46 protein-coding genes, 3 tRNA genes and 1 pseudogene (1 of these 50 running past the window's edge) are annotated in these 57,671 nt (G+C 59.0%); 27 read left to right on the top strand and 23 right to left on the bottom strand.

Translation table 11 applies throughout. The annotated features are described in order from the left end of the window. The 13 genes from tpiA to KGA83_RS02265 all read left to right on the top strand — a co-directional run. Positions 1-685: the 3' portion of a triose-phosphate isomerase gene (gene tpiA, locus KGA83_RS02325; RefSeq protein ID WP_108218141.1), read on the top strand. The gene continues 71 nt to the left of window position 1, outside the view; 685 of the gene's 756 nt are visible here — the last part of the coding sequence; its start codon lies beyond the left edge, outside the window; its stop codon occupies positions 683-685. Positions 686-689: 4 nt separating this feature from the next. Further along, entirely contained in the window at positions 690-1,073 is a 384-nt protein-coding gene (gene secG, locus KGA83_RS02320) for a preprotein translocase subunit SecG (RefSeq protein WP_017336473.1), read from the top strand. Positions 1,074-1,095: 22 nt separating this feature from the next. Next, positions 1,096-1,181: transfer RNA gene (locus KGA83_RS02315), tRNA-Leu, on the top strand. A 97-nt stretch (positions 1,182-1,278) separates the two neighbouring features. Further along, positions 1,279-1,355, top strand: a tRNA-Met gene (locus KGA83_RS02310). 138 nt (positions 1,356-1,493) lie between these two features. Then, complete coding sequence (rimP, locus tag KGA83_RS02305; protein WP_007993601.1) at positions 1,494-1,952, top strand: ribosome maturation factor RimP; 459 nt, start codon at positions 1,494-1,496, stop codon at positions 1,950-1,952. A 59-nt stretch (positions 1,953-2,011) separates the two neighbouring features. Then, positions 2,012-3,493 (top strand): transcription termination factor NusA, encoded by a 1,482-nt coding sequence (gene nusA / locus KGA83_RS02300; RefSeq protein ID WP_008057419.1) that lies wholly within the window; start codon positions 2,012-2,014, stop codon positions 3,491-3,493. A 27-nt stretch (positions 3,494-3,520) separates the two neighbouring features. Next, positions 3,521-6,046 carry a translation initiation factor IF-2 gene (infB, locus tag KGA83_RS02295; protein WP_108218142.1) on the top strand — a complete coding sequence of 842 codons (2,526 nt, stop codon included), beginning with the start codon at positions 3,521-3,523 and terminating at the stop codon, positions 6,044-6,046. Positions 6,047-6,205: 159 nt separating this feature from the next. Continuing rightward, a complete protein-coding gene (gene rbfA, locus KGA83_RS02290; protein WP_007973108.1) occupies positions 6,206-6,607 on the top strand; it encodes a 30S ribosome-binding factor RbfA in 402 nt (133 codons plus the stop codon). A gap of 3 nt (positions 6,608-6,610) precedes the next feature. Continuing rightward, positions 6,611-7,528: a tRNA pseudouridine(55) synthase TruB gene (gene truB / locus KGA83_RS02285; protein WP_108218143.1), complete on the top strand. Its 918-nt coding sequence runs from the start codon at positions 6,611-6,613 to the stop codon at positions 7,526-7,528. A 143-nt stretch (positions 7,529-7,671) separates the two neighbouring features. Then, a complete protein-coding gene (gene rpsO / locus KGA83_RS02280) occupies positions 7,672-7,941 on the top strand; it encodes a 30S ribosomal protein S15 (RefSeq protein WP_015093441.1) in 270 nt (89 codons plus the stop codon). A gap of 216 nt (positions 7,942-8,157) precedes the next feature. Next, the gene (pnp, locus tag KGA83_RS02275) at positions 8,158-10,263 is read left to right on the top strand and encodes a polyribonucleotide nucleotidyltransferase (protein WP_108218144.1); all 2,106 of its coding nucleotides are present in this window, start codon (positions 8,158-8,160) and stop codon (positions 10,261-10,263) included. Between the two features lie 204 nt (positions 10,264-10,467). Beyond that, positions 10,468-10,543, top strand: a tRNA-Thr gene (locus KGA83_RS02270). Between the two features lie 132 nt (positions 10,544-10,675). After that, the gene (locus KGA83_RS02265; protein WP_223528127.1) at positions 10,676-10,981 is read left to right on the top strand and encodes a DUF6388 family protein; all 306 of its coding nucleotides are present in this window, start codon (positions 10,676-10,678) and stop codon (positions 10,979-10,981) included. Positions 10,982-11,112: 131 nt separating this feature from the next. Here the strand turns inward: KGA83_RS02265 and nadC are convergent, their stop codons facing one another. After that, positions 11,113-11,961, bottom strand: a complete 849-nt coding sequence (gene nadC / locus KGA83_RS02260) for a carboxylating nicotinate-nucleotide diphosphorylase (RefSeq protein WP_108218145.1) — start codon at positions 11,959-11,961, stop codon at positions 11,113-11,115. A 252-nt stretch (positions 11,962-12,213) separates the two neighbouring features. Between nadC and ampD the strand changes: the two genes are divergently transcribed. From ampD to KGA83_RS02240, 5 genes and pseudogenes are all read left to right on the top strand, one after another. Further along, entirely contained in the window at positions 12,214-12,774 is a 561-nt protein-coding gene (ampD, locus tag KGA83_RS02255; RefSeq protein ID WP_108218146.1) for a 1,6-anhydro-N-acetylmuramyl-L-alanine amidase AmpD, read from the top strand. After that, positions 12,771-13,607 (top strand): regulatory signaling modulator protein AmpE, encoded by an 837-nt coding sequence (gene ampE / locus KGA83_RS02250; protein ID WP_108218147.1) that lies wholly within the window; start codon positions 12,771-12,773, stop codon positions 13,605-13,607. The genes ampD and ampE overlap by 4 nt, the downstream gene beginning before the upstream one ends. A 209-nt stretch (positions 13,608-13,816) precedes the next feature. Beyond that, a pseudogene (locus tag KGA83_RS30030) lies at positions 13,817-14,908 on the top strand (methyl-accepting chemotaxis protein); the annotation flags it as partial. Then, positions 14,885-15,814, top strand: a complete 930-nt coding sequence (locus tag KGA83_RS30025; RefSeq protein ID WP_411741899.1) for a methyl-accepting chemotaxis protein — start codon at positions 14,885-14,887, stop codon at positions 15,812-15,814. The pseudogene KGA83_RS30030 and the gene KGA83_RS30025, both read left to right, overlap by 24 nt. Before the next feature lie 186 nt (positions 15,815-16,000). Continuing rightward, on the top strand, positions 16,001-16,390 hold the full coding sequence (locus KGA83_RS02240; protein WP_223528124.1) for a hypothetical protein: 390 nt from the start codon (positions 16,001-16,003) through the stop codon (positions 16,388-16,390). Here KGA83_RS02240 and KGA83_RS02235 read toward each other — a convergent pair whose 3' ends face one another. Further along, positions 16,391-17,167 carry a TatD family hydrolase gene (locus KGA83_RS02235; protein WP_223528121.1) on the bottom strand — a complete coding sequence of 259 codons (777 nt, stop codon included), beginning with the start codon at positions 17,165-17,167 and terminating at the stop codon, positions 16,391-16,393. It lies immediately after the preceding gene. Between the two features lie 3 nt (positions 17,168-17,170). After that, the gene (cra, locus tag KGA83_RS02230) at positions 17,171-18,166 is read right to left on the bottom strand and encodes a catabolite repressor/activator (protein WP_108218151.1); all 996 of its coding nucleotides are present in this window, start codon (positions 18,164-18,166) and stop codon (positions 17,171-17,173) included. Positions 18,167-18,455: 289 nt separating this feature from the next. On the opposite strand from cra, the gene ptsP reads away from it, so the two are divergent. The 4 genes from ptsP to KGA83_RS02210 all read left to right on the top strand — a co-directional run bounded on the left by ptsP (position 18,456) and on the right by KGA83_RS02210 (position 25,735). Then, complete coding sequence (ptsP, locus tag KGA83_RS02225; protein ID WP_108218152.1) at positions 18,456-21,317, top strand: phosphoenolpyruvate--protein phosphotransferase; 2,862 nt, start codon at positions 18,456-18,458, stop codon at positions 21,315-21,317. Beyond that, positions 21,317-22,258: a 1-phosphofructokinase gene (gene pfkB, locus KGA83_RS02220; protein WP_223528118.1), complete on the top strand. Its 942-nt coding sequence runs from the start codon at positions 21,317-21,319 to the stop codon at positions 22,256-22,258. Before ptsP ends, pfkB begins: the two co-directional genes overlap by 1 nt. Positions 22,259-22,269: 11 nt before the next feature. Continuing rightward, positions 22,270-24,009 carry a PTS fructose-like transporter subunit IIB gene (locus tag KGA83_RS02215; RefSeq protein ID WP_223528115.1) on the top strand — a complete coding sequence of 580 codons (1,740 nt, stop codon included), beginning with the start codon at positions 22,270-22,272 and terminating at the stop codon, positions 24,007-24,009. A 184-nt stretch (positions 24,010-24,193) separates the two neighbouring features. Continuing rightward, positions 24,194-25,735, top strand: coding sequence for an alkaline phosphatase D family protein (locus tag KGA83_RS02210; RefSeq protein WP_108218155.1), 1,542 nt, complete (start codon positions 24,194-24,196; stop codon positions 25,733-25,735). Between the two features lie 151 nt (positions 25,736-25,886). Here the strand turns inward: KGA83_RS02210 and KGA83_RS02205 are convergent, their stop codons facing one another. Together KGA83_RS02205 and KGA83_RS02200 are read right to left on the bottom strand one after the other, a co-directional pair. Then, positions 25,887-28,415 carry a PepSY domain-containing protein gene (locus KGA83_RS02205; protein WP_108218156.1) on the bottom strand — a complete coding sequence of 843 codons (2,529 nt, stop codon included), beginning with the start codon at positions 28,413-28,415 and terminating at the stop codon, positions 25,887-25,889. A gap of 267 nt (positions 28,416-28,682) precedes the next feature. Then, positions 28,683-31,007, bottom strand: coding sequence for a TonB-dependent receptor (locus KGA83_RS02200; protein ID WP_223528112.1), 2,325 nt, complete (start codon positions 31,005-31,007; stop codon positions 28,683-28,685). A gap of 207 nt (positions 31,008-31,214) precedes the next feature. Between KGA83_RS02200 and KGA83_RS02195 the strand changes: the two genes are divergently transcribed. Both KGA83_RS02195 and KGA83_RS02190 read left to right on the top strand, forming a co-directional pair. After that, on the top strand, positions 31,215-31,895 hold the full coding sequence (locus KGA83_RS02195) for a Fe2+-dependent dioxygenase (protein WP_108218158.1): 681 nt from the start codon (positions 31,215-31,217) through the stop codon (positions 31,893-31,895). Continuing rightward, positions 31,896-32,663, top strand: coding sequence for a tetratricopeptide repeat protein (locus KGA83_RS02190; RefSeq protein ID WP_108218159.1), 768 nt, complete (start codon positions 31,896-31,898; stop codon positions 32,661-32,663). It abuts the gene before it with no gap. Between the two features lie 99 nt (positions 32,664-32,762). Here the strand turns inward: KGA83_RS02190 and KGA83_RS02185 are convergent, their stop codons facing one another. The 7 genes from KGA83_RS02185 to KGA83_RS02155 form a co-directional block, all read right to left on the bottom strand. After that, a complete protein-coding gene (locus tag KGA83_RS02185; protein WP_223528109.1) occupies positions 32,763-33,728 on the bottom strand; it encodes an alpha-xenorhabdolysin family binary toxin subunit B in 966 nt (321 codons plus the stop codon). A gap of 107 nt (positions 33,729-33,835) precedes the next feature. Beyond that, positions 33,836-35,017: an alpha-xenorhabdolysin family binary toxin subunit A gene (locus KGA83_RS02180; RefSeq protein WP_223528105.1), complete on the bottom strand. Its 1,182-nt coding sequence runs from the start codon at positions 35,015-35,017 to the stop codon at positions 33,836-33,838. A 281-nt stretch (positions 35,018-35,298) separates the two neighbouring features. After that, positions 35,299-36,462 (bottom strand): type III PLP-dependent enzyme, encoded by a 1,164-nt coding sequence (locus tag KGA83_RS02175; RefSeq protein ID WP_108218162.1) that lies wholly within the window; start codon positions 36,460-36,462, stop codon positions 35,299-35,301. An 814-nt stretch (positions 36,463-37,276) separates the two neighbouring features. After that, positions 37,277-38,434, bottom strand: a complete 1,158-nt coding sequence (locus tag KGA83_RS02170) for a betaine/proline/choline family ABC transporter ATP-binding protein (protein ID WP_223528102.1) — start codon at positions 38,432-38,434, stop codon at positions 37,277-37,279. Then, entirely contained in the window at positions 38,431-39,084 is a 654-nt protein-coding gene (locus KGA83_RS02165; protein WP_223528099.1) for an ABC transporter permease, read from the bottom strand. Before KGA83_RS02165 ends, KGA83_RS02170 begins: the two co-directional genes overlap by 4 nt. A gap of 12 nt (positions 39,085-39,096) precedes the next feature. Next, entirely contained in the window at positions 39,097-39,990 is an 894-nt protein-coding gene (locus tag KGA83_RS02160; RefSeq protein WP_108218165.1) for a glycine betaine ABC transporter substrate-binding protein, read from the bottom strand. Positions 39,991-40,010: 20 nt separating this feature from the next. Beyond that, positions 40,011-40,727, bottom strand: a complete 717-nt coding sequence (locus KGA83_RS02155; RefSeq protein WP_223528096.1) for an ABC transporter permease — start codon at positions 40,725-40,727, stop codon at positions 40,011-40,013. A gap of 531 nt (positions 40,728-41,258) precedes the next feature. Between KGA83_RS02155 and KGA83_RS02150 the strand changes: the two genes are divergently transcribed. Further along, the gene (locus KGA83_RS02150; RefSeq protein WP_095942377.1) at positions 41,259-42,842 is read left to right on the top strand and encodes a peptide chain release factor 3; all 1,584 of its coding nucleotides are present in this window, start codon (positions 41,259-41,261) and stop codon (positions 42,840-42,842) included. Positions 42,843-43,078: 236 nt separating this feature from the next. Here the strand turns inward: KGA83_RS02150 and KGA83_RS02145 are convergent, their stop codons facing one another. Both KGA83_RS02145 and KGA83_RS02140 read right to left on the bottom strand, forming a co-directional pair. Then, complete coding sequence (locus tag KGA83_RS02145) at positions 43,079-43,447, bottom strand: DUF4440 domain-containing protein (protein ID WP_108218168.1); 369 nt, start codon at positions 43,445-43,447, stop codon at positions 43,079-43,081. 47 nt (positions 43,448-43,494) lie between these two features. Further along, positions 43,495-44,148, bottom strand: coding sequence for an HD domain-containing protein (locus tag KGA83_RS02140; protein WP_108218169.1), 654 nt, complete (start codon positions 44,146-44,148; stop codon positions 43,495-43,497). 267 nt (positions 44,149-44,415) lie between these two features. Here KGA83_RS02140 and KGA83_RS02135 point away from each other — a divergent pair, with 267 nt between their 5' ends. Next, entirely contained in the window at positions 44,416-44,670 is a 255-nt protein-coding gene (locus KGA83_RS02135; RefSeq protein WP_108218170.1) for a hypothetical protein, read from the top strand. A 146-nt stretch (positions 44,671-44,816) separates the two neighbouring features. Then, positions 44,817-45,260, top strand: coding sequence for a hypothetical protein (locus tag KGA83_RS02130; protein ID WP_108218171.1), 444 nt, complete (start codon positions 44,817-44,819; stop codon positions 45,258-45,260). Positions 45,261-45,452: 192 nt separating this feature from the next. Here KGA83_RS02130 and KGA83_RS02125 read toward each other — a convergent pair whose 3' ends face one another. The 9 genes from KGA83_RS02125 to KGA83_RS02085 all read right to left on the bottom strand — a co-directional run bounded on the left by KGA83_RS02125 (position 45,453) and on the right by KGA83_RS02085 (position 57,420). Next, positions 45,453-46,433 carry a peptide ABC transporter ATP-binding protein gene (locus KGA83_RS02125; protein WP_108218172.1) on the bottom strand — a complete coding sequence of 327 codons (981 nt, stop codon included), beginning with the start codon at positions 46,431-46,433 and terminating at the stop codon, positions 45,453-45,455. Next, complete coding sequence (locus KGA83_RS02120) at positions 46,433-47,401, bottom strand: ABC transporter ATP-binding protein (protein WP_057716450.1); 969 nt, start codon at positions 47,399-47,401, stop codon at positions 46,433-46,435. The genes KGA83_RS02125 and KGA83_RS02120 overlap by 1 nt, the downstream gene beginning before the upstream one ends. Before the next feature lie 10 nt (positions 47,402-47,411). Continuing rightward, positions 47,412-48,323 carry an ABC transporter permease subunit gene (locus KGA83_RS02115; RefSeq protein WP_108218173.1) on the bottom strand — a complete coding sequence of 304 codons (912 nt, stop codon included), beginning with the start codon at positions 48,321-48,323 and terminating at the stop codon, positions 47,412-47,414. 10 nt (positions 48,324-48,333) lie between these two features. Next, positions 48,334-49,344, bottom strand: a complete 1,011-nt coding sequence (locus KGA83_RS02110; protein WP_108218174.1) for an ABC transporter permease subunit — start codon at positions 49,342-49,344, stop codon at positions 48,334-48,336. A 72-nt stretch (positions 49,345-49,416) separates the two neighbouring features. Continuing rightward, complete coding sequence (locus KGA83_RS02105; RefSeq protein WP_108218175.1) at positions 49,417-51,012, bottom strand: ABC transporter substrate-binding protein; 1,596 nt, start codon at positions 51,010-51,012, stop codon at positions 49,417-49,419. 78 nt (positions 51,013-51,090) lie between these two features. Beyond that, positions 51,091-52,524 (bottom strand): OprD family porin, encoded by a 1,434-nt coding sequence (locus KGA83_RS02100; protein WP_108218176.1) that lies wholly within the window; start codon positions 52,522-52,524, stop codon positions 51,091-51,093. Between the two features lie 173 nt (positions 52,525-52,697). Then, a complete protein-coding gene (locus KGA83_RS02095; protein WP_223528093.1) occupies positions 52,698-54,299 on the bottom strand; it encodes an ABC transporter substrate-binding protein in 1,602 nt (533 codons plus the stop codon). Between the two features lie 303 nt (positions 54,300-54,602). Next, a complete protein-coding gene (locus KGA83_RS02090; protein WP_108218178.1) occupies positions 54,603-56,228 on the bottom strand; it encodes an ABC transporter substrate-binding protein in 1,626 nt (541 codons plus the stop codon). A gap of 475 nt (positions 56,229-56,703) precedes the next feature. After that, a complete protein-coding gene (locus tag KGA83_RS02085) occupies positions 56,704-57,420 on the bottom strand; it encodes an SIMPL domain-containing protein (protein WP_108218179.1) in 717 nt (238 codons plus the stop codon). Between the last annotated feature and the right edge of the window lie 251 nt (positions 57,421-57,671).

Genomic DNA, 57,671 nt, shown 5'->3' with positions numbered 1-57,671 from the left:
CGGCCTTCGTGACTTGGCCTTGCCGAGCGGTGTTGATGTAGCGGTATTCCCGTCCTGCCTGCATATCAATCAAGTGATTGATGGCTTGCAGGGAAAGTCGATTTCGGTCGGCGCGCAGGACTCTGCGGTGGAATCCGGACAAGGTGCGTTGACCGGTGAGGTTGCACCGAGTCAGTTGGTGGATGCAGGTTGTTCCCTGGTGCTTGTCGGGCACTCCGAACGCCGCCAGATAATGGGCGAGCAGGACGCAGTGCTGATCCGCAAGTTCGCAGCGGCACAGGCATCCGGCTTGATCCCGGTGTTGTGCATAGGGGAAACCCTTGAGCAGCGCGAAGCCGGGAAAACGATCGAGGTTGTTTCGGCGCAGCTGGACAGCATCATCGACGAGCTGGGTGTCGGTGTGTTTGCAAAGGCAGTGATCGCTTACGAGCCGGTCTGGGCCATTGGCACCGGGCTGACTGCTTCGCCGCAACAGGCGCAGGATGTGCATGCAGCCATTCGCGCCAGGTTGGCGGAAAAGAATTCTGAAGTCGCGCAAAGTGTGCGGCTTCTATACGGCGGCAGCGTGAAGGCGGCCAATGCGGTCGAACTGTTCGGCATGCCGGATATCGATGGGGGCCTGATTGGTGGGGCTTCCCTGAATGCAGATGAGTTCGGTGCGATCTGTCGCGCCGCGGGAAACTGAAAAAATGCTGGAAACAGTCGTAGTCGTTTTTCATCTGCTGGGTGCATTGGGCGTAGTAGCTCTGGTTTTGCTGCAGCAGGGTAAAGGTGCGGATGCTGGCGCGTCTTTCGGAGCAGGTGCTTCAAATACTGTGTTCGGAAGCCAAGGTTCCTCTACCTTTCTTAGTAAGTTTACTGCTATACTTGCCGCAGGTTTTTTCATAACCAGCTTGGGGTTAGGTTACTTTGCTAAAGAGAAGGCTCACCAGCTGACTCAAGTAGGTCTCCCAAATCCAGCGGTACTGGAAGTTCCAAAGCAACAACCGGCTTCTGATGATGTCCCGGTGCTTCAAGAGCAAAAGTCGGCTACTCCAGCGACTGACGTACCTCCAGCTCAAGAGCAGAAGTAAGAAGGGTTTCAAACGTAGTATTGCCGAGGTGGTGGAATTGGTAGACACGCAACCTTGAGGTGGTTGTGCCCATAGGGTGTAGGGGTTCGAGTCCCCTTCTCGGTACCAATTAGTCAGGAGAGCCCGCTGTTGCGGGCTTTCTTGCAGGTGGAAGGTTACATTGACCCTGTAGGGGATCGGTCGTATACTTCCGCCCCAGCTTTGTCGCGGGGTGGAGCAGTCTGGTAGCTCGTCGGGCTCATAACCCGAAGGTCGTCGGTTCAAATCCGGCCCCCGCAACCAGTTTAAGGAGCCCCTTTTAAGGGGCTTTTTGTTAGCTGGACACTTTCAACGCCGCTGTTCGACGGCGTTTCAAGGATGGGCGTTTCGCCCATTTTTTTATTTTGCATAGCATGCACATACATGCACTAGGGGGTTCAGGTGTCGAGCAAGCTAGAAGAGTTGCAGGCCTTGCTGGCCCCGGTGGTCGTGGCCCTAGGCTATGAATGCTGGGGTATCGAGTTTTCGGCTCAGGGTCGTCACTCGATGTTGCGCGTTTATATCGATAAAGAAGGCGGCGTGCTGGTGGACGATTGCGCCATCGTCAGCCGTCAGATCAGCGGTGTGCTGGATGTTGAAGATCCAATCGCCGTTGAATACACCCTTGAAGTTTCCTCGCCTGGCATGGAACGCCCGCTGTTCACTCTTGAGCAGTTTGCAAAATTTGCCGGTGAACAAGTGAAGATCAAGCTGCGCTCGCCTTTTGAAGGACGACGCAACTTTCAGGGCCTTCTGCGCGGCGTAGAAGAGCAGGATGTCGTGGTGCAGGTAGAAGACCATGAGTTCCTGTTGCCGATCGATATGATCGACAAGGCCAACATTATTCCCAGTTTTGACTGAGGCGTGCCAGATACTGCGGATCCCGCGGATCCAATGGCTTGCGAAAGGCGAGGCGTACGATGAGCAAAGAAGTACTGCTGGTTGTTGAGTCGGTATCCAATGAAAAGGGCGTACCGGCAAACGTGATTTTTGAAGCGCTGGAGCTGGCTCTGGCCACTGCTACAAAAAAGCGTTTCGAAGACGAAGTTGATCTGCGTGTGGAAATCAATCGCCACACGGGTGCATACGAGACATTCCGTCGCTGGACGGTCGTCGAAGAAGCAGACCTGGACGATCCGGCCATCGAAACCTGGCCGAGCAAGGTTGCCGAAACGCATCCTGGCGCCAAGGTCGGTGATGTCGTAGAAGAGAAAATCGAGTCCATCGAGTTCGGCCGCATCGCTGCACAGACTGCCAAGCAAGTCATTGTGCAGAAAGTTCGCGAAGCCGAGCGCGCTCAGGTTGTTGACGCTTACCGCGAGCGCCTGGGTGAAATCATCTCCGGCACCGTGAAAAAAGTCACCCGCGACAACGTGATCGTTGATCTGGGCAACAACGCTGAAGCGTTGCTGGCCCGTGAAGACATCATTTCTCGCGAAACTTTCCGGGTTGGCGTGCGTCTGCGTGCGCTGCTCAAGGAAATCCGCACCGAGAACCGCGGCCCGCAGTTGATCCTGTCGCGCACCGCGCCGGAAATGCTGATCGAGTTGTTCCGCATCGAAGTGCCGGAAATTGCCGAAGGCCTGATCGAAGTGATGGCTGCGTCCCGTGATCCGGGTTCGCGTGCCAAGATCGCCGTTCGCTCCAAGGACAAACGCATCGACCCGCAAGGCGCTTGCATCGGTATGCGCGGTTCGCGCGTCCAGGCAGTGTCGGGTGAGTTGGGCGGTGAGCGTGTTGACATCGTTCTGTGGGACGACAACCCGGCTCAGTTCGTGATCAACGCCATGTCCCCGGCCGAGGTTGCGGCAATTATCGTTGACGAAGATGCCCACGCAATGGACATCGCCGTTGGCGCAGACAATCTGGCTCAGGCCATCGGTCGCGGTGGTCAGAACGTGCGTCTGGCTAGCCAGTTGACTGGCTGGACCCTGAACGTGATGACCGAATCGGACATCCAGGCTAAACAGCAAGCGGAAACCGGCGACATCCTGCGCAACTTCATCGACGAGCTGGAAGTCGACGAAGATCTGGCACAGGTGCTGGTGGACGAAGGCTTTACCAGCCTGGAAGAGATTGCCTACGTACCGTTGGAAGAAATGCTCAACATCGACGGCTTTGACGAAGACACCGTCAACGAGCTTCGCGCTCGGGCCAAGGATCGCTTGTTGACTAAAGCCATCGCTACTGAGGAAAAGCTGGCAGACGCCCATCCGGCCGAAGACCTGCTCTCGCTTGAGGGTATGGACAAGGATTTGGCGATGGAACTGGCGGTGCGCGGCGTAATTACCCGCGAAGACCTGGCCGAGCAGTCTATTGACGACCTGCTCGACATCGACGGCATTGACGATGATCGTGCCGGCAAGTTGATCATGGCCGCCCGAGCCCACTGGTTCGAGTAATTAGGCGCGGCCTGAGGAGAGAAGTGCATGACGCAAGTCACGGTGAAACAACTGGCCGATGAGGTCAAAACACCGGTAGAGCGCCTGTTGCAGCAGATGCGTGAGGCAGGTCTGCCGCACACCGCCGCCGAAGAAAGTGTGACTGACAGTGAGAAGCAATCGTTGCTGACTCACTTGAAAAGCAGCCACAAGGCGAAAGTGGAAGAACCACGCAAGATTACGCTGCAGCGTAAAACCACCAGCACCCTGCGGGTTGCTGGCAGCAAGAGCATCAGCGTTGAAGTACGCAAGAAGAAAGTCTTCGTACAGCGCAGCCCGGAAGAAATCGAAGCCGAGCGCAAGCGTGAACTGGATGAACGTCGCGCAGTAGAAAATGCTGCTCGTCAGAAGGCTGAAGAAGAAGCCAAGCGTCGCGCCGAAGAAGAAGCGCGTCGCCAGCCTGCTGCTGCGCCGACCGCTCAAGCCGTACCTGTTGCAGCGACTGCTGTGGTGGCCGAGCCAGTTCGCGAAAGCGCACCGGTTGTGGCAGCCGCTCCAGCTCCTGCGGTCGATACCCGCAAGCGTGACGAACAGCGCCGTCCGGACAAGCCACGTGCCGACGACAACAGTCGTCGCGGTAGCGGCGACGGCGAGCGCAAAAACGCTCCGCATCGTGCTTCGGTCAAGGAAAAGGCGCCGGCTCCACGCGTTGCCCCACGTACTACCGACGAAGAAAGCGATGGCTTCCGTCGTGGTGGTCGCGGCAAGGCCAAGCTGAAGAAGCGCAACGCCCACGGTTTCCAGAGCCCGACCGGCCCTGTCGTGCGCGAAGTGAAGATCGGCGAGACCATCACTGTTGGCGATCTCGCCCAGCAGATGTCGGTCAAGGCTGCTGAAATCATCAAGTTCATGTTCAAACTGGGTACTCCAGCGACCATCAACCAGGTACTGGATCAGGAAACTGCCCAACTGGTTGCTGAAGAGCTGGGCCACAAAGTGACCCTGGTCAGCGACACCGCCCTGGAAGATTCCCTGGCCGAGTCCCTGAAGTTTGAAGGCGAGGCAGTTTCCCGTGCACCAGTCGTGACCGTCATGGGCCACGTTGACCACGGTAAGACTTCCCTGCTCGACTACATCCGTCGTGCCAAGGTTGCTGCTGGCGAAGCCGGTGGTATCACCCAGCACATCGGCGCGTACCACGTTGAAACCGACCGTGGCATGGTGACGTTCCTCGACACCCCTGGTCACGCTGCGTTTACCGCAATGCGTGCCCGTGGTGCCAAGGCGACCGACATCGTGATCCTGGTGGTTGCAGCGGACGACGGCGTGATGCCACAAACCATCGAAGCCGTTCAGCATGCCAAGGCGGCTGGCGTACCGTTGGTAGTAGCAGTGAACAAAATCGACAAGCCGGGCGCCGATCTCGATCGCATCCGTAGCGAACTGTCGGTTCACGGCGTGACGTCGGAAGAGTGGGGCGGTGACACGCCGTTCGTACCGGTTTCGGCGAAGATGGGTACTGGCGTCGACGAATTGCTCGAAGCGGTACTGCTGCAAGCCGAAGTTCTGGAACTGACTGCAACTCCATCGGCTCCTGGCCGTGGCGTTGTGGTTGAATCCCGTCTCGACAAGGGCCGTGGTCCGGTGGCTACCGTTCTGGTTCAAGACGGTACCCTGCGTCAGGGCGACATGGTCCTGGTCGGTTCGAACTATGGCCGCGTTCGTGCCATGCTCGACGAGAACGGCAAGTCAATCAAGGAAGCCGGTCCGGCCATCCCTGTCGAGATCCTCGGCCTGGACGGTACCCCGGATGCTGGCGACGAGATGAGCGTGGTTGCCGACGAGAAGAAAGCCCGTGAAGTGGCTCTGTTCCGTCAAGGCAAGTTCCGCGAAGTCAAACTGGCTCGCGCTCACGCCGGCAAGCTGGAAAACATCTTCGAAAACATGGGCCAGGAAGAGAAGAAGACGCTCAACATCGTCCTCAAATCCGACGTCCGTGGATCGCTGGAAGCGTTGAACGGTGCCTTGAACGGCCTGGGTAACGACGAAGTGCAAGTGCGTGTGGTCGGTGGCGGTGTCGGTGGTATCACCGAATCCGACGCCAACCTGGCGCTGGCCTCCAACGCTGTACTGTTCGGCTTCAACGTGCGTGCCGATGCCGGCGCGCGCAAGATCGTCGAGCAGGAAGGTCTGGATATGCGTTACTACAACGTGATCTACGACATCATCGAAGACGTCAAGAAAGCCCTGACCGGTATGCTCGGCAGCGATGTTCGCGAGAACATCCTGGGTATCGCCGAAGTGCGTGACGTGTTCCGTTCGCCGAAGTTTGGCGCGATCGCCGGTTGCATGGTGATCGAAGGTGTTGTGCACCGTAACCGTCCAATCCGCGTACTGCGTGAAGACATCGTTATCTTCGAAGGCGAGCTGGAATCCCTGCGCCGCTTCAAGGATGACGCTTCCGAAGTGCGTGCCGGCATGGAATGCGGTATCGGCGTGAAGAGCTACAACGACGTCAAGGTCGGTGACAAGATCGAAGTCTTCGAGAAGGTGCAGGTTGCTCGCAGCCTCTAATTCGCGCACTTCAGGAGCCGTGACGGCTAGCCGCATGCAAGTGCGCAACTCGTCAACAGGACTCTAAACGCAACGCCCGGTCTGGCTTTTGTCAGGCCGGGCGTTTGCCGCTTTCAGACCTCACGGGTTTCACCGTGGGGCAGTAACAGGTAACAAGACATGGCAAAAGAATATAGCCGTACCCAACGCATCGGCGATCAGATGCAGCGCGAGCTGGCACAACTGATCCGTCGTGAAGTCAAAGACCCGCGCGTCGGCCTGGTCACCATTACCGCTGTGGAAGTCAGCCGTGACGTCGGTCACGCCAAGATTTTCATCACCGTGATGGGCCAGGACAGCGCTGAAGAAATTGCCCAAAGCATCAAGGTGCTCAACTCCGCCGCCGGTTTCCTGCGCATGCAGTTGGCTCGCGAGATGAAGCTGCGCAGCGTTCCACAGCTGCACTTCCACTACGACGAAAGCGTCGTACGCGGTGCGCATCTGTCGGCCCTGATCGAGCGCGCAGTGGCTGAAGACAATCAGCATCCGGTTGCGGCAGAAGCCGAAGACACCAAGGAGTAATCGGTGGCTCAGGTCAAACGTATCCGTCGTAACGTCAGCGGCATCATCCTGCTCGACAAGCCGCTGGGGTTCACCTCCAACGCGGCCCTGCAGAAGGTTCGCTGGTTGCTCAATGCCGAGAAGGCCGGACACACCGGCAGTCTCGATCCCCTGGCCACCGGCGTGTTGCCGCTGTGCTTCGGCGAGGCGACCAAGTTCTCGCAATACCTGCTCGATTCCGACAAGGGTTACGAAACCCTGGCGCAACTGGGCAAGACCACCACCACGGCGGATGCCGAAGGTGAGGTTTTGCAGGAGCGTCCGGTGACCGTTGGTCGCACCGACATCGAGGCTGTACTGCCAAAATTTCGTGGGCAAATCAGTCAGATACCGCCGATGTACTCGGCACTCAAGCGCGATGGCCAGCCGCTGTACAAGCTGGCGCGTGCAGGCGAAGTAGTGGAGCGCGAACCGCGTTCTGTTACTATTACGCGCTTGGAATTGCTGGCCTTCGAAGGTGATACTGCGCGGCTGGCGGTGGATTGCACTAAAGGCACCTATATCCGCACCCTGGTGGAGGATATCGGTGAGCAACTCGGTTGTGGCGCTTACGTTGCGGAACTGCGACGTACCCAGGCCGGGCCATTCACCCTGGCGCAGACGGTTACCCTGGAAGAGTTGGAAGCAGTACATGCCGAAGGCGGCAACGAAGCGGTCGATCGCTTCCTGATGCCATCGGACAGCGGCCTGCTGGATTGGCCACTGTTGCAGTTCTCGGAAGCGAGTGCGTTCTACTGGCTCAACGGCCAGCCGGTACGTGCCCCGGATGCTCCGAAGTTCGGCATGGTGCGGGTACAGGATCACAATGGTCGCTTCATCGGTATCGGTGAAGTGAGCGAAGACGGGCGCATCGCGCCGCGTCGCTTGATTCGGTCAGAGTGACCGAAACCAGTCTGCGTAACAGCAGGCTGGCGAGGGTGGCTGTCAACAGGCACGGTCACTACTCATTTTTAGATACAGGGATTTGTCCCTGGCCTGTTGAAACTGTTTTTCGACAAACAGTTTCCTGATAAAAGGATTGCCTCATGGCTCTCGACGTTCAAGAAAAAGCTCAAATCGTAGCTGACTACCAGCAAGCTGTTGGTGACACTGGTTCGCCAGAAGTGCAAGTTGCACTGCTGACCGCCAACATCAACAAGCTGCAAGGTCACTTCAAGGCCAACGGTAAAGACCACCACTCCCGTCGTGGTCTGATCCGCATGGTTAACCAGCGTCGTAAGCTGCTGGACTACCTGAAAGGCAAGGATCTGGGTCGCTATCAGACTCTGATCGGTCGCCTGGGTCTGCGTCGCTAATAAGCGATTGCGCTAGAGGTTGGTTGTCTGTCGTGCGTCAGCGGGTTTCCCGCCAGCGCATGGCAGGCTTCCAGCCTCAAGTTTTATCTGGATGTCTGCTTTACCGCTTTACCTGTGTGAGTACACCCCGGACAACCGGTCGGGCCGATTCCCGGCGTTGCCCAAGAATTTCGCAAGAAACCAGTTCCCCAAGAGCCACAAAGAAGGTAGGACACCGTGAACCCGGTAATCAAAAAATTCCAGTTCGGTCAGTCGACCGTTACCCTCGAGACTGGCCGTATCGCCCGTCAGGCCTCCGGCGCAGTATTGGTCACCGTTGACGACGACGTCAGCGTATTGGTGACCGTAGTCGGTGCCAAGCAAGCCGATCCAGGCAAGGGCTTCTTCCCTCTGTCTGTTCACTACCAGGAAAAGACTTACGCTGCCGGTAAGATCCCTGGCGGTTTCTTCAAGCGCGAAGGCCGTCCTTCCGAGAAAGAAACCCTGACTTCCCGACTGATCGACCGTCCGATCCGTCCGCTGTTCCCGGAAGGCTTCATGAACGAAGTGCAGGTTGTCTGCACCGTCGTTTCCACCAGCAAGAAGACCGATCCGGACATCGCTGCGATGATCGGTACCTCGGCTGCACTGGCGATCTCCGGCATTCCTTTCGATGGCCCGATCGGCGCTGCCCGTGTTGCCTTCCACGAAAGCACCGGCTACCTGCTGAACCCGACTTACGAGCAACAGGCAGCTTCGAGCCTGGACATGGTCGTTGCCGGTACTTCGGACGCTGTGCTGATGGTTGAATCGGAAGCCAAAGAGCTGACCGAAGACCAGATGCTGGGCGCGGTACTGTTTGCTCACGACGAGTTCCAGGTTGTGATCAACGCCGTTAAAGAACTGGCTGCCGAAGCTGCCAAGCCAACCTGGACCTGGGCTCCTGCGCCAGAAGCCACCGAACTGCTGGGCGCTATCCGTGCCGAGTTCGGCGAAGCGATCTCCCAGGCCTACACCATCACCGTCAAGGCCGACCGTTACGCTCGCTTGGGTGAGTTGAAGGACCAGGTCGTTGCCAAGCTGTCCGGTGAAGAAGGCCAGCCTTCTGCCAGCGAAGTCAAAGCCGCTTTCGGCGAAATCGAATACCGCACCGTTCGCGAAAACATCGTTAACGGCAAGCCACGTATCGACGGCCGCGACACCAAGACTGTACGTCCGCTGAACATCGAAGTCGGTGTTCTGCCGAAGACTCACGGTTCGGCTCTGTTCACCCGTGGCGAAACCCAGGCTCTGGTAGTCGCGACTCTGGGTACTGCCCGTGATGCACAGCTGCTGGACACCCTGGAAGGCGAGAAGAAAGACCCGTTCATGCTGCACTACAACTTCCCTCCGTTCTCGGTAGGCGAGTGTGGTCGCATGGGTGGCGCTGGTCGTCGCGAAATCGGTCACGGCCGTCTGGCCCGTCGTTCGGTTTCGGCCATGCTGCCTGCCGCTGACGTGTTCCCGTACACCATCCGCGTGGTTTCGGAAATCACCGAATCCAACGGTTCGAGCTCGATGGCTTCCGTTTGCGGCGCTTCCCTGGCCCTGATGGACGCTGGTGTGCCGATGAAGGCGCCGGTTGCCGGTATCGCCATGGGTCTGGTTAAAGAAGGCGAGAAATTCGCCGTCCTGACCGACATCCTGGGTGACGAAGACCACCTGGGCGACATGGACTTCAAGGTAGCCGGTACCGCCAAAGGCGTCACCGCGCTGCAGATGGACATCAAGATCAAGGGCATCACCGAAGAAATCATGGAAATCGCTCTGGGCCAAGCCCTGGAAGCGCGCCTGAACATCCTCGGCCAGATGAACCAGATCATTGGCCAGTCGCGTACCGAACTGTCGGCCAACGCTCCGACCATGATCGCGATGAAAATCGACACCGACAAAATCCGTGATGTCATCGGTAAAGGCGGCGCGACCATTCGTGCGATCTGTGAAGAGACCAAGGCTTCGATCGACATCGAAGACGACGGTTCGATCAAGATCTTCGGCGAAACCAAGGAAGCGGCAGAAGCTGCTCGTCAGCGCGTTCTGGGCATCACCGCTGAAGCCGAAATCGGCAAGATCTACGTCGGCAAGGTTGAGCGCATCGTCGACTTCGGCGCATTCGTCAACATCCTGCCGGGCAAGGACGGTCTGGTTCACATCTCCATGCTGAGCGATGCTCGCGTCGAGAAAGTGACCGACATCCTGAAAGAAGGCCAGGAAGTGGAAGTGCTGGTACTGGACGTGGACAACCGCGGCCGTATCAAGCTGTCCATCAAAGACGTGGCAGCAGCCAAGGCTTCGGGCGTTTAAACCTTCCCGCGTCTGATCGCTGAACAACAAAACGCCCCGACTGGTTCGGGGCGTTTTGCTATGTGCAAAAAAGATCAAAAGATCGCCGCCTGCGGCAGCTCCTACGCGCGGACGTTATGTAGGAGCTGCCGCAGGCTGCGATCTTTTGCTTTTGTGGTGCAGTCAGTTGCCTGGCTCTGTGGTCAGTGCTAGGTTTAGCCCACCGCCCGTGTAGCTCAGCCGGTAGAGCAGCGCACTCGTAACGCGAAGGTCGCAGGTTCGATTCCTGTCTCGGGCACCAGCAAGACTTGTTTTCAGATGATCCCGAATGGTTCTGAAGGCCAGACAAACCGCGCTTCATACGGTTTTTTGCGTCAGAGAGATCCTTGATGATCCAGATCCATCTTCCATTCCCCAGATCAACGAGAACGCCATGACAATAAAAGAATTGACCCAAGAAGCCAGACACGAAGAAGCGCTGAAGAAGTACGTGCTTGATAACCACGAACTAATGGACGAGATCAAGGACCTGAGTGCCGATGATCAGAAGGACCAGATTCAGTGGGCGTTCGAGGACGAGGCCGAAGCCCAGGGCTTGCAGCCGTGGGAACTGACACTCAAGTACACCTCAACGCCGGAAGAGTACGAAGTAGAACGCCTGAAACTGCATAAAGAAGCTGCGGAGGTGTTGGGTGTCGGGTGGGAAGAGTACTGCGAGATGAACAATCTGGTGGTCTGATACTCATGTAGGAGCGAGCTTGCTCGCGATGGTCGTTAACGATAGCGCGTGTTTACTGGTTAAACGTGGCGCTCTCAGGTGCATCGCGAGCAAGCTCGCTCCTACAGTTTCGGCAACTCACATACGTGGGATCAGAGACTCAGTCGCATCGACAGATCGACCGCCTTCACATCCTTGGTCATCGCACCGATCGAAATGTAATCCACCCCGGTCTGTGCAATCGGCAGCAACGTGCTTTCGTTGATCCCGCCGCTGGCCTCCAGTTTGGCCTTGCCGGCATTCAGGCGTACGGCTTCGCGCATGTCGTCCAGGCTCAGTTCGTCGAGCATGATGATGTCGGCACCGGCCGCCAGCGCTTCTTTCAGTTCACCCAGGCTTTCCACTTCAATCTCGACCGGTTTTCCCGGGGCGATCTTGTGCGCGGCGGCGATGGCCTGCGCGATGCCGCCGCTGGCGGCGATGTGGTTTTCCTTGATCAGGAAGGCGTCATAAAGGCCGATGCGGTGGTTATGGCAACCGCCGCAGGTCACGGCGTACTTTTGCGCCAGGCGCAGCCCCGGCAGTGTTTTGCGGGTGTCGAGCAGTTTGACCTGGGTTTCGGCCACGAAGTCCGCCAGGTATTGCGCGCGGGTCGCCACGCCGGAGAGCAATTGCAGGAAGTTCAGGGCGCTGCGTTCGCCGGTCAGCAGCGAGCGCGCAGGGCCTTCGAGGTGGAACAGCACCTGATTGGGCTTCACCCGTTCACCGTCGGCAACTTGCCAGTGCACCGCCACCCGTGGGTCCAGTTGCCGAAACACGGCATCTACCCAGGCTGTGCCGCTGATGACGGCCGCGTCGCGGGTAATGATGGTGGCTTTGGCCAGGCGTTCGGCCGGGATCAACTGCGCGGTGATGTCGCCGCTGCCGATGTCTTCACGCAACGCACGGCGCACGTTGGCTTCGATTTCGGCGGTCAGATCGGCGAGACGTAGATTCGGCATAACGGACTCCACAAACAAAGTGGCTCGATTATAGGGCCATGGCAGCGACCAACCCAAGGCATCAGCGCGTTACATTGGTGCTGGCGCCTGCATTTGGTCGAATCCCTGCCGTTGTTGGCGTTGGCCGACGATTGCGAACAAACGCCGGTTTGAGATCGGCAACCTCCAGCGCCTCAATCGCGGCAAGTGATCGCGCCCCGGGGGATTATCACGGCATACTGTGCCAACACAGTCGACGTCGAAGGAATCGGTATGCAGTTGGACCCCGCGAGCGGTTGGTTTCAAGGTGTGCATGTCTGCCCCTCACCCAACTTCAATGCGCGCCCCACAGGCGAAATTTCCCTGCTGGTGATCCACAACATCAGCCTGCCACCGGCGCAGTTCGCCACCGGCAAGGTGCAGGAGTTTTTCCAGAATCGTCTGGATGTCACCGAACATCCCTATTTTGAAGGGATCGCGGATTTGCGGGTGTCCGCGCACTTTCTGATCGAGCGTGACGGTACCGTCACCCAGTTCGTTTCATGCCTCGAGCGTGCGTGGCATGCGGGTGTTTCGAGCTTCGAGGGACGGGACACCTGTAACGATTTTTCCGTGGGCATCGAACTGGAAGGCACGGATGATCTACCGTTCACCGACGCGCAATACAGCGCGTTGACAGCCCTGACCCGCCAGTTGCAGCAGGCGTTCACGGCAATCACTACAGAGCGCATCTGCGGGCACAGCGACATTGCACCGGGGCGCAAAACCGATCCAGGGCCGGCGTTCGACTGGGCACGCTATCGTGCCGCCCTGGCACAAGAGGAAGGACGATGAGTTTTCTGGTGTTGCTGTTGGCGGTGTGGATCGAGAAGTTCTCGGCCTTGCGTCATCGGGTTCAGCGTGACAGTGGCTGGACACAGGAGCTGAACAAGCTTGAGGCCAGCCCGCGACTTTCGGGCCGGCCCTGGCTGGTGTTGTCGGTACTGGTCTTGTTGCCGGTGGCGTTACTGGGTTTGCTGCTGGTCGTCATCGAGCCGGTGGCCTACGGATTGCTGGCGTTGCCGGTTCATTTGCTGGTGGTGATTTACAGCCTGGGGCGCGGTGATCTGCTGGGCGATCTCGGGCCGTTCCGCGATGCCTGGCGTCGGGAGGACCTGCAAGCAGCGGCCCATGTCGCCAAGCGCGATCTGGACATTGGCGCCGACAATGGCGAGCAACTGCTGGAACAGGTCGAAGGGCATTTGCTGTGGGAGGCCTACCATAGTTTTTTCGCGGTGATTTTCTGGTACTTCCTGCTGGGGCCGGTCGCGGCGCTGAGCTATCGGTTGCTGGCGCTGGCCGAAGAACACGGGAAAAACCCGGCGGTGGTCGAACGCGCCGGGCAACTGCGTCACGCCTTCGACTGGGTGCCGGTGCGTCTGCTGGCGGCGAGCCTGGCGTTGGTCGGCAATTTTGTCGCGGTCAGCCGGGTCATGCTGCATGAGCTGCTGAACTGGAACATCAGCGCCGCGCAATTGATCGTGAAAGTCGGGCTGGTGGCCGGTGAAATTCCGGCGCCGGTGGCTGGCGCAGAAGGTATCAACAACCTGGACCGCATCTGGGAACTGCTGCTGCGTGCCGCAGTGCTCTGGTATGCCGGGTTTGCGCTGTGGACGGTCCTGCCTTAGTCCTGCACTGAGCCACAGGGCGATCACTTGTCCGAAGTGCTTCGCCCTGTCGTTAACCTTAAGTTACAAACCCCCCTGCCGATTTCAGTTATACAGAGATAGCGCCGAATAGTGGCTATCTGCCGTCTGTCTGCGCCCGCCAATAAAAAAAATAAGAAATCGAAGGGAGACATCCAGTGAAGAGCTTGCTCTATCCCGCTGTCGCACTGATGAACCGCCTGAGCTTCGGCATGAAGTTCAGCCTGATCAGCGTACTGTTCCTGGTGCCGATGCTGGTGACCAACTTCTATCTGGTACGTGACTCCTACCGCGAGTTCCAGGGCACGCGCATCGAACTGCAAAGTCTCGACCTGTTGGGCAGCAGCCTGACGCTGCGGCGCGATCTGGAAACCCTGAACAACCTGGTGCAGATCAATGTCAGCCTCGGCCAGTCCGGCAAGGCTGGCAATGTCGAATCGAAAATCAGCGCCCTTGAGCAGAATATTCTGACTCGCCTGCAAGGGCTGACGGCGATGACCAGCGACCCGGAGCAGGTCGCGGTGTTTGATGGCAAACGCGATGAAATGATCGCCGCGTTCAAGGCCCAGCAAACGGAAAACTCCCTGCAAAGCAAAAGTGCCCTGATCGGCAAACTGGTCGGCAGCGCGCAGATTTTCAGCCAGCTCATCACCGGTCAGGCCGGCCTCAGTCGCGACAACCAGAGCGACATGCGTCAGTTGAGCGAGCTCATCACACTTGTCACGCCACGGGTCACCCAGCTCCTGGGCGAAGGTCGGGCAATGGGTTCCTATTCGTTGGGGCAGGGTTTCATCAACTCGGCCTCGAGTACCCGTTTCGATGAATTGCTGGCGCAGATTGAAAAGCTCCAGGCCGAGTATGGCCTGAAACTGCAGGATGCCCTGGGTTCCAGCAATGCCGCACGCGATACCTTGGCGGCTCAGGCCGATAGCAGCCGGGCATCCATGAAGAAAGCCAGCGAGCTGTTCGAAGAGCAAGTGATCATGGCCGACACCCTCGACGCGCCGTGGCAGGGCTTTTACGATCAGGTCAGCACCCTGATGGACCAGACTTACCAACTCAACGAGGCGACCCTGAAGTATATGGGCCCGCAGTTACAGCAACGCCTGGACCAGAACCGCACGCACATGGTCTTGCAGGCCGTGGCGCTGTCAGTCGTATTTGTGCTGATCTTTTATCTCTACGGCGCTTTCTATGTCTCGACCCGCACCACGCTCAAGCGCCTGGGGGCGGTGATGGACAAGGTGGCGGCCGGCGACATGACCGTGACATTCAGCGCCCACAGCCGCGATGAACTGGGGGAGCTGGGCGAGGTGTTCAACGGCACCGTGAAGAAAATCCATGACCTGATCGAGCGGGTGGGGCAGACCGTCAGCGAAGTCGAGCGTCAGGCCGGGCAAGTGGAAAACGTTTCCGCGCAAAGCAACCAGGCCGTCGCCGGGCAGCGCATGCAGATTGAACAAGTGGCCACGGCCATGAACCAGATGTCGGCCACCTCCCAGGAGGTTGCGCGCAGTGCCGCCGCGGCGGTGAGCAGTGCCCACAGTGTCAACGATGAGACCATCAGTGGTCGTGGTCTGGTGGAGTCGCAGCAAGGCAGCATTGCCGCGCTGGCCAGCGAGATCGATCAATCGGTGCTGGTGATCAATCAACTGGCCAACGACAGTCAGTCCATCAGCCGCGTGCTCGAAGTGATCAAGAGCATCGCCGAGCAGACCAATCTGCTGGCGCTCAATGCCGCCATCGAGGCCGCACGGGCCGGTGAGCAGGGCCGTGGTTTCGCCGTGGTAGCCGACGAAGTCCGGACCCTGGCCAAACGAACCCAGCAATCGACCGAAGAAATCGAGCAGATGATCGCCAGGCTTCATGGCGGTGTCGGCGCGGCGGTCAAGGCCATGGGCACCAGCCATGAAATGGCCAACGGCACGGTGGGGCAGTCGGAGAAGGTCCAGCGGGCGCTGGAAAACATCCTGGGCGCGGTCGGCATGATCGTCGACCAGAACCAGCAGATTGCCGCCGCCGTGGAGCAACAAACCGCCGTAGCCCACGACATCGACCAGAACATCGTCGAGATCAATCGCGCCGGCGAGCGTACCGCTGAAGGTGCACATCAGACCGAAGATGCCAGCCGGGCGTTGTCGGCCCAGGTCGTGGAGTTGAAACAGTTGATCAGTGCATTCCGGGTCTGAAAAACTCCAGGGGACTCTGTAGGATCGCCGCACCGCCGCTCCTACAAGGTTTGGTGTATTGTAAGAAAGTTTCGTAATACTTTTTCCCTTTACGGGTGGGAGTTCTCCTGATTCTCTCCGTGCGCTGGATTTTGGATGTCAATCAAGGAAGAGTTACGCGGCTTACTTCATGGAGGAAACCCGGTTATGTCTGCTGCAACAATAGGGATCCAGGGGCGCTGTGCGCATTGTCAGTGCACATTGCGGCTTCAACCCTGGCAACTCAATGCCATCGCGATCAATGAAGCGTTTACCTGTACTCACTGTCAGAAACGCGTTCAATTACGTTGTCCGGAACAGTTCAGGCGCTTCAAGTCCCTCGACTCTTTTTCGCTGTTGCGCGCCAGCCTGCGGATCATGGTCTGCACTGCCTTGCTGGTGGCGTTGGTGATGGAGTGGTTGGGGATGCTCAGCGTCATCGAACAGCTGAATGCTTCGCTGATCGTCATATTCGTGTACTTTGCGGTGGTCCGTTATTTCCGCCGACGCCAGCACCTGACGCTGATCCTGGAGGCCGCCAGGGCTCACGTCGACTGATTACCAGCCGAACACTTCGCAGCTGTTGGCGGTGCTGGCAGCCGCCAGTCGTTGCGGGCTGATCGCCATCCATTGCGCCAGTGACGTGCAGATCGCCGGCAAGTGTGCCGGACTGTTGCGCTGGCCGGGGAACATGGCAGGGGGCATGTCCGGCGAGTCGGTTTCCAGCACCACCGAATCCAGTGGCAGTGCGCCGAGCACTCGGTGCATGCGCAGCGCCTGCGGCCAGGTCGGGGCGCCACCAAGGCCGAGCTTGAAACCGAGCTTGATGTATTCCCGCGCTTCTTCCTGGCTGCCGGCGAAGGCGTGGATGATGCCGGCCCGTTTCGGGCGAAACCGTTTGAGCGTGGCAATCACCGCCGCATGGCTGCGCCGTACATGGATCAATGCCGGAAGATTGAAATCCACCGCCAGTTGCAATTGCGCCTCGAACAACGCCTGCTGGCGGTCGCGGTCCAGGGTTTCGATGAAGTAGTCCAGGCCGATCTCGCCCACCGCACACAGTTGCCGATGGCCGGCCAATCGAGTCAGCCAGTCACCGAGTTCGCTCAGGTGTTGCGGTCGATGGTCGTCCAGATACACCGGGTGCAATCCGAACGCGGCGTAAAGGTCGGGATCACTCAGCACCAGCTCCCAGACCCGCTGCCAGTTGGCCTGATAAACCCCCAGCACCACGATTCGCCGCACCCCGAGGGCGCGGCTTTCGGCCAGCAGCGCCTGACGGTCGGCGTCGAAGTCCGGAAAATCCAGATGGGTGTGGGTGTCGATCAGCTCCACGGTTCAGTCCTGAAGAATACGCTGCTTGAACGTGCGCGGGATGGCTTGCACGCCGGGCCGGTAATCCGATTGCTCGATGGCTGCCAGGGCCAGCGCGAGGACCTTGTCGGCGATCAGCTGATGTTGCTGGGCCATGGCATTGACCGGCAGTGGCAGGAAGTCCAACAATTGGGTATCGCCGAATGTGCCGAGGCGCAGCGGGCGGTTTCTCAGCGGGAAGTCGTGCAGCGCATCGAACACGCCCTGAAGCAGCACGTAGGAAGTGGTCACCAGGGCATCGGGCAAATGGCCCAAGCGCTGCAGCAACTCGTCCATCAATTGTTGACCGCACTCGCGGCTGAAGGATTCACCTTCTTCGATCAGCACCTCGCCATTGAACCCGGCGAGAGCCTCTTTGAAGCCAGCGGCACGTTCCTGGCTGATGCTCAGCTCCGGGCGGGCGCCGATCAGCGCGATTTGCCTGGGCAGCGGCTCCAGCAGGCTGCGGGTCAGTTGCTGGCTGGCCTCGCGGTCGTCGCTGATCACCGAACAGAAATGCTCGGGCTCCATGACCCGGTCGATGGCGATGATCGGAAGGCCCTTGGCCTGCAATTGGCGATAGCTGTCGTCGCCGGTCGGCAGGCAACTGGCAACGATCAGTGCGTCGCAGCGCCGGGCGCGGAACAGTTGCAGCAATTGCCGTTCGCTGTCCGGTGCATCGTCGGAACTGGCGATCAGCAACTGATAGCCCCGGGCTCGCGCACCTTGCTCCAGCAATTTTGCGATTCGCGCGTAACTGGGGTTTTCCAGATCCGGCAGAATGAAGCCCAATGTGCGCGTGTGTCGGCTGCGCAAGCCGGCGGCCTGTGGATTAGGCGTGAAGCCATGCAGTTCGACGACCGCGCGCACGCGTTCGACGGTGGCGCTGCTGATGCGCTGTTGTTCGGCCTTGCCATTGATGACATAGCTGGCGGTGGTGACGGACACACCAGCCAACTGGGCGATATCACTGAGTTTCAACCCGCTGTTTCCTTGTTTTTTCGAGATTGCCTCGACATTTTCGTCAATCCTAACCGATTAAGGCAGGCGACCATTGTCACAACGCATCCGACAAGTTGAGCTTCAAGGATGGGACATTATCGAGTAACGTGCCATCCAATCTAGATTAAACGTTTCAGCAAGCGTATTTTCTACGTTATAGGCGCCTTTGGCCGGTTCTGCCATGAAACCGCCAAAATGATGACCAAGCGCCTAAGCTGGCTCATTCAAAACAATACCTGGCGCCCCAAGGCGCCAAAAAGGAGAAAGCATGCTCGAGCTCACTGTAGAGCAGATTTCCATGGGCCAGTCGGCCGTGGATAAGTCCGCAGCGCTGCAATTGCTGGCCGGGCACCTGGTCACCGACGGTCTGGTTGCCGAGGGCTACCTTGCCGGTTTGCAGGCGCGGGAAGCCCAGGGCTCGACCTTTCTCGGTCAAGGTATTGCCATCCCCCACGGTACGCCTGAAACCCGCGAGCTGGTGTTCACCACCGGTGTGCGCCTGATGCAGTTCCCTGAAGGTGTGGACTGGGGCGATGGTCATATCGTTTACCTGGCGATCGGTATTGCCGCCAAATCCGATGAACATCTGCGCTTGTTGCAATTGCTCACCCGCGCCCTTGGCGAGACGGATCTGGGCCAGGCCCTGCGCCGCGCCGGTTCCGCCGAAGCCTTGCTGAAGTTGTTGCAAGGCGCGCCGCAAGAACTGGCGCTGGACGCACAGATGATCGGCCTGGGTGTGGCGGCCGAAGATTTCGAAGAGCTGGTCTGGCGCGGCGCACGTTTGCTGCGGCAGGCCGACTGCGTGAGCAATGGTTTTTCTGCCGTGCTGCAGCAGGTTGAAGCGCTGCCCCTGGGCGATGGCCTGTGGTGGCTGCACAGCGAGCAGACGGTGAAGCGACCGGGCCTGGCCTTCGTCACCCCGGACAAACCGCTGCGCTATCTCGGCCAGCCGCTCAATGGACTGTTCTGCCTGGCCAGCCTCGGTGAGGCCCATCAAGTGCTGCTCGAACGCCTGTGCGCGTTGTTGATCGAAGGGCGTGGCCATGAGTTGGGGCGCGCCACCAGCAGCCGCAAAGTCCTCGAAGTGCTCGGTGGTGAAGTGCCCGCCGACTGGCCCAGCGCGCGAATTGCATTGGCCAACGCCCACGGTTTGCATGCGCGGCCGGCGAAAATCCTCGCGCAACTGGCAAAGAGTTTTGAAGGTGACATCCGCGTGCGCATTGTCGATGGTCACGACAGCGCGGTGTCGGTAAAGAGCTTGAGCAAGTTGCTCAGCCTCGGCGCCCGTCGGGGGCAGGTTCTGGAAATCATTGCCGAACCGGGCATCGCGGCTGACGCGTTGCCGGCACTGTTGGCGGCCATCGAAGAGGGCCTCGGTGAGGAAGTCGAACCGCTGCCGCCAGTAAGCCAGGCACGCGAAGTCGTTGCCGATATGGCCGAAGTGATCCTCGCCCCGGTGTCAGGCAGCGTGGTCCAGGCGATTGCCGCCGCCCCGGGGATTGCCATCGGCCCGGCGCATATTCAAGTGCTGCAAACCATCGATTACCCGTTGCGCGGCGAGTCCGCCGGCATCGAGCGTGAGCGTCTCCAGCAAGCCCTGGCGCAGGTGCGTCGTGACATTCAGGGCTTGATCGAGCGCAGCAAAAGCAAGGCCATTCGCGAAATCTTCATCACCCACCAAGAGATGCTCGACGACCCGGAACTGACCGATGAGGTCGATGCGCGCCTCAAGCAGGGCGAAAGCGCCGAGGCGGCGTGGATGGCTGTGATTGAAGCGGCGGCCCGGCAGCAGGAAGCCTTGCAGGATGCCTTGCTGGCCGAGCGCGCAGCCGACTTGCGCGACATCGGGCGTCGGGTGCTGATGCAGCTCAGTGGCATCGAAACCCCGAGCGAACCGGATCAGCCGTACATTCTGGTGATGGACGAGGTTGGCCCGTCCGACGTCGCGCGTCTGGATCCGGCTCGCGTGGCCGGGATTCTCACCGCCCGGGGTGGCGCTACGGCGCACAGTGCGATTGTTGCCCGGGCCTTGGGCATTCCGGCACTGGTCGGCGCCGGCCCCGGCGTGTTGCTGCTGGCGCCGGGTACGCCATTGCTGCTCGATGGCCAGCGTGGTCGCCTGCATGTGGACGCCGACGCGGCGACCTTGCAGCGCGCCACCGCCGAACGCGATACCCGCGAGCAACGCTTGAAGGCGGCTGCTGAACGGCGTCATGAACCCGCGCTGACCAGCGATGGCCACGCCGTAGAAGTGTTCGCCAACATTGGTGAAAGCGCTGGCGTGACCGGCGCGGTGGAGCAGGGTGCCGAAGGCATTGGCCTGTTGCGCACCGAACTGATTTTCATGGCCCACACGCAAGCGCCCGACGAAGCGACCCAGGAAGTCGAGTACCGCCGTGTCCTCGACGGTCTGGCCGGGCGACCGCTGGTGGTGCGCACCCTCGATGTCGGTGGTGACAAACCGCTGCCGTACTGGCCGATTGCGAAGGAAGAAAACCCCTTCCTCGGCGTGCGCGGCATACGCCTGACCTTGCAGCGCCCGCAGATCATGGAAGCGCAATTGCGCGCCTTGCTGCGGGCGGCCGACAACCGGCCGCTGCGGATCATGTTCCCGATGGTGGGCAGCGTCGACGAGTGGCGTCAGGCCCGTGACATGACCGAACGTTTGCGCCGGGAAATTCCGGTTGCCGACCTGCAACTGGGGATTATGATCGAGGTGCCGTCGGCGGCATTGCTGGCGCCGGTGCTGGCCAAAGAGGTCGACTTTTTCAGCGTCGGCACCAACGACCTGACGCAATACACCCTGGCCATCGACCGTGGCCATCCGACGCTGTCGGCCCAGGCCGATGGCTTGCACCCGGCGGTGCTGCAACTGATCGACATCACCGTGCGCGCGGCCCATGCCCACGGCAAATGGGTCGGTGTGTGCGGCGAGCTGGCGGCCGATCCGCTGGCGGTGCCGGTGCTGGTCGGCCTCGGCGTGGACGAGCTTAGCGTCGGCGCTCGCAGCATTGCCGAAGTCAAGGCGCGAATACGCGAACTGGGCTTCACTCAGACTCAAACCCTTGCCCGACAGGCCCTGGCCGTGGGCAGCGCCAATGAAGTGCGCGCATTAGTGGAGGCCCTGTAATGGCCCGGATTCTCACCCTGACCCTCAACCCGGCGCTGGACCTGACCGTCCAGTTGCCGCGCTTTGAAGCCGGCCAGGTCAACCGCAGCGAAGTAATGCACACCCACGCCGCTGGCAAAGGCGTGAACGTGGCGCAAGTGCTGGCCGATCTCGGGCATCAATTGACCGTCAGTGGCTTTCTCGGCGAAGACAACCTGCAAGCGTTCGAAACGCTGTTCGCCAGGCGCGGTTTTGTCGACGCCTTCATCCGCGTTCCAGGCGAGACCCGCAGCAACATCAAACTGGCGGAAAGCGACGGGCGCATCACCGATATCAACGGGCCGGGGCCGCAGGTCAGCGAGGCGGCGCAGCAGGCGTTGATGGAGCGACTGGAGCAGATTGCGCCGGGTCACGATGCGGTGGTGGTTGCTGGCAGTTTGCCCCTGGGCGTTAGCGCGCAGTGGTTGCAGGCGTTGATCCTGCGTTTGAAAAGCCTGGGGCTGCGCGTTGCCCTCGACACCAGCGGCGATGCGTTGCGTGCGGCGCTGAAAGCGGGACCCTGGCTCATCAAGCCCAACACTGAAGAACTGGCCGAGGTGCTGGACTGCGAGGTCGTGTCGGTCAGTTCCCAGGCCATAGCGGCGGAGCGCCTGCACGCTCAGGGCATCGAGCATGTAGTGATTTCCCATGGTGCCGAGGGCGTGAACTGGTTCAGCGTCGGCTCGGCATTGCATGCCACTCCGCCCAAGGTCAGCGTCGCCAGTACGGTGGGCGCGGGTGATTCGTTGCTGGCGGGGATGCTCCACGGTTTGCTCAGTGCCGATACGCCGGAGCAGACCTTGCGCACCGCCACGGCGATTGCCGCGCTGGCAGTGACCCAGATCGGATTCGGCATTGGCGATGCAGCGCAACTGGCGCTGCTCGAACAGGGTGTGCGCGTGCGTCCCCTGACAGAACAATAAGAGGGTTTGTCATGAAGTTAGCCATCATTACGGCCTGCCCGAGCGGCATGGTCACCAGTGTGCTGTGTGCCCGGCTGCTTGATGCCGCGGCTCAGCGTCAGGGCTGGAGCACCAGTGTCGAAATCACCGATGCCGCCCATCCCGAAAAACAACTGTCGGCGGCCATCCTCGACGCAGCCGAGTGGGTGCTGCTGGTAACCAGCGCGCCGGTGGACATGTCGCGGTTTGTCGGTAAGCGGTTGTTCCAGAGCACCCCGGCTCAGGCCCTGCAAGACGTGGAAGCCGTGTTGCGGCGCGGTGCGCAGGACGCTCAGGTTTACGTCGCCGAAGAGGCCGTCGTCGAGCCGGTGGCGGTTGTCCAGAACACGCCGCGACTGGTGGCCGTTACCGCGTGCCCGACGGGTGTCGCTCACACGTTCATGGCTGCCGAAGCTTTGCAGCAAGCGGCCAAACGACTGGGCTATGACTTGCAAGTGGAAACCCAGGGCTCGGTCGGCGCGCGCAATCCATTGAGCGCGCAAGCGATCGCAGAGGCTGATGTGGTGCTGCTGGCGGCTGATATCGAAGTCGCCACCGAGCGTTTCGCCGGCAAGAAAATCTACCGCTGTGGCACCGGTATCGCTCTCAAGCAAGCTGAAACGACTTTGAAAAAAGCCTTGGCCGAAGGCCAGCAGGAAAGCGCTTCGAGCAGTGCCAAAGGCCCAGCCAAATCAGAGAAAACCGGCGCCTATAAACACCTGCTGACCGGTGTGTCATTCATGTTGCCGATGGTGGTGGCCGGCGGCTTGATGATCGCCCTGTCGTTCGTATTTGGCATCACCGCATTCAAGGAGCAGGGCACGCTGGCGGCGGCGTTGATGCAGATCGGTGGCGACACCGCGTTCAAGCTGATGGTGCCGCTGCTGGCAGGCTATATCGCCTATTCCATCGCTGACCGTCCGGGCCTCGCGCCGGGGATGATCGGTGGTCTGCTGGCGAGCACCCTGGGCGCAGGCTTCATCGGCGGGATCATTGCCGGTTTTCTGGCCGGTTATGCGGCCAAGGCGATCAACCGCTATGCGCGTTTGCCGCAAAGTCTTGAGGCGCTGAAGCCGATCCTGATCATCCCGCTGCTGGCGAGTCTGTTCACCGGTCTGGTGATGATCTATGTGGTCGGCAAACCGGTCGCCGGCATGCTCGCCGGGCTCACGCATTTCCTCGACAGCATGGGCACCACCAACGCGATTCTGCTGGGTGTATTGCTGGGCGGCATGATGTGCGTCGACCTCGGCGGACCGATCAACAAGGCGGCCTATGCGTTCTCGGTCGGGTTGCTGGCGTCGCAGAGTTACGCGCCGATGGCGGCGACCATGGCCGCGGGCATGGTGCCGCCGATTGGCCTGGGCATCGCCACGTTCATTGCGCGGCGCAAGTTTGCGCAGACTGAGCGCGAAGCCGGCAAGGCCGCACTGGTGCTGGGGCTGTGCTTCATCTCCGAAGGGGCGATTCCGTTTGCGGCGAAAGACCCGCTGCGGGTGATTCCGGCGAGCATCGCCGGCGGTGCCCTGACCGGTGCGCTGTCGATGTATTTCGGCTGCAAACTGATGGCGCCCCACGGTGGGTTGTTCGTGCTGGCGATCCCCAATGCGATCAACCATGCGCTGCTTTATTTGTTGGCGATTGTGGCGGGGAGTTTGTTGACGGCGGTGGTGTATGCGCTGGTCAAGCGGCCGGAGACGGTGGAGTTGGCGGTAGAGCCCGTCACCGCCTGACACCTGCCCCTGTGGGAGCGAGCCTGCTCGCGATGACGGATTCACATTCAAAATCTATGTTTGCTGATCCACCGCTTTCGCGAGCAGGCTCGCTCCCACAAGGGATCCATGGTGCTGGCGGGATATGTGTCATGCCAGGGTCATAGGTCCATGCTTTAGTTTTTCCTTTTCCAGGGAGAACACCATGAGCGATTTCAACCTCGGGCGCCGTCGTGTGATGCAAGCGGTCGGCGCCGGGCTGTTGTTGCCGGGGTTGGCGCCGGCGGTGATCGCTTCGGTCAAGGATCGGCCACAACTCACCGACGGCGTGCAGTCCGGCGACCTGTTGGGCGACCGGGCGATCATCTGGAGCCGCTGCGACCGCCCTGCACGCATGGCGGTGGAGTGGGACACCCGTAGCCTGTTTCCCAACCCTCGGCGCTTCGTCTCGCCCCTGGCCGATGCGCGCACCGATTTCACTGCCAGGGTCGAACTCACCGGGCTGCCTGCCGGCCAGGCGATTTTCTACCGTGTGCAGTTTGAAGACGCCCAGAGTGGCGTTGCCAGCGAGCCCTGGTTCGGTCACTTGCGCAGCGTGCCACAGACCCGGCGCGACCTCCGTTTTGTCTGGAGTGGCGACACCGTCGGCCAGGGTTTCGGCATCAATCCGGACATTGGCGGCATGCGCATCTACGAGGCGATGCGCCGGCGTCTACCGGACTTTTTTATCCACAGCGGCGACACCATTTACGCCGATGGCCCGGTCCCGGCGCAGCTCACCACGGAAGGCGGACGGGTGTGGCGCAACATCACCACCGAGGCCAAGAGCAAAGTCGCCGAGACTCTCGATGAGTACCGTGGCAATTACCGTTACAACCTGATGGACGAAAACCTCCGTCGGTTCAATGCCGAGGTCCCGCAGATCTGGCAGTGGGACGACCACGAAGTAGTGAACAACTGGTCGCCGGGCAAGCAGCTGGATGCGCGCTATCAGGACAAAGATATCCACAGCCTGGTGGGCCGCGCACGCCAGGCCTGGCTTGAATACGCGCCGATGCGTTTGCAGAGCGCCGATGGCGGCGGGCGGATCTATCGCAAGCTCGGTTACGGTCCGCTGCTCGATGTGTTCGTGCTGGACATGCGCAGCTATCGCGGGGCCAACGATGACAATCTGGGCGCTGAAAAACCGTTCCTCGGTCGTGAGCAACTGGATTGGCTCAAGCGCGAAATGCAGGCCTCGAACGCGCAATGGAAAGTGATCGCCGCTGACATGCCCATCGGCCTCGGCGTGCCCGACGGCGAGGTCAGCCCCGGTGTCGCGCGTTGGGAAGCGGTGGCCAACGGTGACCCCGGCCCGGCCCAGGGCCGCGAACTGGAAATCGCCGAACTGCTGGGTTTTCTGCGGGCGCAGCAGGTGCGCAATTTCCTGTTCCTGACCGCGGATGTGCATTACTGCGCCGCCCATCATTACCACCCCGACCGGGCGGCGTTCCAGGACTTCGAGCCGTTCTGGGAGTTCGTCGCCGGACCGCTGAATGCCGGTAGCTTCGGACCGAACCCGCTGGATAAAACCTTTGGTCCTGAAGCGGTGTTCGAGAAGGCGCCGCCGGCGCAGAACGTCTCGCCGTTTGCCGGGTTTCAGTTTTTTGGCGAGGTGAATATCGATGGGCAAACGGGGGAGTTGAGCGTGGTGTTGCGGGATCTGGATGGGGTGTCTGTATTCGAGCAGAAGTTGCAACCGGTTTGATTGACTCAGGGGCCCTGTAGGAGCGAGCTTGCTCCGGGCGGCGTTCCGACGATGAACCTGAGGATAACGCGCTCATCCTGTATGAACGCGTCATCGTTGACGACCATCGCGAGCAAGCTCGCTCCTACAGGGAAATCAGTTAATCAGTTAATCAGTACACGTCGCGGCGGTAGCGGCCCTGTTCGATCAGGCGCTCCACTTCGGCGGCGCCCAGCACCTCGTCGAGCACCTGGTCCACGCCCGAAGCCATGCCTTGAAGGCTGCCGCAGATGTAGATCAGCGCACCGTCCGCCAACCACTTCTTGAGCTCGGCTGCCGATTCACGCAGGCGATCCTGTACGTAAATCTTTTCGGCCTGATCGCGGGAAAACGCCAGGTCGAGGCGCGCCAGATCACCATTGATCAGCCACTCCTCCAGCTCCTTTCGGCACAGGTAGTCGTGCTCGCGATGGCGCTCGCCAAACAGCAGCCAGTGACGTTGCTGACCGTCGGCAATTCGCGCCTTGAGCAGGCTGCGCAACCCGGCCAGCCCCGTGCCATTGCCCAGCAGGATCATCGGCGCCGGTTGGGCCGGCAGATGGAAACCACTGTTGCGCCGTACGCGCAGGCTGATGGAGCAGCCTACAGGCGCGTGTTCGGTCAACCAGCCGGAACCGACGCCGAGGTTGCCGTCGGCATGCACTTGCTGGCGCACGATCAGCTCGAGCATGCCATCGGCCGGGATCGACGCAATGGAATACTCGCGCATGGCCAACGGCACGAGGGCCTCAGCCAGCGCCTGCGCGTGCAGGCCGACCAGATGGGCGCGGTTCTCCGGCAACTGGCGGCTGGCCAGGGCCTGTTGGAGGGTTTCCTCCAGGCCGTTGAGGTGCACCTTGGTCTCACCGTGAATTCCCAGACCGTCGAGGAAATGCTCGATGACCCACGGGCAATTGCGCGGCAACACTTCCACCAGGTCGCCTGCCAGCCAACTGCTGGTGGTTGGTGCGCTGAGGCCCAGCAAGTACACGGGGGATCCGCTGCTGTCCGGGTTCAGCAGTTCACGACGGGCCAGGGTCCAGTTGTCGTAGCTGGGCGCTTGCCAGGTGTCGACGGGGGCGTGGCCGGTCAGTTGGCCCAGTTGCTGTTGCCAGTGGCGCAACGCGTAAGGATCGCCGCTGTCGACTTCCACCGGGGCGAACAAGGTCTTGCTGCCGTGCTCGCCGAGCCAGGCGTGCAGGCGTTTGGCGAATCCGCAGAAGTGTTGATATTGCCGGTCGCCGAGGCCGAGGACCGCGTAGTTCAGGTGCTCCAGACTTGGCGTGCGGCCCAGTACCTTGCGTTCGAAACCCCTGGCGCTGTCCGGCGCTTCGCCGTCACCGAAGGTACTGACGACGAACAGTGCGTTGTACGAGTCCTGCAAGTCCTGCTCGCTGACGTCCGCCAGCGGCTGCACCTTCACCGGTAGCCCTGCGGCCTGCAATTGCCCGGCGGTCTGCCAGGCCAGCTGCTCGGCGAACCCGCTCTGGCTGGCGAAACCGATCAGCCAGGCCGATGCATCGCTGCCTGGTTGTACAAGGCCTTGGCGTGCATCTTTGATCTGGCGTTTTTTGCGGCGACGATCCAGGTACAGCAACCAGCCGGTGACGAAGAACAGCGGCATGCTCAGCGCGGTGAGGGTCAGGATGATCCGACCGACGATGCCGAAGTAGCTGCCGACGTGCAGCGCATAAATGCTGGTCAGCAGTTGCGCCTTGAGGCTCTTGTCGCTGTAGCGATCAACCTGTTTGACCACGCCGGTGGCCGGGTCGAGGGTGATCTGGTTCAAGGCGCGGTCGTGCGGCGAGGTTTTCAGCAGGAAGTAAACGGTCGCTGGTTGGCCGGCCACTGGCGGCATACGCACGTTATAAGAACTGAGTTGCGGGCCGGCCGCGCTGTAGATGCTGCTCCACATGGCCGAGTAATCGGCTGTTGGTGCAGGACCTTCCGGCGCCGGGCCACGTCCGCCGCGAACGCGCTCGTTCTGCGGTGAGTCAGAGAGCAATCGGGTCAGGCCCTTGTTGTACCACTCGTAGGACCAGGACAACCCGGTCAACGCCGCCAGGAGGTAAAACACCAGGCACCAGGTGCCAGCCACCGAGTGCAGGTCCCAATTGAAACTGCGACCCTTTTTCTTCCAGTCCAGGGTCAGCCAGGCGCGCCAGCTTTTCCACTGGCGGGGCCAGCGCAGGTACAGCCCGGAAAGACAGAAGAACACCAGAATCAGTGTGCAGGCGCCGGTGATCTGCCGACCCGTGTCGCCCATGGCGAGGAAGCGGTGCAGTTGCAGCATCAGGCCGAAGAAGCCCTGGCCGGTAGCGTCGCCCAGGAGCTCGGCGGTGTACGGATCGAAGTAGCGCATCTCGCCACGGCGTTCACCCGGTGGCGGGGTGAACCACACTTTGGCGGCATCGCCGCTGTCGGTTTCCACCGTGAGCATCGAGACTTTTTTACTTGACGCGGCTTCGATGTGCTCCACCAGTTCGGCGGGCGGCAGGACACCGGCGACCTGTTTTTCGACCTGCAACACGGAAGGGTTGAGTGTGCTCAGGATTTCATCCTGAAACGACACCGTCGCCCCGGTGATGCCCATCAGGGCCAGGACCAGCCCGGCGCTGATGCCGAAAAACCAGTGCAACTGGAACAGGGTTTTCTTCAACACGTCACTCGCCTTGTTCGTTCAAATTGATTCATCACGGCGCGCATTATGCCGTGGGGTTGTCGAGAAGCATTCTTTTTTACGCACAAAGGCCCCGATCACCTGGATGAACGGGGCACTGCCGCTGATTTCAACCTTCACCCCTCCTGTAGGAGCGAGCTTGCTCGCGATGGTCGTCAACGATGACGCGTAAAGCCTGACACCCCGCGTCGTTCTCCGGTCCATCGCGAGCAAGCTCGCTCCTAGAGGAGGTTGTTGGTCACATTTCCATCAGAAGTGGAAGTTGGTACTCAGCAACGCGGTACGACCGGCCGCCTGGTTGGCGAAGTGAGTCGAGAACGCCTTGTCGTAGTAGGTTTCGTCGGTCAGGTTCTGCACGTTCAGTTGCAGGTCGACGTTCTTGGTCAGCTTGTAGGCTGCCATCGCGTCGTAACGAACGTAGGAATCAACCATGGTGGTGTTGGCGGCACTGCCGAACACGTCATCGACATAGAACGCACCGCCACCGATGGTCAGCCTTGGCGTGACCTGATAGGTCGTCCACAGGCTGGCGCTGTTTTTCGGCGTGTTAGGCAATTCGTTGCCATCGTTGGCTTTGTTGGCCGGCAGGTCACCACCATCGATTTGCTCGCTGTCCATGTAGGCGTAGCCGGCGAAGACTTGCCATTTGTCGGTGAGCTTGCCGCTGGCTGACAGTTCGATACCTTGAACGCGGGTTTTGCCGACGTTTTCAAACGTGGTGGTGTTGGTCTGCACACGAGCGTTGTCTTTCTCGGTGCGGAAGATATCAGCGGTCAACGACAGGCGATTGTTCAGCAGATCCCACTTGGTACCGATTTCGTAGTTCTTGGTGGTTTCCGGCTCCATGTCGCTTTTCAGCAGGTTGCCGTTTCGATCCGGCGTGCCACCCAACGGGTTGCCTTCCGAACCTTCGCCAAGGGTGTTGCCCGGCGGAGTGGCAGACGTCGCGTAGGAGGCATAGATGCTGCCGTTATCCGCTGGTTTGTACACCACGCCGAACTGACCGGTGACGAATTCGCTGGTGTCATCGCCCTTGGACGTGGTCACGCTGGAACCGTTGAAGGTCTTGTATTCGGTGTCGAAATGGTCGTAACGCAGCCCCATGTTTATCAGCCACTGCTCGGACAACGTCAGGGTGTCGAACACATACAGCGCATAGGTATTGGCCTTGGTGTCGGTGCCGGCATAGTTGCGCGAGATGGCGCCGCTCCACGGATCATTCGGGGTCGGGTTGGATAGCGAGGTGCAGTTGAAGCCGCTTGGCGCGCCGATCAGTGCCGGTGAGCAGTTGGTGGTCACCGCTGCCGTTCCCGGGGTGGTGTCCGTGTTGACGTTGTACGAGGACTTTTCGCTTTCCTCGTGGGTGTATTCGACACCGGTGGCGAAGCTGTTCTTGAACCCGGCAATGTAGACATCGCCAAACAGGTCGGTCTGGTTGGTGGTGGTCTCGGTGTTGCTCACGCGGGTGTTCGCCCGGCGCCAGACGCTGCCGTTGTTGACGTTGCCTTTACTGTCGTCCGGCTGGGTCAGGATGTAATCCTGCATGCTGGAGCCGTGACGCAGGGTGTTCTTGATGGTCAGCGAGTCGCTCAGGTCGTGCTCGATGGCGAAGGTCGCGGTGTCGGTGCGGGTCTTGCGGAAGTCGCGGTCGGTCAGACCGTAGAAATTGCTGCTGTCACCACCGTCATTCGGCTTGTCCGGGTTGGCCTTTGTGCGTGCAGCGGAACCTGCGGCCGGGATGGAGTACGGAATGCCCGAGTCCGGCGTGTCGTTGCTTTCGAGGTGGTAGTAGTCGAGGTTGACGCGAGTGTCCGTACCCAGGCCGAAGGCCAGGGACGGTGCCACACCCCAACGGTCGTAGTCGATGCTTTGACGGCCGGCGACGTTGCTCTCGTGGCTCAGCAGGTTCAGACGGCCAGCGGCGGTGTCGGTGAACTGATAGTTGCCGTCGAAGGTGTAGCGCTGGGTCTGGTCGGAGCCCCAGGTGAAACCACCGTCGAGCGAATCGCCCAGGTGCGCTTTCTTGCTGACCAGGTTGATGCTGCCGCCGGCTGCGCCACGGCCGCCGATCGCGGAGTTCGGGCCCTTGCTGACTTCGATCGATTCAACGGCGAAGATCTCGCGGCTCTGGGAGCCGGTATCGCGTACGCCGTCCAGATAGGTGTCGCCCTGGGCGTCAAAGCCGCGGATGAATGGGCGGTCGCCCTGCGGGTTGCCGCCTTCACCGGCACCGAAGGTGATGCCCGGAACGGTGCGCAGCGCGTCCTGCAAGTTGAGCGAGCCGGTGTCTTTCAGGACTTGTTGCGGAACAACGGTCACCGAGCGCGGTGTGTCGATCAGCGGCGCAGTGTACTTGGGCGAGGAGGCTTTCTCGACGTTGTAGGTCGTCTCGTCCTGGGCTTCACCGGTGATGGCGGTGGCGCCCAGCGAAATCACTTTGTCCGGTGCTTTTTCGTCGGTTTTTTCCGCCGCGAAAACCATGTGGCCCGCAGAGCCGGCAGTAATCGCCATGCCGATGGCCGATGCGAGCAAACGTGGTGAACTGACCGGTACTTGTGGTTGTTGACGCGACATTTGAATTCCCCTCCCCAAGGATTTGAGGCGGCGGAATATAGGGTAAATACGTATTTGTAACAATTGAGAAATATTACTATTCGCACTAAATTTACATTCTTTACAATTTACCCTTACGGTTTTTGCTGACTCACTCGTCAGATGTGTTTTACACGGGCAATAAGAATCAATACCATTGGCGCCCCTTTGTTTTCAGGTGTCTTTGTCATGCTGCTGCACATTCCCGGCCTGTTCGAAAAAGACGAGGTGCAGCGCATTCGCGAAGCTCTGGAACACGCCGATTGGGCTGATGGCAAGATCACCGCCGGCTACCAGTCGGCCAAGGCCAAGCACAATTTGCAGCTGCCTGAAGGGCATCCGCTGGCCAAGGAGATCGGCGCGGCGATGCTGGAGCGGTTGTGGAAAAACCCGCTGTTCATGTCGGCTGCACTGCCGCACAAAGTCTTTCCTCCGTTAGTGAACTGTTACACCGCCGGTGGCAGTTTCGACTTCCACATCGACAACGCGGTGCGTCAGCCCAAAGGCGGCATCGAGCGGGTGCGTACGGACTTGTCCGCCACGCTATTCTTCAGCGAGCCCGAGGATTACGACGGTGGCGAACTGGAAATCCAGGACACCTTCGGCACCCAACGGGTGAAGCTGCCTGCCGGTGACATGGTGCTGTACCCCGGCACCAGTCTGCACAAGGTCAATGCGGTGACGCGCGGAACGCGACTCGCCTCGTTTTTCTGGACGCAAAGCCTGGTGCGCGAAGACAGCCAGCGCGCCCTGTTGTTCGAGATGGACGGAGCCATCCAGCAACTGACCCGTGATGTGCCCGATCATCCGTCACTGATCCGCCTGACCGGCACTTATCACAATCTGCTGCGTCGCTGGGTCGAGGTGTAAGTGGCGGATTTTCGTTTACGCCGCGAGGAATTGCTCGACGGTGAGCGCCTGCGGTCCATGCTCGACGAAAGCCCGGCCCGCGCGGCCCAGGCCATCCTGATTGCCGCTCGGGAAGGTGAAGTCGAAGCCCAGGCCTTGCTCGGGCAGATCCTGCTCGACGGCCAGGGTATCGCGCCGGACCAGGCGCTGGCGCTGAACTGGTTCGGCATAGCCGCGCGCCAGGGGCACCTGATGGCGCGCAACATGCTCGGTCGTTGTCATGAACATGGCTGGGGCTGTGTTGCCGACGCCACGATTGCGGCGCGGCATTATCGGATCGCAGCTGAAGGAGGGCTGGATTGGGCGATGTACAACTTCGCCAATCTGCTGGCCACCGGGCGCGGTGTAGCCGAGGATCAGGCGCTGGCGCTTAGCTGGTATCGGCGTGCGGCGGACCTTGGTCATGCGAAGTCGATGAACCTGCTGGGGCGCTATCTGGAGGAAGGCCGATTTTGCCAGGCCGACCCGGATGCCGCTTTCGAGTGGTATCGACGTTCTGCCAAGGGTGGGGATTTCCGCGGGCAATTCAGCTATGCGGCTGTTCTGGCGCAGGACGGGAAAATCGAAGAGGCCTTGGTGTGGTTGCACAAGGCATTGGCGGCAGGGAACCTGAACTTCCTGCGCGTCAGCGGCCAGGCACTGTTACACGCTCCTCACCCGGATCTGCGGGCATTGGCGCCGTGCTTTGAACAGCGTGCCGTGCAATTGCAAAATCAGGCGCTGGCATGAGCATGTGGGTATGACAGTCATTGAGGCGAGCGAAAAGGCAGCTCAGGGTTTTCGCTCGCATTAATCGAAGTTGCCGCAAACAACCGGATCGAAACCGGTTTAGCTCTTCCATTCCCCGCGCAGAGGCTTCATATGCTTCATGAAAATATCTGATTGTTCAATGAAGCGTTTAACCACCGACTCGAGATCGTCGCTCTCGTCATGTTCGGTAAGTTTCAGGAACTTATTAATTACGTCGACGAGAACACTCAATTCTTGTATGTAGGATTCTCTGGGTGTTTGTACGGATTGAAATTCCTCCAACTGATTTTTTTGATCCAGTAGAATTTTTATATCTTGACTGATGCGAGCCAGATTGCGGCGGCGGTCATCCAGTTGTTTTTGAATCTGGCTTCTGGCCTGGATCAAGTTGTCATACTTTATTCTGTCGCTGATTAAGTTGAGGATCTTGCCGGCAGCAGCAATGCCTGCCTTGACAAGTTCGATTTGAGGCGCGGACAGGTTGAGGTTGGCGAGTTTTTCAGTAGTTAGAAAAAACTCCTTGATGAGCGAGAAGGTATCTGTTGCTTCAATGAGTTTTATCGCCTCGTTCAGTTCTGATTCGTCTTTGAGTAGTCCTGCTATTGCACTTTCTTCTACTTGGATATACGGAGTGGCGTTGCTGATTGAAGTTTTCAGCTCTTTGATTCGGTATTGGTTGTCGCTGAGTGTCACTGCTTTCAGGTTTGTCAGGTTGTTGTTGAGTGCAGTCGAAAGCTTTAATGCTTCGGATGTCCCGTTTTCAATTAATGTTTTGATCTCATCGTAGAAGCTGTCTATCGCCTCCTGCTGTTCCGGTGTAGGTATTTCTAATTTCAGTTTTTCAATGATGGTATGAAAGCGTTGGATTTCGCTAATGGGTAGCACCGTGGGGATCAGAGTCAGGGTGCTGAGTGCCTGCTTGTCGGTTGAGTTTATTTCTTCCTGTAGCGATTCTAATTGCTCCCTGAGTACGGGTAAATAAATTGTGCTCAATGTACGGATTTTATAATTGAGTGCTTCCCTGTTCTCCTTGATTTTTTTCATGTCGGGTGCTGGGTATTGAAATGAGGTGTCTAGTGTATGTACGGTCATGATTGTCCTGTCTTTAAAAAGGAAGATTGATGGTAGGGGGGAGTTTGCACTTGCGGAGTTCAGGCGTTTCGGGTGGCGTTGTTAAAGGCTGTCAATAAATCGCCCGCCTGTTTTTTTATCGCCGACCAGTTATCCATCATCGTGGTTAGCCTGGAGACAAACGACACCAGGTACATGGCATTGGTAACGCCATCGAGTCTTTTACTGGAAGAGTCGATATACGCCTGTATCAACTCCCAGAGACTTTCGAGGTTCGATGAACTGCCAGCAGCACCTTCGATCCTGACATGCAGGTCCTGTAGGCTGGTTTCGAATGCCCGCAACGATGCGAGGGTCGCATTGGTGGTTGCAATTTTTGTTTCGATTTCGCGTCGTTCGGTTGTTAGCAGATCCAGTTCATTACGAGCCTTGTTGGCCTTGTCTCCATATATTGTAGAAGCAATGATAAAGCCAACTGCGCCACCGATGAGTCCCCACCATTTACTTTTGGAGTATTCTTCGATTTCCGCGAGTTTTTCGTTGATGCGCTGGTTGAGAATTTCAATCCTTTGATTGAACAGTTTTATTTTTTCGTCGAAGTTGTGGCTGTTGCACAGGGCTATTTTCAAACCCAGTGCCGGTTTCAGTGAGTTGCTGATTTCCCGTTTGAATTCGGTGATCTGGGCTTTGGTGATCTGCGTGCTTGTGCTGTGTTCGGTAATAACTGCTTTAAGCTCTTCAACCAGTTCCAGTAATGCCGGAATTTTTCGTTTCTCATCTCCAGTCAATTGGATTTTCGGCAGATTGTCGATTTCCTCCGGGCTCAGGCTGCCGATTTTTCCGATTCCACTGATGTAGCTGGGTAGTGTCATCAGGTAGTTGATGATGGAATGACTGCTTGAAGTGAAATTGTCGGCAAATACATGAAGATCCGAACCAACTCTCTTCATGTTTGATTCCAGCGGCGACCAGGTTTCAGCATGATTTCTCATGGATTTATACAATTTTTGCATATCGGCGGATTTAAGTCCGACAATATTCAGCTGGTCGTATTTGTGTATCTGTTCTATTTCATCAATTTCGATGGGCAGTGCCAGTCCGGCATTGACGTAGCGTCTGATTTTTCTGATATCGTCGTTTGTAACCAATAATCCTTGTTCACGCTCGACACCTTCGAGGGTGCCGGAAACGGCCCCCATGAAATCTGATGTCAGTGAGTTAAGTTCTTCGGCGGTAATGGTCTGTTCTTGAATGGCTAACATGAAAATCCCTTTTATGTTTTTTCGTCATGGAGGTCCTTGTTGTTGCCGCTGAGAAAGTAATGGTGGTTGTGGTTAAAGTTAAGTCTGGAAGAATTTCAATGTGTGTCGGGTAGGGGGTGAAACTCTGCGCTTTGCTGTTTCTATTGGATAAAATGCAGCTTTCTGATATCGAAACTTAATGTGTTGTGAAGTCGCTTTGGAATCGCTCTCAAGATGAAATGGTGGAAATAAAAAAAAGGCCTGTGATTACTCACAGGCCTTTTTTGTACAGCGGGCAGAATTTAAACGTAGAACGACTTCAGCGGCGGGAAGCCATTGAACTCAACAGCGCTGTAACTGGTGGTATAGGCACCGGTCGACAGCCAGTACAGGCGATCACCGATGGCCAGGTTCAGCGGCAGGCCGTACTTGTAGTTTTCGTACATGATGTCGGCGCTGTCGCAGGTAGGACCGGCGATGACCACTTCTTCCATCTCGCCCTTTTTCTCGGTCCAGATCGGGAACTTGATGGCTTCGTCCATGGTTTCGATCAGGCCGGAGAACTTGCCCACATCCGTGTACACCCAGCGCTCTACCGCGGTACGGGATTTACGCGCGACCAGCACCACTTCGCTGACCAGGATGCCGGCGTTGGCGATCAGCGAACGGCCCGGTTCCAGGATGATTTCCGGCAGGTCGTCACCGAAGTCTTCCTTGAGGAAGCGGATGATTTCCTCGGCGTAGGTTTCCAGGCTGTTGGTGCGGGTGATGTAGTTGGCCGGGAAGCCACCGCCCATGTTGATCAGCTTCAGGTGAATGCCGTCTTCTTCCTTCAGGCGTTCGAAGATCACTTTGACCTTGGCGATCGCCGCGTCCCAGACGCTGATGTCGCGCTGCTGCGAACCCACGTGGAACGAGATGCCGTAAGGCACCAGGCCCAGGTCACGGGCGAGGATCAGCAGGTCCATGGCCATGTCGGTCTGGCAGCCGAATTTGCGCGACAACGGCCAGTCGGCAGTGGTCGAGCCTTCGGTCAGGATGCGCACGTAGACTTTCGAACCCGGTGCGGCCTTGGCGATGTTGCGCAGGTCGGCTTCGGAGTCGGTGGAAAACAGGCGCACGCCCTTCTCGTAGAAGTAGCGGATGTCCTTGGATTTCTTGATGGTGTTGCCGTAGCTGATACGGTCGGCGCTGACACCGCGATCCATCACTTTGTCCAGTTCATAGATCGAGGCGATGTCGAAGCTCGAGCCTTTCTCCTTGAGCAGGTCGATGATCTCGACGGCCGGGTTGGCCTTGACCGCGTAGTAGACCTTGGCGAATTCGAAACCGGCGCGCAGGTCGTCATAGGCCTGGCTGATCATCGCGGTGTCGATCACCACGAACGGGGTTTCCTGCTTGTCGGCGAACGCCTTCATTTTGTCAAAAGTGGCGCGCGCGAAATAATCTTCGACCTGGATCGGCATGCTGGGAACTCCTACTGGCAAACTAAAATTATCAATGGGTGCGAGGGTGTGTCATCAATGAATTCGCGAGTGCGTTGCGCCTGAGCGCGTGCCAGGCAAGGCGCAGGCCGCCGCTAATGGCCGCTCCCTTCGCAAGGCCTGCAACGCAGCATGGCGCGCGCTCCGGCGCACTCGTGAATTCATTGATGACACACCCTCCTGAACGTCCTCCGTATCCCCACTTTGGTTCGCCTACTTCCCAAGGCATGTCGCCGAAAGCAAAAAGGCCATGGGAAGTGCAGCTTTCCCTTGGCCTTGCTGTCTCGTCGTCAGTACTTGAGCCGGATGGATCGTTTCCAGCATGGACGTTCGGCGCGAACTTTAGGGCGTGAGGGGCCTGAGATCAACAAAAAATGTCGCGTTTTTGCACTCTTCTGACGCGCGTTACGAGCATTACTCTTTGTAACCGACACAGATGACGGGCAGATGTTCCCGAGGAATTGTGAAGTGTTAAAAATACCTGCACGTTCGACGCTTTTGTACGCTAAGTCACTAGGAAGTACGATGGCGACAATATGGGCGACGTTGGCAGCGAAAAGGTAGGCTAAGAGGGGAATTGACTATTTCAGAGTGTGTTTCCGGATGGCTTTTGCAGATGCTGCTGTTGATATTTTTTTCCGGCCTGCCGATTACTCAAAAAATGCACAAACCTTGTAGGAGCGAGTCTGCTCGCGATGGCATTTTCACTGCCAACATCGTCGTTGACTGACATCGCGCTATCGCGAGCAGGCTCATTCCTACAGGTTTTGGGTTTTTTACCGGGCGATATGAGTGATCAGGCGACCACTGCCTCGGCAGGCGACACGATGTTGGTTTTCATCCCCCGCGAACGTCCGGAGCTCAAGTAAGCCGCAATCGACTCCTGCGTGACCTCGCCAAGGAACACTCGTTCGGCATCCATCACCGGCAACCACGCCCGATTGAACTCGTACATGCGCGACAGCAGAATGCGCAAATGTTCGTCGTACGCCGCCGTGGCGTTGAACTCGCGTTGGTACTGCGCGCAGGTGCCGGTCTGACGGTGCAGGTCGCGACGTCGTACGTAACCCAGGGCTTTATTCTCGGCACAAGTGACCACCACATAACGTCGGTCATGCTCGTCCATCAATTCCAGCGCATCGGCCACCGGAGTCTCAGGACTCACCGACGGCGCGTTATCCGCCGCATCTTCCGCCTTCACCAGCAGCAGGCGCTTGAGTGTGCTGTCCTGGCCGACGAAGTTGCTGACAAACTCATCCGCCGGGTGCGCGAGCAACGTGTCCGGGTGATCGATCTGCAACAGCTTGCCGGCACGGAAGATCGCGATCTTGTCGCCGAGCTTGATCGCCTCGTCGATGTCATGGCTGACCATGATCACGGTCTTGTTCAGCGTCCGCTGCATTTCGAAGAACTCGTTCTGGATCATCTCGCGGTTGATCGGGTCGACCGCGCCGAAGGGTTCGTCCATCAACAGCAGCGGCGCATCGGCGGCCAGTGCGCGAATCACGCCGATCCGCTGTTGTTGGCCACCGGACAGCTCCCGCGGATAGCGATGCAAATACTGCTTGGGTTCGAGCTTGATCATGCCCATCAACTCGCGGGCGCGGTCGTGGCATTTCTGCTTGTCCCAGCCGAGCAGTTTCGGTACGACCACGATGTTCTCTTCGATGGTCATGTTCGGGAACAGACCGATCTGCTGGATCACGTAACCGATGTTGCGGCGCAGTGTTACTTCGTCGAGGCCGGTGGTGTCTTCGCCATTGATCAGGATCTTGCCCGAGGTCGGTTTGATCAGGCGGTTGATCATTTTCAGCGTGGTGCTTTTGCCGCAACCCGATGGTCCGAGGAACACACAGATTTCGCCTTCATTGACGGTCAGGCTCACCGAGTCCACGGCTTTCACATCTTTGCCGTTGCTTTGGAAGGTCTTGCTGAGGTTTTGAAGTTCGATCATTTGAGCAGTCCTTTTGGAGTCAGCGAACGTTGCAGCCATTGCAGAAGCAGGTCGGCGAAGATCGCCAGCACACTGACCAGCATGGCGCCGACGATCAGCATCGACATGTCGCTGCGGCTGATGGAAGCGAGGATGAGTACGCCGAGGCCTCCGGCGCCGATGGTGGCGGCGATGGTCATGACACCGATGTTCATCACCACTGCAGTGCGCACACCGGCGAGGATCACCGGTACGGCGATGGGCAGTTCGACCATGCGCAGGCGCTGGCCGAACGTCATGCCGATGCCGCGCGCGGCTTCGCGGATGCCCGGCTCGACATTGGTCAGCGCCAGGTAGGTGTTACGCATGATCGGCAGCAGCGAGTACAGGAAAACCGCGGTAATCGCCGGCATCGGCCCCAGGCCCTGGCCGAACTTTGAGTAGAACGGCAGCAGCAGGCCGAACAGGGCAATCGACGGCACGGTCAGCAGCACCGTGGCGCTGGCTTGCAAAGGCCCGGCGAGGCTCGGGAAACGTGTCATCAGAATGCCCAGCGGCACGCCGACCAGAATCGCCAGGGTCACGGCGATACCGACCAGCGTGATGTGCTGCCAGGTCAGGTGGATCACCTGCTGCCAGTCGAGATGGGAAAAGGCGTTAAGGAATTCCATGACTTTTCCTCCTTAATTGATCGGGTGTTGGTGCAGGAAATCGGCGGCAACGGCTGAAGGGCTCTGATGCTCGACGTCGACCCGCGCGTTGAGTTCGCGCATGGTGTTGTCGTCGAACAGTTCAGCCAGCGGCTTGAGCTGTGCGGCCAATTGCGGGTGCGCATCGAGGTAGGCCTGACGTACCACCGGTGCGGCGGTGTAGTCCGGGAAGTAATGCTTGTCGTCTTCCAGCAGTTTCAGCTGGAAGGCGTTGAGACGACCGTCGGTGGTGTAGACCAGACCGGCAAACACCTGGCCGTTACGCAGCGCGGTGTAGACCAGACCCGCATCCATCTGCCGGATGTTTTTGCGCGTGAGGTTCATGTCGTACAGCTGCACCATGCCGTCGAGCCCGTCCGAACGGTTGGCGAACTCGGTATCCAGCGCCACCAGGTTGTTGGTCTCGGCTTCCTTGCGCAGCACCGTGTTCAGTTCACTGATGGTGTTGATTTGCGGGTATTGGTCGGCGACCTTCTTCGGCAGGGCGAGGGCGTAGGTGTTGCTGAATTTCGACGGGGTGAGCCAGACCAGGCCTTTTTTTGCGTCGAGTTCTTTTACCCGGGTATAGGACTGTTCGCTGTCGAGTTTTTCAGTGACATGGTTGTAGGCGACCAACGAAACGCCGGTGTATTCCCAGAGCATGTCCAGCTGGCCACTTTCGTGGGCGCTGCGGGCCAGATTGCTGCCCAGGCCGCCGGTCACTTGCACCTCGTAACCCTTGGTACGCAGGTACTGTGAGGTGATCTCCGCCAGCAGGGTCTGTTCGGTGAACACCCGGGCGCCGATGCGGATCAAGGGTTTTTCCGCGGCTTGGGCAAATCCTGCGCACAGCAGGACGCAGCCTAGTAATAAGCTTGATGTTTTCATGACGATTCCTTTGCCGGGGCTTAAGACAGGCGCAAGCCGCGTTCGAGCCAGAGGCGACTGCCGAGAGTGACCACACCGTCCAGCAGCAGGGCCAGTAACGCGGTGCACGCGGCACCGAGCAGCAACTGCGGCTGATTGTTCAGGGCAATGCCGGGGAATATCAGGCTGCCAAGGCTGTTGGCGCCGATCAGGAACGCCAGCGGCGCCGTCCCGACATTGATCGCCAGGGCCACGCGCACACCGCCGATGATGATCGGCACGGCGTTGGGCAATTCGACTTTCCACAGTACCTGGAACGGGGTCATGCCGATGCCGACGGCGGCTTCCTTGAGCGAACCCTGAACGTTTTTCAGGCCTTCGTAGGTGTTGCGCACGATGGGCAGTAGCGAGGCGAGGAACAGGGCGAAAATGGCAGGGCCACTGCCGATGCCGAGGATACCGAGGGCGATGGCCAGGACGGCCAGGGGCGGAACGGTGTTGCCGATGTTGAAGAACTGCATGAAGCGTTCGGCACGGCCGACCATGGAAGGGCGGCTGAGGAGGATGCCGGCAGGAATGCCCACGACAAGGGCGGCCAGCATGGAAGCGAGGACGAGAATCAGATGGGCTTGCAGGTAAAACAACAAATCGTCGCGGTAGTGTTCGATCGTGTCGATGCCGATCCAGTGGATCAGCAGGGCCAGAAGGGCGATTACCAGCGCGCCTCCTATCAGCCCTTTGCCATAGTGGATAGCCACAGGCGGACTCCTTTTTTTCAGTCGGCGAACACTTTTTCGTGTGGCAACACCATTCCTGGCGGCCGAAAAAGTGTTCGCGAGAAGCAGCTCATGCCAAGCGCGTTCCACTGTAGGAGCGAGCTTGCTCGCGATGGGCGTCAACGATAACGCTGGGTACCTGTATGTACGCGTTGTCTGGACGTTTTTCGCGAGCAAGCTCGCTCCTACAGAAGGTAGGCGCACGGCTATAGAGCCATGAGCACAGCCTCGTCAGGCCGAATTGCAGGTGTTTCAGACCCCCGACGAGTGGTCGTAACGGGGGAGTGGACGTCTCCGAGCTTTAAAAGGTTCCCACGTTCCACACCATTTGGCCACCCGTAGGAGCTGCCGCAGGCTGCGATCTTTTGATCTTCGGCGTGGTTTAAATCGCTAAAAAGATCGCAGCCTGCGGCAGCTCCTACGGCGGATCGTGTCCTACGGGCGGTGGTCCGTAAGACTGCATTTGCGCTATACTCGCCGCCCTTTTTTGAATCACCTGCCAGGCGATTTCCCATGACCAAACAGGCCGCCGAAGTCGCGAAACGCCGCACTTTCGCCATTATTTCCCACCCCGATGCCGGTAAGACCACCATCACCGAGAAGCTCTTGCTGATGGGCAAGGCGATTGCGGTAGCCGGTACGGTGAAATCGCGTAAATCCGACCGCCATGCCACCTCCGACTGGATGGAAATGGAAAAGCAGCGTGGTATCTCCATTACCACGTCGGTCATGCAGTTCCCGTATCGCGAGCACATGATCAACCTGCTCGACACCCCGGGCCACGAAGACTTCTCCGAAGATACCTACCGCACCCTGACCGCGGTGGACTCGGCGTTGATGGTTCTCGACGGCGGTAAAGGTGTAGAGCCACGGACCATCGCCCTGATGGACGTCTGCCGTCTGCGTGACACGCCGATCGTCAGCTTCATCAACAAACTCGACCGTGACATCCGTGACCCGATCGAACTGCTCGACGAAATCGAAGCCGTCCTCAAGATCAAGGCTGCGCCGATCACCTGGCCGATTGGTTGCTACCGCGACTTCAAAGGCGTGTATCACCTCGCCGATGACTACATCATCGTGTACACCGCTGGTCACGGTCATGAGCGCACCGATGTGAAAATCATCGAGAAGCTCGACTCCGATGAAGCCCGCGCCCATCTGGGTGACGAGTACGAGCGTTTCATCGAACAGCTGGAACTGGTGCAGGGCGCCTGCCACGAATTCAACCAGCAGGAGTTCCTCGACGGTCAGCTGACCCCGGTGTTCTTCGGTACGGCACTGGGCAACTTCGGTGTCGACCACGTACTCGACGCCGTCGTTGATTGGGCGCCGCGCCCACTGGCACGCGTGGCCAACGAGCGCACCGTGGAGCCGGTGGAAGAGAAGTTCTCGGGCTTCATCTTCAAGATCCAGGCGAACATGGACCCGAAACACCGCGACCGCATCGCCTTCATGCGTATCTGCTCCGGCAAATACGAAAAAGGCATGAAGATGCGCCATGTGCGCACCGGCAAGGACGTGCGGATCGGCGACGCGCTGACCTTCTTCTCCTCCGAACGTGAGCAACTGGAAGAAGCGTTCGCCGGCGACATCATCGGCCTGCACAACCACGGCACCATCCAGATCGGCGACACCTTCAGCGAAGGCGAAGTCCTGGGTTTCACCGGCATCCCGCACTTCGCCCCGGAACTGTTCCGCCGCGTACGCCTGAAGGATCCGCTGAAATCCAAGCAACTGCGCCAGGGCTTGCAGCAGTTGGCCGAAGAAGGCGCGACCCAGGTGTTCTTCCCGGAGCGCAGCAACGACATCATCCTCGGCGCCGTCGGTGTGCTGCAGTTCGATGTGGTCGCCAGCCGTTTGAAAGAGGAATACAAGGTCGAATGCTCCTACGAGCCGATCACCGTTTATTCCGCGCGCTGGATCGAATGCAGCGACAAGAAGAAGCTTGAGGAATTCTCCAACAAGGCTGTGGAAAACCTGGCACTGGACGGCGGCGGTCACCTGACCTACCTCGCGCCTACGCGGGTCAACCTGGCCCTGATGGAAGAGCGCTGGCCGGATGTTAAATTCCGTGCGACCCGTGAACACCATTAAGCACTGAGCTGTAAGGCCAGAAACCCCGTCGCGAAAGCTGCGGGGTTTTTTGTTACCTGACGCAATCCCCTGTAGGAGCGAGCTTGCTCGCGAAGAGTTCAGACCCGCCGCGTTTATTCAGGCTGCGCATGTCATCGTTGACGTCCATCGCGAGCAGGCTCGCTCCTACAGTAATCCGGGGCGTTCACAACACTCTCTGACTCGCGAGGGATCCGGATTCGCCATGAATGCCTGCGTCATTGTTCACTGGGAATCAATGTCCCCTGGTGGAAAACCATCTGCCACTGCTCGCCCCGATTACGCCAGATGGAACTGCGCAGACTGTGGACTGCGCCGGGATGGCCGTGGCTGTCGACGTAACAATGATAAGTCACCAAGGCGGTCTCTTCTGACAATGGCTTGATGGCAAAATGGCTGATGCTCCGTTGGATAAACGACTCATGGGGCAACTGCTCGACCACTTCGGCCTTGCTCCAGATGCCGCCACTGGCGCTGAACTCGATAAAGTCATCCGCGAGCAGGCGTGAGATTTCTTCAGCATTTCGTCGAGTCGTGTGTGACAGGAGGCGTCGTTCAAGTTGCAGCAGTGTTTGCGACAGATCCATGGCGCTTGTCCTTTCCTGAGTTATGCAGGTTCAGTGCTCCTGGCGTATCAGCCAATCCCGATCTCTTCCTTGAACTGCTCCAGAAACCCCTTCAAACGCTTATGACGAACCTGTGCCAGACGTTGCCCTGTCGCAGTCTGGAAACCGTCTGCCAAGTGCAGCAGCTTGGTCTGGAAATGGTCGATGCAGAAGCGAGTGTCGTCATAGTCGCGGTTATTGGCCTGTGGGTCCTGCGGGTCGTAGAGGGCGCTGCCCATGCGCCCGGCAACGTAAAAGGTGCGGGCGACGCCGAGCATACCCAGGGAGTCGAGGCGGTCGGCGTCCTGCACGATTTTCGCTTCCAGCGAGGTCGGCGGGATGTTGGCGGAAAAGCTATGGGCTTCGATGGCGTGGGCGACGGCGGCGATTTTTGTCTCGCGCCAATCCATCTTCGCCAATACCCCTGACGCTTTGCGCGCTGCCAATTGCGATGCCTGCGAGCGCAACGGCGAGTTCTTTTCCACTGCTACACAATCATGCAACAGCACCGCCGCCAGCAGCACCTCAAGATCGCCACCTTCCTGTGCCTGAATCAAGTGGGCGTTGTGCCAGACCCGTTGCAGGTGCGAAAGGTCGTGAGCGCCGTCTTCCGAGGGTTCCAGGGCGTGGGGCAGCAGGGTGGTGGCGAGTGATTGCATCGGTGCGAAGGCGCTGCTGATCATGCTGTGTCCTTTGATTAAACGTGCCGATCGCGGGAAGTTCTGTCCTGCGTATATCCCGCGAATCCTGCGAGGAATTCTGCGGGTGTACAAGCGTTCTGGAAGGCGGAACACGCTTTGATCTTTTCGGCATAACCTTTATTCCAAACCAGTCTCCAATCCAAGGGCATTTCCGCGGGTTCGACAACGTCCAATCTGGAGAACCCGACTGATCGGAACTAGATTTGACTCAGCGCCAGACAGGCACTCCACGAAAGGAAGGAATCGGCTATGAACAGATTGTTACGCGCTTTACTGCTGTTGAAGGTGTTGGTGATGCTCTCGCTCGGAACCTCGATGGCGTGGGCCGAGTGTATTGATCATGGAGAGCAGGCCTCGAGCGGGCAGGCGGGTTATGCGGGGTTGATGCTTGCCAAGTCCGAATCGGAACCGGGAGATCAGGGGCAGGGGGGCGCTGACAACGACGATGACTCGACCACCGACGAGCCGGACTCCGATGAAGAAGAAGGTGACAGCCAGACTTGAGTGACCTTTGATCGACCTGTTTTATGCAAACAGAGCCGCTACTGTCAGATATGACAGTAGCGGCTTTTGTTTTGGGTGCATATAAACAGGGCTTCGGCGCTTTACGATATCAAAGAGCGCCTGAGATCTGAGGCGAGGATGAAGTCATGACTGAAGGTAAATTGAGCGCCAGTTTTAAGGGAACGCCGCAACAAGAGTTTTTCGAGACCACTAAGGTGCAGTTTCTGGGATCGAAGGAAGATAGGGATTTCTTGTTGCAGGGAGAAGATGATGAAGGCCGAAGCATCGTTTTTTATTTTCCGGATGCCAGGATATTGGCGGGCTCCTATTCTCTTGCTCCCGAGGGAGATATCTCCGCGTATTACGTCGTAAGGGGCAGTCTTACATGGGAAACGCTGGAGGGCAGTCTTGAAATAATGCCAGACATGGTTAAAGAGGAAGTGAGGATTGGTTTCAGGTTTTCTGCCAAGGAAGGAGGAAATGGGACCGGCGTGATAATGGTCATGGGGAAGGGGGATTTTTCAGGAAGGATGCCTTGGACGCTGAAAGCAAGAAACCTGCTGAAGGATTGCCGAAAAACGAAAGCATAAAGTTGCCAAATGAAAGAAAACCCCTCTGCCTGACTGATGCGCAATCGAGGCGGAAGGGGTTGGGTCAATGCATCAAGAATCTGAGCAACTCAATCCCTGTGGGAGCTAGCCTGCTGGCGATTGCGGTGTGCCAGTAAACAGAAATGTTGACGGGTCTGCCGCTATCGCCAGCAGGCTGGCTCCTACAGTTTTTTATGCCGCGCCGTCGAGGAATTGCTCGGCGTAGTGGCAAGCCACCTGGCGAGTGTCAAGCAGGCGCAGGGCCGGCTCTTCAGTGCTGCAACGCTCGGTGGCGTACGGGCAGCGCTTGTGGAAAGCGCAGCCGGACGGCGGGTTCAGCGGGTTGGGCAATTCGCCGACGATCTTGATTTTCGGCTTGTTCGGATCCGGGTGGATGGCTGGCGTCGCCGACAACAGCGCCTGGGTGTAAGGGTGCAGAGGACGGGAGTAAATGTCCTCTTTCGCCCCCATTTCCACCGGACGACCGAGGTACATCACCATCACGTGGTCGGCAACGTGGCGTACCACTGCCAGGTTGTGGGAGATGAACACATAGGCGGTGTTGAACTCCTGCTGCAAATCCATGAACAGGTTGAGCACCTGCGCCTGAATCGACACGTCCAGCGCCGAGGTCGGTTCGTCCGCCACCAGCACTTTCGGTTGCAGCATCATCGCCCGGGCCAGGGCGATCCGCTGGCGTTGACCACCGGAGAACATGTGCGGATAACGCTGGTAGTGCTCGGGACGCAAGCCCACCTGCTTCATCATCGCCTGGACTTTCTCGCGACGCTCCGCGGCGCTCAGGTTGGTGTTGATCAGCAGCGGCTCACCCAGTTGATCGCCGACTTTTTGCCGTGGGTTCAACGATGCGTACGGGCTCTGGAACACCATCTGCACGTCTTTGCGCAGTTGTTTGCGCTGGGCCTTGTCGGCACCGGCGACTTCCTGCCCGGCGATTTTCAAGGAGCCGGAGGACGGCTCTTCGATCAGGGTCAGGGCACGGGCCAGGGTGGACTTGCCGCAACCCGACTCGCCGACGACGGCAAGGGTCTTGCCGGCTTCCAGTTCGAATGACACGCCGTTGAGGGCGCGCACAGTAGCGTGACCCTTGAACAGGCCTCGGGAGACCTCGTAGTGACGGGTCAGGTCACGGGCGGTAAGAACGACGGCCATTACGCCACCTCCTGGTTCAGCGGGTAGAAGCAGCGAGCGAGGCTGTTGCTTTTCTGGTCTAGTGCCGGACGTTGTTGACGGCAGTTGTCTTTCACGTACGGGCAGCGCGGCGACAGCAGGCAACCCTGCGGACGGTCGTAGCGACCGGGAACGATGCCCGGCAGGGTCGACAGGCGCGAGGCGCCCAGACTGTGTTCCGGAATCGCCTTGAGCAGCGCTTCGCTGTACGGGTGAGCAGGGATGTCGAACAGTTGCGGCACCTGGCCGACTTCGACCGCTTGGCCGGCATACATCACGCACACGCGTTGGGCGGTTTCGGCCACGACGGCGAGGTCGTGGGTGATCAGCACCAGGCCCATGTTCTGCTCTTTCTGCAGCGCCAGCAGCAGGTCCATGATCTGCGCCTGAATGGTCACGTCCAGCGCCGTGGTCGGTTCGTCGGCGATCAGCAGTTTCGGTTCGCCGGCAATCGCCATGGCAATCGCGACACGCTGGCTCATGCCACCGGACAGTTGATGCGGGTAGGCGTCCATACGGCTGGCGGCACCCGGGATTTCGACTTTTTCCAGCAGTTCGATGGCGCGTTTGCGGGCAGCCTTGCCGGACATTTTCAGGTGCAGGCGCAGCACTTCTTCGATCTGGAAACCCACGGTGTAGCTCGGGTTCAGCGCGGTCATCGGATCCTGGAAGACCATGGACAGGTCTTTACCGACGATCTGTCGACGCTGGCGGTTGTTGAGCTTGAGCATGTTTTTGCCGTCGAAATTCAGGGCGTCGGCGGTGACGATCCCCGGATGCTCGATCAGGCCCATCAGCGCCATCATGGTCACGGACTTGCCGGAACCCGACTCGCCAACGATGGCCAGCACTTCGCCCTTGTCCACTTGCAGGTCGAGGCCATCGACCACTGGCGTGGCATTTTTGTCGCCGAAGCGAACGTTGAGATTCTTGATTTCTAACAGTGACATGGGAATCTCCTCAGGCGGCGTTCTTGAGTTTCGGGTCCAGCGCGTCGCGCAGGCCGTCGCCCATCAGGTTGATTGCCAGCACGCTGAGCAAAATGGTCAAACCAGGCAGGCTCACCACCCACCAGGCGCGTTCGATGTAGTCGCGGGCCGAAGCCAGCATGGTGCCCCACTCAGGGGTTGGCGGCTGTACGCCAAGGCCGAGGAAGCCCAGTGCGGCGGCATCGAGGATCGCCGAAGAGAAGCTCAGGGTGGCCTGAACGATCAGCGGCGCCATGCAGTTAGGCAGCACGGTGACGAACATCAGGCGCGGCAGGCCGGCACCGGCCAGGCGCGCGGCGGTCACGTAGTCGCGGTTCAGCTCGCCCATCACCGCAGCGCGGGTCAGACGAACGTAGGACGGCAGGGACACCACGGCGATGGCGATCACGGTGTTGATCAGGCCAGGGCCGAGGATGGCGACGATCGCCACGGCCAGCAGCAGGGACGGCAGGGCCAGCATGATGTCCATCAGACGCATGATGGTCGGGCCGACCACGCGCGGGAAGAACCCGGCGAACAGACCCAGCAGGATCCCCGGAATCAGCGACATCACCACCGAGGACAAGCCGATCATCAAGGACAGGCGCGAGCCAGTGATCAGACGCGACAGCAGGTCGCGACCCAGTTCGTCGGTGCCGAGCAGGAACTGCAACTGTCCACCTTCCAGCCAGGCCGGCGGGGTCAGCAGGAAGTCGCGGAATTGCTCGCTCGGGTCATGGGGGGCAACCCACGGGGCGAAGATCGCGCAGAAAATCACCAGCAGCATGAACATCAGGCCGGCGACGGCGCCTTTGTTCTTGGAGAACGCTTGCCAGAATTCTTTGTACGGAGACGGGTACAGCAGGCTTTGATCGACTGCTACCGATGGAATTGGAGTGGTCATGGTCATGATCTCAGCGCTGATGACGGATGCGTGGGTTGACAAAGCCGTAGAGGATGTCCACTACGAAGTTGACCAGAATCACCAGGCAGGCGATTAACAGGATGCCGTTTTGTACGACTGGGTAGTCCCGGGCGCCAATGGCCTCGATCAGCCATTTGCCGATGCCGGGCCACGAGAAGATGGTTTCGGTCAGGACCGCACCGGCCAGCAGGGTGCCGACTTGCAGGCCGACCACCGTCAGTACCGGAATCAGCGCGTTACGCAGACCGTGCACGAACACCACGCGCGACGGCGACAGGCCTTTGGCCTTGGCGGTGCGAATGTAGTCTTCACGCAGCACTTCGAGCATCGAGGAACGGGTCATCCGCGCGATCACCGCCAGCGGGATGGTGCCCAGCACGATGGCCGGCAGGATCAGGTGGTGCAGGGCATCGAAGAACGCACCGACGTCATCGGCCAGCAGCGTATCGATCAGCATGAAGCCGGTGCGTGGCTCGATGTCGTAGAGCAGGTCGATCCGCCCGGACACTGGGGTCCAGCCCAGCGACACCGAGAAGAACATGATCAGGATCAGGCCCCACCAGAAGATCGGCATCGAATATCCCGCCAGGGAGATGCCCATCACCCCATGGTCGAACAGGGATCCTCGCTTGAGTGCCGCGATCACTCCGGCCAGGAGGCCCAGGACACCGGCGAACAACAGCGCAGCCGAGGACAGTTCCAGGGTCGCGGGGAACAGAGAGGTGAATTCGCTCCAGACGCTTTCACGGGTACGCAGGGATTCACCGAGATCGCCGTGGGCCAGTTTGCCGATGTAATCCAGGTATTGGGCATACAGGGGTTTGTTCAGACCTAGGCGTTCCATTGCCTGAGCGTGCATTTCAGGATCGACCCTACGTTCTCCCATCATGACTTCCACGGGGTCGCCCGGGATCATGCGAATCAACGCGAAAGTCAGCAAGGTGATACCGAAGAACGTGGGGATCAGTAACCCCAGTCGGCGGGCAATAAAACTAAACATCGTGTGTTGTACCTCATCAGCCGGTTAGGCGTGCCCGGCATGCCTGGGTCAGGCATGCCGGGAGTTTTCTTATTACTTCACCTGGGTGGTGGCGAAGTTATTCGTGGTGAGGGGGCTAATGTGATAGCCCTCTACGTTGTTGCGCATTGCGGTAAACATTCTAGTGTGCGCCAAACTGATCCACGGCTGGTCCTGGTTGAAAATAACCTGGGCCTGCTCATACAGGGCTGCACGCTCGGCCGGGTCGGTTTTTTCCCGGGCCTGATCGATCAGGGCCTGGAACTTGTCATTGCACCAGCGTGCGTAGTTTTCGCCGTTCTTGGCCGCCTCACAACTGAGCATAGGCGTCAGGAAGTTATCCGGATCGCCGTTATCGCCCGCCCATCCGGCGGAAACCATGTCGTGCTCGCCGTTTTTCGCACGCTTGAGCATTTCGCCCCATTCCATCACGCGAATGTCGATCTTGATCCCGACCTTGGCCAGGTCGGCCTGCATCATCTGCGCACCGAGCATCGGGTTCGGGTTGGTTGCACCGCCTCCGTTGCGGGTGAACAGGGTGAAGGTGGTGCCTTGCGGTACGCCGGCTTCCTTGAGCAGGGCACGGGCCTTTTCCAGGTCGCGGGCCGGGTTCTTCAGTGTGTGGTTGTAGCCCAGCAGGGTGTCCGGGAACGGGTTGACGGCGGCTGTTGCATTGCCCTTGCCGAACAGCGCGTTGACAGCCGCCTCCTTGTCGAAGGCGATGTCGATGGCTTTACGCACCCTTACATCGCTCAGGTACTTGTGCGTGGTGTTGATGGCGATGTAGGCGACGGTCATCGCATTCAGCTCATCGACTTTCAGCTTGTCGTCTTTCTTGATGCTCGGAATGTCATCCGGTTTCGGATACAGCGCGACCTGGCACTCGTTTGCCTTGAGCTTCTGCAGGCGCACGTTGTTGTCGGTGGCGATGGCCAGGATCAGCGCATCAGCCGGAGGCTTGCCGCGGAAGTAGTCCGGGTTGGCCTTGAAGCGAACCTGGGCATCCTTGTTGTAACGCTGGAAGACGAACGGGCCGGTGCCGACCGGCTTGTTGTTCAGGTCACCGGTCTTGTTGGCCTTGAGCAACTGGTCGGCGTACTCGGCGGAATAGATCGAGGAGAACGCCATGGCGATGTCGGCCAGGAACGGTGCTTCAGGACGGGTCAGGGTGAACTTGACCGTGTTGTCGTCGACTTTCTCGACGCTCTTGAGCAGTTCCTTGAAACCCATGCTTTCAAAGTACGGGAAGCCCACGCTCGACAGCTTGTGCCACGGATGATTCGGGTCCAGTTGGCGCTGGAAGCTCCAGACCACATCGTCGGCATTCATGTCGCGGGTCGGCTTGAAGTATTCGGTGGTGTGGAACTTGACGCCTTTGCGCAGATGGAACGTGTAGCTCAGGCCGTCTTCGCTGATGTCCCAGGACTCAGCCAGTGCCGGAATCACGTCGGTGGTGCCGGGCTTGAAGTCTGCCAGGCGATTGAAGATGGTTTCGGCCACCGCATCGGCTGTGACTGCAGTCGTGTACTGGACCATGTCGAAGCCTTCGGGGCTGTTTTCGGTACAAACCACCAGGGGTTTGGCCGAGACACCGACAGCGACACTGAGCAACGCAGCCGCGATGGCCGCACGTAGGGGAAGCATTTTCATCAAGAACCCTCTGCAATCGGTTAAAGGACAAAAGCCGAACGGCCGATTCGTCATTGAATCAGCCGTTCGGCAGCGGTATTACAAGATGTTGAACGGAACGGTGGTCACGAGACGGAACTCGTTGATGCTGCCGTCAGCCTGGTTTTCGCTGGCACGGTGAGCGGTGTAGGTGCCGCGGATCGTGGTGGCCTTGAGCGGGCCGCTCTGCACGGCGTAGGTTGCGCCGATGCCGTATTCATAGTGGTGTTCGCCATCCTGGGACTGGATGCCGTCGTAACCCTTGCCGGCCACGCCGCCGTTGCCGGTGTAGTGAGTACCGTCGATACCCCAGCCGCGAGCCTGGTAAATGTTGAACTTCAGGCCTGGTACGCCGTATTCGGCCATGTTCAGACCGTAGGCAACCTGGAACGATTTTTCGTTCGGGCCGTTGAAGTCCGACAGCAGGGAGTTGGCCAGGTAGATGCCGTTGGTTTCGTGCAGGTAGTCGAAGTACTCGTTACCGTTCACTTCCTGGTACGAGAGGGTCAGGGTATGGGCCTGGTGGGTCAGGCCGAACGACAGCGAGTAGGTGTCGTTGTCGATATCGCCGATCAGGGCTTTACCGGTTTCCTTGGTTTTGTAGTAGTTCAGGCCGGTGGTCAGGCTCAGTACCTGGCTGTCGCCCAGAACGTGAGAGGCGCCGAAGTAGTACTGGTTCCAGATGTCTTCAGCCTGGGTCGCCCAGAGGCTGGTGGTCAGGCTGGCCAGTGGGGTATAGGTAATGCCGCCGGTGTGGACGTGGTCGGTTTCGACGATGCCGTTGGCGTATTCGGTGCGGAATTTGCGCAGGCTTTCTTCGGTACGCGGCGAGTTGCGGTCGAAGGTGGCCAGGTCGAAGGCCAGGTTGTTCAGCTCTTCGCTGTGGATGGCTACGCCCTGGAAGCTCGAAGGCAGTGCACGGTTGCCGATCACGTCGACCATCGGGCTGCTGAAGTTCATGCGGCCGGCAGTCAGGGTGCTGTTGGAGACACGGGCCTTGACGTTGGCCAGGCCCAGTTTGCTCCACTGGCCTTGAGCGTCGCCGCCTTCCTTGGTCAGGGTGCGGTTGTTGCCCGCGCCTGGACGAGAGCCCGGTGCGCCACCGTTGTTGGACGCCAGGTCTTTGCGGTCCCGGTCCAGGGCAACGGCGTTGTAGGCGGCGACTTCAGTGCTGAAGCCTACGGTGCCTTCGGTGAAGCCCGAGTTGTACTTGAGGATGGTGCCCTGGACCCAGTTGATCCGGCGATCGGTCGGGGTCGAAACACCGTCTTTCTTGTAGGTGAACTTGCCACCGCGATGCAGTTGCTCATTGGCGTACCAGTTACGCGTGGTGCCGGTGATCGACTGGCCTTCGACAAAACCGGTGGCTTCGCTCTGGGCGTTTTTTTCGTTCACGGTAACCGGGGTGAAAGCCTGGCTTTGGGTTTCTGCGTAAGCCGTGGCGGTTACGCTGCTGATGGCCAAGGCCAATAGCGCGGTGCTGCTCAGTTTCATGGGTAAAGCTCCTTACTTTCTTTTTTTATGCCGGTCTTTTTTTGTGATCCGGCTATTGGTTTAGAACTCATTCACGGCATAGCAAACGTTTGCTGTCGGCCAAATTGGCGAAAGACGGCAAAGCGTCTGCGTGAGGGCGGAAAATCCGCCCCCCGGCATTTCTGGCTAATCGGTTATTTTTCTATGCTGACACCCGAGAAAACAGTGCGGCCGAACGGGCTCACCTTGAACCCTTCGATTTTGGCGCTCAGCGGCTGGTTGACCGTTGAGTGGGCGACTGGCGTGATCGGCACTTGCTGCTTGAGCAACTGCTGCGCCTGTTTGTAGAGCAGGGTGCGCTGGTCGCGGTCGGTGACGACCTTGGCCTGCTTGATCAGCTTGTCGTAGGCCGGATCACACCACATCGAGTAGTTGTTACCGCCAATGGCGTCGCAGCTGTAGAGGGTGCCGAGCCAGTTGTCCGGATCACCGTTGTCACCGGTCCAGCCGATCAGGCTGATGTCGTGTTCGCCGTTCTTGGTGCGCTTGATGTACTCGCCCCACTCATAGCTGACGATCTTGACCTTGAGGCCGATCTTCGCCCAGTCAGCCTGGAGCATCTCGGCCATCAACTTGGCATTGGGGTTGTACGGACGCTGGACCGGCATGGCCCAGAGGGTGATTTCAGTGCCTTCCTTGACGCCGGCAGCCTTGAGCAGCTCCTTGGCTTTTTCCGGGTTGTAGGCGGCATCCTTGATCGTGTCGTCGTAGGACCATTGGGTCGGCGGCATGGCGTTGACCGCGAGTTGCCCCGCACCCTGATAAACGGCATTGAGAATGCCTTGCTTGTTCACCGCCATGTCCAGCGCCTGGCGCACTTCGAGCTGGTCGAACGGCTTGTGGCGCACGTTGTAGGCGATGTAGCCGAGGTTGAAACCGGGCTTCTCGATCAGTTGCAGGGCCGGGTCGTTTTTCAGCGCGGTCACATCGGCAGGGCGCGGGTGCAGGGTGATCTGGCACTCGCCGGCCTTGAGTTTCTGCACGCGCACCGAGGCGTCGGTGTTGATGGCGAAAATCAGGTTGTCGAGCTTGACCCGGCTCGGGTCCCAGTAATGCTTGTTACCGGTGTAACGGATGTTTGAGTCTTTCTGGTAGCTCTTGAACACGAACGGCCCGGTGCCGACCGGCTTCTGGTTGATGTCGCTCGGCTTGCCTTCGGCCAGCAGCTTGTCGGCGTATTCGGCAGAAAGGATGGCTGCGAAGCTCATGGCGATGTTCTGGATGAACGCGGCGTCCACGCTATTGAGCGTCATGACCACGGTCAGCGGCCCGGTCTTTTCGACCTTGGCGATGTTCTTGTTCAGGCTCATGCCGTTGAAGTACGGAAACTCTGTCGGATAAGCCTTACGGAAAGGTTGTTGCGGATCGAGCATGCGATTGAACGTGAACAGCACGTCATCAGCATTGAAATCGCGGGTCGGCGTGAAGTACTTGGTGGTATGAAACTTCACCCCTTCGCGTAGGTGAAAGGTGTATTTGAGGCCGTCCTCGGAAATATCCCAGCTCGTGGCCAGGCCCGGTACGACGTTGGTCGCGCCTTTTTCAAACTCTGCCAACCGGTTGTACAGCGGTTCGGCGGCGTCGTTGTCGGTCGCAGTGGTGTACTGCGCCGTGTCGAAACCGGCGGGGCTGCCTTCGGAGCAGAACACCAGGCTGTTGTTGGCGGCCTGGCTGATGGAAGTGGCGGCCAACAGACCGGTGCCCAGCAATGCGGATAAAACCAAGGTATGGCGCATAACGCTTCCTTTTCTCTCAAAGTGTTGTCAATGAGCCATCGTCCCGTCCGCGGACGTAGAGGCATCATTGATTTCAAGCCATGCACGCAGCAGTAACCGATGACCCACGCATGCGCTGGTCGGATCCCGACGGTATGAGCCATGGGTCCGGCAGTAAATGCGAAAAGTCCTAAAGGCTCGTAGGAAATGGCGGCGCGTCCTCCCCCGATGCTGTAGTCAGCTGCGGATTTGGATGTAGGCAAATTCCTGCTTTCTCGGTAGATAAAGCTACGGCGACGTCAGAAACGTCACCGTAGCAATGCCTTACTTGCTGACGCTGACGCCGTAGAAGGAGTTCAAGCCAAATGGGCTGATCTTGAAATCCTGCACGTTGGCGCGCATGGGTTGGAACACCGTCGAGTGAGCGATAGGTGTCATAGGCACAGCATCTTTGAGCACGTGTTGCGCTTGTTTGTAGAGCTCGGTGCGCTTGCTTTGGTCTGAGGTGCGCTTGGCTTGCTTGACGATGTCGTCAAACTTCTTGTCGCACCATTTGGAGAAGTTGTTGCCTTCCAGCGAGTCGCAGCCGAACAGCACGTTCAGCCAGTTGTCCGGATCACCATTGTCACCGCTCCAGCCAATCAGCATCGCCTGGTTCTCGCCACCTTTGGAGCGCTTGATGTACTCGCCCCACTCGTAGCTCTGGATCTTGACCTTGAGGCCGATCTTGGACCAGTCGGACTGCAGCATTTCTGCCATCAGTTTGGCGTTCGGGTTGTATGGACGCTGTACCGGCATTGCCCAGAGAACGATTTCGGTGCCATCTTTCACGCCGGCTTCCTTGAGCAGCTCTTTGGCTTTCTCAGGGTTGTACGGCGCATCCTTGATGGTGGTGTCGTAGGACCACTGGGTCGGCGGCATGGCGTTGACGGCCAGTTGGCCGGCGCCCTGGTACACGGAGTCGATGATCTGTTGCTTGTTGACCGCCATGTCCAGCGCCTGGCGCACCTTCAGCTCGGCCAGCGGGTTCGCATCGGTTTGTCCCTTGACCTTGGGCATCACGTTGTAGGCGATGTAACCGAGGTTGAAACCAGCCTGGTCAGGCAGCTTCAGGGTTTTGTCTTCACGCAGCGCTTTCAGGTCGGCCGGACGAGGGAACAGGGTGACCTGGCACTCGTTCTTCTTCAGCTTCTGGATACGTACCGACGGGTCGGTGGTGATGGCGAAGATCAGGTTGTCGATCTTCACGTCGTCAGGCTTCCAGTAATCCTTGTTCCCGGTGTAGCGGATGTTGGAGTCTTTCTGGTAGCTCTTGAATACGAACGGGCCGGTGCCGATCGGCTTCTGGTTGATGTCGGCAGCCTTGCCTTCCTTGAGCAGCTGGGCAGCGTACTCGGCGGACTGGATCGAGGCGAAGCTCATGGCCATATTCTGGATGAACGCGGCATCAACGTCTTTGAGGGTGAACTTGACGGTTTTGTCGTCGACTTTATCGATCTTGGTGATGTTGGTATCCATCCCCATGTCGGTGAAGTACGGGAATTCGGTCGGGTAGGCTTTGCGGAACGGATCATCCTTGTTAATCATGCGATTAAAGGTGAACAGCACGTCGTCGGCGTTGAACTCACGAGTCGGCTTGAAATACGGGGTGGTGTGGAACTTGACGCCTTCACGCAAGTGGAAGGTGTAGGTCAGGCCGTCATCGGAGACGTCCCAGCTGGTTGCCAGACCAGGAATAACGGCGGTGCCGCCGCGCTCGAACTGCGTCAGGCGGTTGAACATGGTTTCTGCAGAGGCGTCGAAGTCGGTTCCGGTGGTGTATTGACCTGGATCGAAACCGGCCGGGCTCCCTTCGGAGCAGAACACCAGGTTAGTCGCTGCTTGGGCGAACGGTGCGCTGGCTAGCAAGCTTGCGCCAACTAAAAACGGAATGACCGCGTGTTTAAGCATGGTGGCCTCATGATTTGTTGTCATTTTTGGAATTAGAGGACGACCTCGTGAGTCGTGCCTGCGGATACTTATGCAGGGGCCATACCCAATGCAAGATCCAGAGTGACTACAAGCCTGAAACGGTGGTACGAACGTACCTTAATGTCGCATTTGTATAAAACTTGCCGCATTTAACCGTTTGCGCGGCATTTTCACGGTGCAAACGACGCACTTTCACGGTGCGTCCTGAGCGCAGGGTGCTCCCGATCAGGGCGAAGTGTTACTTATTTATACCCCCGTTTTGTGAGGTGGGTATGGCGTAAATAAGAGTGGTTATTGTTGCACCGATAGTGGCCAATCAATCTCAGTTGCACCCGGTGCAACTGTCGGCTTTTCTCAGTGGGCTCTTCATTTATAGCTCATGCCTGAAAATAGCCTCTGAATAAAAAAGGCGATCATGTGAGTGATCGCCGTTTTTTATTCAGAGGCTATCGATTCAAGGCATCAGCACTTCAATCGATCCATCGGCGGTCATGCTGACCTGGCTGGTGCCGGCTTCAACATCTGGCGTCACCGGTGCGGCGTCCATGGCGGCGGCTTTCATCATCATCGGCGCGCGCAGGTAAGGCTGTGGATAACCGTTGCTGTTGAGGTTCAGGTTGACGATTTTGTAGCTCTTGCCGCCGAGGGCGTCGGTGGCCAGTTGGGCGCGGGCCTTGAAGGCGGTCACGGCGTCCTTGAGCAGGGCGTCTTCGCTGGCTTTGCGGGTCGGGGTGGCGATGGCGAAGTCCATGCCGCCCATTTTCAGGTCGGTGAGCAGTTCGCCGGTCAGCTTCGACAGCGCGGCGAAGTCCGAGCTCTCCAGGCGCAATTCGGCGCGCTCGCGCCAGCCGGTGATTTTCTGGCCCTTGGTATCGTAGGTCGGGTAGCTGTTGCGACTGCCCTGACGCAGGGTGATGTCCTTGACTTTCCTGGCCTGGGCCAGCGCCTTGTTCATTGCAGTGCTGACGTCGGCGGCGAGTTTGGCCGGGTCGCTGTTCTGTTCTTCGGTGTAGAGGGTCACGATCATCAAGTCGCGGGCCACTTCCTGACTGACTTCGGCGCGCAGGGAAATCTGGTTGTAATGCAGCTCGTCGGCGGCCAGGGCCGGGAGGCTGGCGACGGTGCCGACACTCAGGGCGAGGAGGGCGGCGCTGCGGCGGAATCTGTACATGAAGGCTCCTTGAAAGGTGCGCAGGGGTATGGTCCGGGCCTGCGTGAAACCATCAGACTCTAGCTTTTATGCTCCGGTTCGCACAGTTACAACTTCTATACAGATCGAGGCACCTGTAATCCTTGTAGGAGGGGCCGCCTCGTCTTCGACGCCGCGCTGTCGCGCAGCAAACTGAGGGAGCTAGAGTTGAAGAGCGTGCGCGGGGCAGAGACCGTCATTAGCACTGGTGTGACAGCACCCGAGTAGGAGAG

This window comes from Pseudomonas sp. GL-R-19, assembly GCF_019956375.1.
Taxonomy (GTDB): Bacteria; Pseudomonadota; Gammaproteobacteria; order Pseudomonadales; family Pseudomonadaceae; genus Aquipseudomonas.
The sequence above is the reverse complement of the archived record's forward strand: the minus strand, read 5'-3'. Positions and strand labels throughout refer to the sequence as shown.

Excerpts from the sequence above, each read along its gene's own strand:
- secG (WP_017336473.1), top strand. The coding sequence starts at position 690 with ATGCTGGAAACAGTCGTAGTCGTTTTTCATCTGCTGGGTGCATTGGGC.
- nusA (WP_008057419.1), top strand. The coding sequence starts at position 2,012 with ATGAGCAAAGAAGTACTGCTGGTTGTTGAGTCGGTATCCAATGAAAAG.
- infB (WP_108218142.1), top strand. The coding sequence starts at position 3,521 with ATGACGCAAGTCACGGTGAAACAACTGGCCGATGAGGTCAAAACACCG.
- rbfA (WP_007973108.1), top strand. The coding sequence starts at position 6,206 with ATGGCAAAAGAATATAGCCGTACCCAACGCATCGGCGATCAGATGCAG.
- rpsO (WP_015093441.1), top strand. The coding sequence starts at position 7,672 with ATGGCTCTCGACGTTCAAGAAAAAGCTCAAATCGTAGCTGACTACCAG.
- KGA83_RS02265 (WP_223528127.1), top strand. The coding sequence starts at position 10,676 with ATGACAATAAAAGAATTGACCCAAGAAGCCAGACACGAAGAAGCGCTG.
- nadC (WP_108218145.1), bottom strand. The coding sequence starts at position 11,961 with ATGCCGAATCTACGTCTCGCCGATCTGACCGCCGAAATCGAAGCCAAC.
- ampD (WP_108218146.1), top strand. The coding sequence starts at position 12,214 with ATGCAGTTGGACCCCGCGAGCGGTTGGTTTCAAGGTGTGCATGTCTGC.
- ampE (WP_108218147.1), top strand. The coding sequence starts at position 12,771 with ATGAGTTTTCTGGTGTTGCTGTTGGCGGTGTGGATCGAGAAGTTCTCG.
- KGA83_RS30025 (WP_411741899.1), top strand. The coding sequence starts at position 14,885 with ATGACCGTGACATTCAGCGCCCACAGCCGCGATGAACTGGGGGAGCTG.
- KGA83_RS02240 (WP_223528124.1), top strand. The coding sequence starts at position 16,001 with ATGTCTGCTGCAACAATAGGGATCCAGGGGCGCTGTGCGCATTGTCAG.
- ptsP (WP_108218152.1), top strand. The coding sequence starts at position 18,456 with ATGCTCGAGCTCACTGTAGAGCAGATTTCCATGGGCCAGTCGGCCGTG.
- pfkB (WP_223528118.1), top strand. The coding sequence starts at position 21,317 with ATGGCCCGGATTCTCACCCTGACCCTCAACCCGGCGCTGGACCTGACC.
- KGA83_RS02215 (WP_223528115.1), top strand. The coding sequence starts at position 22,270 with ATGAAGTTAGCCATCATTACGGCCTGCCCGAGCGGCATGGTCACCAGT.
- KGA83_RS02210 (WP_108218155.1), top strand. The coding sequence starts at position 24,194 with ATGAGCGATTTCAACCTCGGGCGCCGTCGTGTGATGCAAGCGGTCGGC.
- KGA83_RS02200 (WP_223528112.1), bottom strand. The coding sequence starts at position 31,007 with ATGTCGCGTCAACAACCACAAGTACCGGTCAGTTCACCACGTTTGCTC.
- KGA83_RS02195 (WP_108218158.1), top strand. The coding sequence starts at position 31,215 with ATGCTGCTGCACATTCCCGGCCTGTTCGAAAAAGACGAGGTGCAGCGC.
- KGA83_RS02185 (WP_223528109.1), bottom strand. The coding sequence starts at position 33,728 with ATGAAAAAAATCAAGGAGAACAGGGAAGCACTCAATTATAAAATCCGT.
- KGA83_RS02180 (WP_223528105.1), bottom strand. The coding sequence starts at position 35,017 with ATGTTAGCCATTCAAGAACAGACCATTACCGCCGAAGAACTTAACTCA.
- KGA83_RS02175 (WP_108218162.1), bottom strand. The coding sequence starts at position 36,462 with ATGCCGATCCAGGTCGAAGATTATTTCGCGCGCGCCACTTTTGACAAA.
- KGA83_RS02170 (WP_223528102.1), bottom strand. The coding sequence starts at position 38,434 with ATGATCGAACTTCAAAACCTCAGCAAGACCTTCCAAAGCAACGGCAAA.
- KGA83_RS02165 (WP_223528099.1), bottom strand. The coding sequence starts at position 39,084 with ATGGAATTCCTTAACGCCTTTTCCCATCTCGACTGGCAGCAGGTGATC.
- KGA83_RS02160 (WP_108218165.1), bottom strand. The coding sequence starts at position 39,990 with ATGAAAACATCAAGCTTATTACTAGGCTGCGTCCTGCTGTGCGCAGGA.
- KGA83_RS02150 (WP_095942377.1), top strand. The coding sequence starts at position 41,259 with ATGACCAAACAGGCCGCCGAAGTCGCGAAACGCCGCACTTTCGCCATT.
- KGA83_RS02145 (WP_108218168.1), bottom strand. The coding sequence starts at position 43,447 with ATGGATCTGTCGCAAACACTGCTGCAACTTGAACGACGCCTCCTGTCA.
- KGA83_RS02140 (WP_108218169.1), bottom strand. The coding sequence starts at position 44,148 with ATGATCAGCAGCGCCTTCGCACCGATGCAATCACTCGCCACCACCCTG.
- KGA83_RS02135 (WP_108218170.1), top strand. The coding sequence starts at position 44,416 with ATGAACAGATTGTTACGCGCTTTACTGCTGTTGAAGGTGTTGGTGATG.
- KGA83_RS02130 (WP_108218171.1), top strand. The coding sequence starts at position 44,817 with ATGACTGAAGGTAAATTGAGCGCCAGTTTTAAGGGAACGCCGCAACAA.
- KGA83_RS02125 (WP_108218172.1), bottom strand. The coding sequence starts at position 46,433 with ATGGCCGTCGTTCTTACCGCCCGTGACCTGACCCGTCACTACGAGGTC.
- KGA83_RS02120 (WP_057716450.1), bottom strand. The coding sequence starts at position 47,401 with ATGTCACTGTTAGAAATCAAGAATCTCAACGTTCGCTTCGGCGACAAA.
- KGA83_RS02115 (WP_108218173.1), bottom strand. The coding sequence starts at position 48,323 with ATGACCACTCCAATTCCATCGGTAGCAGTCGATCAAAGCCTGCTGTAC.
- KGA83_RS02110 (WP_108218174.1), bottom strand. The coding sequence starts at position 49,344 with ATGTTTAGTTTTATTGCCCGCCGACTGGGGTTACTGATCCCCACGTTC.
- KGA83_RS02105 (WP_108218175.1), bottom strand. The coding sequence starts at position 51,012 with ATGAAAATGCTTCCCCTACGTGCGGCCATCGCGGCTGCGTTGCTCAGT.
- KGA83_RS02100 (WP_108218176.1), bottom strand. The coding sequence starts at position 52,524 with ATGAAACTGAGCAGCACCGCGCTATTGGCCTTGGCCATCAGCAGCGTA.
- KGA83_RS02095 (WP_223528093.1), bottom strand. The coding sequence starts at position 54,299 with ATGCGCCATACCTTGGTTTTATCCGCATTGCTGGGCACCGGTCTGTTG.
- KGA83_RS02090 (WP_108218178.1), bottom strand. The coding sequence starts at position 56,228 with ATGCTTAAACACGCGGTCATTCCGTTTTTAGTTGGCGCAAGCTTGCTA.
- KGA83_RS02085 (WP_108218179.1), bottom strand. The coding sequence starts at position 57,420 with ATGTACAGATTCCGCCGCAGCGCCGCCCTCCTCGCCCTGAGTGTCGGC.